The 57,671-nt window shown below is 48.3% G+C and carries 52 protein-coding genes (2 of these 52 running past the window's edge); 35 read left to right on the top strand and 17 right to left on the bottom strand.

Annotated elements, in window-relative coordinates; genetic code table 11:
* Window positions 1–96 carry the beginning of an aquaporin Z gene (gene aqpZ / locus K0H59_RS15470; protein WP_023266760.1) on the bottom strand. 600 nt of this gene lie to the left of the window's left edge, so only the first 96 of its 696 coding nucleotides appear in the window; its start codon is at window positions 94–96; its stop codon lies beyond the left edge, outside the window.
* A gap of 685 nt (window positions 97–781) precedes the next feature.
* Here aqpZ and K0H59_RS15465 point away from each other — a divergent pair.
* Window positions 782–3,805 carry a TonB-dependent receptor domain-containing protein gene (locus tag K0H59_RS15465; protein ID WP_220053631.1) on the top strand — a complete coding sequence of 1,008 codons (3,024 nt, stop codon included), beginning with the start codon at window positions 782–784 and terminating at the stop codon, window positions 3,803–3,805.
* A gap of 466 nt (window positions 3,806–4,271) precedes the next feature.
* Here K0H59_RS15465 and K0H59_RS15460 read toward each other — a convergent pair whose 3' ends face one another.
* Window positions 4,272–6,674 carry a S9 family peptidase gene (locus K0H59_RS15460; RefSeq protein ID WP_220053630.1) on the bottom strand — a complete coding sequence of 801 codons (2,403 nt, stop codon included), beginning with the start codon at window positions 6,672–6,674 and terminating at the stop codon, window positions 4,272–4,274.
* Window positions 6,675–6,983: 309 nt separating this feature from the next.
* On the opposite strand from K0H59_RS15460, the gene K0H59_RS15455 reads away from it, so the two are divergent.
* Window positions 6,984–9,134, top strand: coding sequence for a winged helix-turn-helix domain-containing protein (locus K0H59_RS15455; RefSeq protein ID WP_220053629.1), 2,151 nt, complete (start codon window positions 6,984–6,986; stop codon window positions 9,132–9,134).
* A gap of 9 nt (window positions 9,135–9,143) precedes the next feature.
* On the opposite strand, the gene K0H59_RS15450 is transcribed toward K0H59_RS15455, so the two are convergent.
* Window positions 9,144–10,253, bottom strand: coding sequence for an anhydro-N-acetylmuramic acid kinase (locus K0H59_RS15450; RefSeq protein WP_220053628.1), 1,110 nt, complete (start codon window positions 10,251–10,253; stop codon window positions 9,144–9,146).
* Between the two features lie 20 nt (window positions 10,254–10,273).
* Window positions 10,274–11,674, bottom strand: coding sequence for a peptidoglycan DD-metalloendopeptidase family protein (locus K0H59_RS15445; RefSeq protein WP_011717902.1), 1,401 nt, complete (start codon window positions 11,672–11,674; stop codon window positions 10,274–10,276).
* Window positions 11,675–11,801: 127 nt separating this feature from the next.
* Here K0H59_RS15445 and tyrS point away from each other — a divergent pair, with 127 nt between their 5' ends.
* The gene (gene tyrS, locus K0H59_RS15440) at window positions 11,802–12,998 is read left to right on the top strand and encodes a tyrosine--tRNA ligase (protein WP_011626902.1); all 1,197 of its coding nucleotides are present in this window, start codon (window positions 11,802–11,804) and stop codon (window positions 12,996–12,998) included.
* A gap of 146 nt (window positions 12,999–13,144) precedes the next feature.
* On the opposite strand, the gene K0H59_RS15435 is transcribed toward tyrS, so the two are convergent.
* From K0H59_RS15435 to gltB, 8 genes are all read right to left on the bottom strand, one after another.
* Window positions 13,145–13,573 (bottom strand): hypothetical protein, encoded by a 429-nt coding sequence (locus tag K0H59_RS15435; protein ID WP_011717900.1) that lies wholly within the window; start codon window positions 13,571–13,573, stop codon window positions 13,145–13,147.
* A gap of 122 nt (window positions 13,574–13,695) precedes the next feature.
* Window positions 13,696–14,187: a nuclear transport factor 2 family protein gene (locus K0H59_RS15430; protein WP_011717899.1), complete on the bottom strand. Its 492-nt coding sequence runs from the start codon at window positions 14,185–14,187 to the stop codon at window positions 13,696–13,698.
* Window position 14,188: 1 nt separating this feature from the next.
* A complete protein-coding gene (locus tag K0H59_RS15425; RefSeq protein ID WP_011717898.1) occupies window positions 14,189–14,815 on the bottom strand; it encodes a trimeric intracellular cation channel family protein in 627 nt (208 codons plus the stop codon).
* Complete coding sequence (locus K0H59_RS15420; protein ID WP_011623626.1) at window positions 14,812–15,189, bottom strand: DUF2721 domain-containing protein; 378 nt, start codon at window positions 15,187–15,189, stop codon at window positions 14,812–14,814. Before K0H59_RS15420 ends, K0H59_RS15425 begins: the two co-directional genes overlap by 4 nt.
* Before the next feature lie 55 nt (window positions 15,190–15,244).
* Window positions 15,245–16,234, bottom strand: a complete 990-nt coding sequence (locus K0H59_RS15415; protein WP_220053627.1) for a cobalamin biosynthesis protein — start codon at window positions 16,232–16,234, stop codon at window positions 15,245–15,247.
* Between the two features lie 31 nt (window positions 16,235–16,265).
* Window positions 16,266–16,976, bottom strand: coding sequence for a 5'-methylthioadenosine/adenosylhomocysteine nucleosidase (locus K0H59_RS15410; RefSeq protein ID WP_220053626.1), 711 nt, complete (start codon window positions 16,974–16,976; stop codon window positions 16,266–16,268).
* A gap of 246 nt (window positions 16,977–17,222) precedes the next feature.
* Window positions 17,223–18,629 carry an FAD-dependent oxidoreductase gene (locus K0H59_RS15405; RefSeq protein ID WP_220053625.1) on the bottom strand — a complete coding sequence of 469 codons (1,407 nt, stop codon included), beginning with the start codon at window positions 18,627–18,629 and terminating at the stop codon, window positions 17,223–17,225.
* A gap of 6 nt (window positions 18,630–18,635) precedes the next feature.
* Window positions 18,636–23,084, bottom strand: coding sequence for a glutamate synthase large subunit (gene gltB / locus K0H59_RS15400; RefSeq protein WP_220053624.1), 4,449 nt, complete (start codon window positions 23,082–23,084; stop codon window positions 18,636–18,638).
* Between the two features lie 587 nt (window positions 23,085–23,671).
* Between gltB and K0H59_RS15395 the strand changes: the two genes are divergently transcribed.
* The 3 genes from K0H59_RS15395 (at window position 23,672) to oxyR (ending at window position 26,282) form a co-directional block, all read left to right on the top strand.
* Complete coding sequence (locus K0H59_RS15395) at window positions 23,672–24,601, top strand: TIGR01212 family radical SAM protein (RefSeq protein ID WP_088210491.1); 930 nt, start codon at window positions 23,672–23,674, stop codon at window positions 24,599–24,601.
* Between the two features lie 185 nt (window positions 24,602–24,786).
* Window positions 24,787–25,152 (top strand): Hpt domain-containing protein, encoded by a 366-nt coding sequence (locus K0H59_RS15390; protein ID WP_220053623.1) that lies wholly within the window; start codon window positions 24,787–24,789, stop codon window positions 25,150–25,152.
* A gap of 218 nt (window positions 25,153–25,370) precedes the next feature.
* Entirely contained in the window at window positions 25,371–26,282 is a 912-nt protein-coding gene (oxyR, locus tag K0H59_RS15385) for a hydrogen peroxide-inducible genes transcriptional activator OxyR (protein ID WP_086903133.1), read from the top strand.
* 27 nt (window positions 26,283–26,309) lie between these two features.
* On the opposite strand, the gene K0H59_RS15380 is transcribed toward oxyR, so the two are convergent.
* Together K0H59_RS15380 and mutH are read right to left on the bottom strand one after the other, a co-directional pair.
* On the bottom strand, window positions 26,310–27,377 hold the full coding sequence (locus tag K0H59_RS15380) for an adenylate/guanylate cyclase domain-containing protein (RefSeq protein WP_041412723.1): 1,068 nt from the start codon (window positions 27,375–27,377) through the stop codon (window positions 26,310–26,312).
* A gap of 123 nt (window positions 27,378–27,500) precedes the next feature.
* Window positions 27,501–28,172 (bottom strand): DNA mismatch repair endonuclease MutH, encoded by a 672-nt coding sequence (mutH, locus tag K0H59_RS15375; protein ID WP_220053622.1) that lies wholly within the window; start codon window positions 28,170–28,172, stop codon window positions 27,501–27,503.
* Window positions 28,173–28,863: 691 nt separating this feature from the next.
* On the opposite strand from mutH, the gene rppH reads away from it, so the two are divergent.
* The 10 genes from rppH to K0H59_RS15325 all read left to right on the top strand — a co-directional run bounded on the left by rppH (window position 28,864) and on the right by K0H59_RS15325 (window position 37,583).
* Complete coding sequence (rppH, locus tag K0H59_RS15370; protein ID WP_011717888.1) at window positions 28,864–29,388, top strand: RNA pyrophosphohydrolase; 525 nt, start codon at window positions 28,864–28,866, stop codon at window positions 29,386–29,388.
* Window positions 29,389–29,411: 23 nt separating this feature from the next.
* Window positions 29,412–31,646 carry a phosphoenolpyruvate--protein phosphotransferase gene (gene ptsP / locus K0H59_RS15365; RefSeq protein WP_220053621.1) on the top strand — a complete coding sequence of 745 codons (2,235 nt, stop codon included), beginning with the start codon at window positions 29,412–29,414 and terminating at the stop codon, window positions 31,644–31,646.
* Between the two features lie 58 nt (window positions 31,647–31,704).
* Window positions 31,705–32,505 carry a sulfite exporter TauE/SafE family protein gene (locus K0H59_RS15360; protein ID WP_086903298.1) on the top strand — a complete coding sequence of 267 codons (801 nt, stop codon included), beginning with the start codon at window positions 31,705–31,707 and terminating at the stop codon, window positions 32,503–32,505.
* Window positions 32,506–32,550: 45 nt separating this feature from the next.
* Entirely contained in the window at window positions 32,551–33,357 is an 807-nt protein-coding gene (gene lgt, locus K0H59_RS15355; RefSeq protein ID WP_011717885.1) for a prolipoprotein diacylglyceryl transferase, read from the top strand.
* A complete protein-coding gene (gene thyA / locus K0H59_RS15350) occupies window positions 33,357–34,151 on the top strand; it encodes a thymidylate synthase (RefSeq protein ID WP_086903299.1) in 795 nt (264 codons plus the stop codon). The genes lgt and thyA overlap by 1 nt, the downstream gene beginning before the upstream one ends.
* A 117-nt stretch (window positions 34,152–34,268) precedes the next feature.
* Complete coding sequence (nhaA, locus tag K0H59_RS15345) at window positions 34,269–35,438, top strand: Na+/H+ antiporter NhaA (RefSeq protein ID WP_088210495.1); 1,170 nt, start codon at window positions 34,269–34,271, stop codon at window positions 35,436–35,438.
* A 2-nt stretch (window positions 35,439–35,440) separates the two neighbouring features.
* Complete coding sequence (locus K0H59_RS15340; RefSeq protein WP_220053620.1) at window positions 35,441–35,827, top strand: hypothetical protein; 387 nt, start codon at window positions 35,441–35,443, stop codon at window positions 35,825–35,827.
* 95 nt (window positions 35,828–35,922) lie between these two features.
* Window positions 35,923–36,831, top strand: coding sequence for a transcriptional activator NhaR (gene nhaR / locus K0H59_RS15335; RefSeq protein WP_220053619.1), 909 nt, complete (start codon window positions 35,923–35,925; stop codon window positions 36,829–36,831).
* Window positions 36,832–36,913: 82 nt separating this feature from the next.
* Entirely contained in the window at window positions 36,914–37,162 is a 249-nt protein-coding gene (locus K0H59_RS15330; RefSeq protein WP_084294861.1) for a succinate dehydrogenase assembly factor 2, read from the top strand.
* Window positions 37,143–37,583 (top strand): protein YgfX, encoded by a 441-nt coding sequence (locus tag K0H59_RS15325; RefSeq protein ID WP_220053618.1) that lies wholly within the window; start codon window positions 37,143–37,145, stop codon window positions 37,581–37,583. The genes K0H59_RS15330 and K0H59_RS15325 overlap by 20 nt, the downstream gene beginning before the upstream one ends.
* A gap of 90 nt (window positions 37,584–37,673) precedes the next feature.
* On the opposite strand, the gene nadB is transcribed toward K0H59_RS15325, so the two are convergent.
* Window positions 37,674–39,287 carry an L-aspartate oxidase gene (gene nadB / locus K0H59_RS15320; RefSeq protein WP_220053617.1) on the bottom strand — a complete coding sequence of 538 codons (1,614 nt, stop codon included), beginning with the start codon at window positions 39,285–39,287 and terminating at the stop codon, window positions 37,674–37,676.
* Between the two features lie 189 nt (window positions 39,288–39,476).
* On the opposite strand from nadB, the gene rpoE reads away from it, so the two are divergent.
* From rpoE to K0H59_RS15260, 12 genes are all read left to right on the top strand, one after another.
* A complete protein-coding gene (gene rpoE / locus K0H59_RS15315; protein ID WP_011623604.1) occupies window positions 39,477–40,055 on the top strand; it encodes an RNA polymerase sigma factor RpoE in 579 nt (192 codons plus the stop codon).
* 26 nt (window positions 40,056–40,081) lie between these two features.
* Window positions 40,082–40,705 (top strand): sigma-E factor negative regulatory protein, encoded by a 624-nt coding sequence (locus tag K0H59_RS15310; protein WP_220053616.1) that lies wholly within the window; start codon window positions 40,082–40,084, stop codon window positions 40,703–40,705.
* Window positions 40,706–40,717: 12 nt separating this feature from the next.
* On the top strand, window positions 40,718–41,650 hold the full coding sequence (locus K0H59_RS15305; RefSeq protein WP_220053615.1) for a MucB/RseB C-terminal domain-containing protein: 933 nt from the start codon (window positions 40,718–40,720) through the stop codon (window positions 41,648–41,650).
* Between the two features lie 11 nt (window positions 41,651–41,661).
* Window positions 41,662–42,135 (top strand): SoxR reducing system RseC family protein, encoded by a 474-nt coding sequence (locus tag K0H59_RS15300; protein WP_220053614.1) that lies wholly within the window; start codon window positions 41,662–41,664, stop codon window positions 42,133–42,135.
* Between the two features lie 167 nt (window positions 42,136–42,302).
* A complete protein-coding gene (gene lepA / locus K0H59_RS15295) occupies window positions 42,303–44,093 on the top strand; it encodes a translation elongation factor 4 (RefSeq protein WP_011717874.1) in 1,791 nt (596 codons plus the stop codon).
* 179 nt (window positions 44,094–44,272) lie between these two features.
* Window positions 44,273–45,190, top strand: a complete 918-nt coding sequence (gene lepB, locus K0H59_RS15290; protein ID WP_011717873.1) for a signal peptidase I — start codon at window positions 44,273–44,275, stop codon at window positions 45,188–45,190.
* Window positions 45,190–45,870, top strand: a complete 681-nt coding sequence (rnc, locus tag K0H59_RS15285) for a ribonuclease III (RefSeq protein ID WP_011717872.1) — start codon at window positions 45,190–45,192, stop codon at window positions 45,868–45,870. Before lepB ends, rnc begins: the two co-directional genes overlap by 1 nt.
* Entirely contained in the window at window positions 45,867–46,886 is a 1,020-nt protein-coding gene (era, locus tag K0H59_RS15280) for a GTPase Era (RefSeq protein WP_011623597.1), read from the top strand. Before rnc ends, era begins: the two co-directional genes overlap by 4 nt.
* Window positions 46,887–46,935: 49 nt before the next feature.
* Complete coding sequence (recO, locus tag K0H59_RS15275) at window positions 46,936–47,637, top strand: DNA repair protein RecO (protein ID WP_220053613.1); 702 nt, start codon at window positions 46,936–46,938, stop codon at window positions 47,635–47,637.
* Window positions 47,638–47,726: 89 nt separating this feature from the next.
* Window positions 47,727–48,464 (top strand): pyridoxine 5'-phosphate synthase, encoded by a 738-nt coding sequence (gene pdxJ / locus K0H59_RS15270; RefSeq protein WP_133178708.1) that lies wholly within the window; start codon window positions 47,727–47,729, stop codon window positions 48,462–48,464.
* Entirely contained in the window at window positions 48,464–48,847 is a 384-nt protein-coding gene (acpS, locus tag K0H59_RS15265) for a holo-ACP synthase (protein ID WP_208659645.1), read from the top strand. The genes pdxJ and acpS overlap by 1 nt, the downstream gene beginning before the upstream one ends.
* Before the next feature lie 170 nt (window positions 48,848–49,017).
* The gene (locus K0H59_RS15260) at window positions 49,018–49,554 is read left to right on the top strand and encodes a DUF962 domain-containing protein (RefSeq protein WP_220053612.1); all 537 of its coding nucleotides are present in this window, start codon (window positions 49,018–49,020) and stop codon (window positions 49,552–49,554) included.
* A 65-nt stretch (window positions 49,555–49,619) separates the two neighbouring features.
* Here K0H59_RS15260 and K0H59_RS15255 read toward each other — a convergent pair whose 3' ends face one another.
* Complete coding sequence (locus tag K0H59_RS15255) at window positions 49,620–50,891, bottom strand: HlyC/CorC family transporter (protein ID WP_088210505.1); 1,272 nt, start codon at window positions 50,889–50,891, stop codon at window positions 49,620–49,622.
* A 101-nt stretch (window positions 50,892–50,992) separates the two neighbouring features.
* Entirely contained in the window at window positions 50,993–51,781 is a 789-nt protein-coding gene (locus tag K0H59_RS15250) for an inner membrane protein YpjD (RefSeq protein WP_011717866.1), read from the bottom strand.
* Between the two features lie 288 nt (window positions 51,782–52,069).
* Between K0H59_RS15250 and ffh the strand changes: the two genes are divergently transcribed.
* The 7 genes from ffh to tyrA form a co-directional block, all read left to right on the top strand.
* Window positions 52,070–53,443: a signal recognition particle protein gene (ffh, locus tag K0H59_RS15245; protein ID WP_011623589.1), complete on the top strand. Its 1,374-nt coding sequence runs from the start codon at window positions 52,070–52,072 to the stop codon at window positions 53,441–53,443.
* A gap of 218 nt (window positions 53,444–53,661) precedes the next feature.
* Window positions 53,662–53,910 (top strand): 30S ribosomal protein S16, encoded by a 249-nt coding sequence (gene rpsP, locus K0H59_RS15240; RefSeq protein WP_011071566.1) that lies wholly within the window; start codon window positions 53,662–53,664, stop codon window positions 53,908–53,910.
* 20 nt (window positions 53,911–53,930) lie between these two features.
* On the top strand, window positions 53,931–54,461 hold the full coding sequence (gene rimM / locus K0H59_RS15235; RefSeq protein WP_011717865.1) for a ribosome maturation factor RimM: 531 nt from the start codon (window positions 53,931–53,933) through the stop codon (window positions 54,459–54,461).
* A gap of 15 nt (window positions 54,462–54,476) precedes the next feature.
* Complete coding sequence (gene trmD, locus K0H59_RS15230) at window positions 54,477–55,223, top strand: tRNA (guanosine(37)-N1)-methyltransferase TrmD (protein ID WP_088210506.1); 747 nt, start codon at window positions 54,477–54,479, stop codon at window positions 55,221–55,223.
* A gap of 34 nt (window positions 55,224–55,257) precedes the next feature.
* Window positions 55,258–55,611 carry a 50S ribosomal protein L19 gene (gene rplS / locus K0H59_RS15225; protein ID WP_006080791.1) on the top strand — a complete coding sequence of 118 codons (354 nt, stop codon included), beginning with the start codon at window positions 55,258–55,260 and terminating at the stop codon, window positions 55,609–55,611.
* A gap of 297 nt (window positions 55,612–55,908) precedes the next feature.
* Window positions 55,909–57,000, top strand: a complete 1,092-nt coding sequence (locus K0H59_RS15220) for a 3-deoxy-7-phosphoheptulonate synthase (protein WP_220053611.1) — start codon at window positions 55,909–55,911, stop codon at window positions 56,998–57,000.
* A 62-nt stretch (window positions 57,001–57,062) separates the two neighbouring features.
* Window positions 57,063–57,671 carry the 5' portion of a bifunctional chorismate mutase/prephenate dehydrogenase gene (tyrA, locus tag K0H59_RS15215; protein WP_086903310.1) on the top strand. Its footprint extends 531 nt past the window's final position, so 609 of the gene's 1,140 nt are visible here — the first part of the coding sequence; its start codon is at window positions 57,063–57,065; its stop codon lies beyond the right edge, outside the window.

Genomic DNA, 57,671 nt, shown 5'->3' with positions numbered 1-57,671 from the left:
TGGAAAGGCTGCCGCCAGCACAGCGCTGCCGCAGCCGCCGAGAACGAGCCATAGAGTGCCCAAAAATTCTGCCGCCATTTTTTGTGACATATTCATTGATTGATTTCCTATTCAGTCGATTTATGCGGACATACGCTTCGCGTTCTTTGCATAAACCTTTGTTTATCTTGCTGGTTAAGTCGAGCTAGATAAATAACCATTCCCTTAATTGATATGTTTGCGCGCCCAGAGTGTGCAGGCACGAGTTGGCCTTCACAGTGAGTCAGTTGTGTATTTACTGCTTAGTTAACAATCACTTTAGCGAGTTTAGATGACACAACTGTGATCAAGCATAGATGGGTTTTTATATTGTGCATTTTTGAACGACTGTCATTGGTGCTATTTAAAGCATTTTTAGGCATCGTCTCTGCTGTTTTGTTACGTCTTATCGTGCCTATGTTCGGTAACAATGCAGTAGAACACTAACTGCTACACCAAGATTTTTAGCATTTTCAATAGTCGATTTATTCTCTTTGTTTATCTGTAATGTATTGAAAATAAATGAATAGATATTTAATAGATATAAAACGGGGAAAGAAACGAGGGACAGATGATTGCCGCTCTTCACTCGGCCAAGTACAAGGTTTTGGTTGCTGAAATGTTAATCGTGTTTTTGTGGTGTTGCTACCTCATATTCAAAGAACTTGTTGAACATGAATAAGAAAACACGGTTAGCCGGATGAAGTAACAGCTCCAAATAACAACAAGAATGGCTTGCGCTGTAAAAGTGAAGGTGGGAAGGATGAAGAAGAAATTATTAACCTTGGCAATCCAAGCTTCGATGTTTGGTATTGCTCCTTCGGTAGCATGGGCTGCCGATCCAATAGAAGTGAATGCGGTGAATGAGAGCGCTAATCGCGTTGAAGTCGAGGTAGCGGATAAGCAAGAAAGCATTGAAAAAGTCACAGTCACGGGCTCGCGGATTAAGCGTGACAGCTTTTCCCTTAGCACTCCATTACAGGGCTTAGATGCCAAAGATATCGCCGATAGCGGTATTGGCTCATTGGCGGATATTTTAGTTGATCAAATTCCAGCGTTGTCGGAAGGCGTTAGCAGTACAAATAGCCAATCGAGCGTGCAAAATACGGGTCTTTCAACCATTGATTTACGTGACTTAGGAACGGATCGCACCCTGACCTTGATCGATGGTCGCCGTGTAGTATCAAACAGTTACAGCGGTAACTATGTCAGCTTAAGCACTATTCCTGCCGCTATGGTCGATAAGGTAGAAATCATTACCGGCGGGGCGTCGGCTGTCTATGGCTCCGATGCGATTGCTGGGGTGGTGAACATTATTACCCAGCAGAATAAGACGGGCTTTGAGATTAACGCCCGTGGCGGTGAAACCACCGAAGGTGGTGGTCGTGAAACTACTGTCGATGTAGGTTATGGCACTGATTTTAATGGCGATAAAGGTTATATCTTCGCCAGTGCGACTTATGATAAACAACATGGCTTATTTGCGACCGACAGGGAAAGAGCTCTGTATGAGTCAAGTTTTGCCTACGATGAAAAGCAAATGTGTAATGCCATGAACACGGTCGATGGCGACCAGTGTATGCGCGATATTACCCGAGACGACTGGCGCGAGCGCAGTAATGACATCGTCGGTGGCCGCTTTAAATCAAACTCTTGGTGGTACGATGGCACCGAGCTTAAAACCGACTTTAAAGAAGAACGTGATGGCTATAACGGTTACACCACGGGTCTCTTAAAGGTCCCCGAGGATACCTTGGCCGCTGCGGTCAAAATGAACTATGACCTCAGCGACGATGTGCGCGCGAATGTGCAAGTGCAGTTTAGCCGTAATACTGCGTTTCGTCGTACCGATGCCGAAGGCCAAGACTATAACGACGCTGAACTCTATATCGACCCTGTGACGGGTCTCCCTGGGACTATTGCTGCGGGCAGTATTTCTCCAAACAATCCTTATGTGCCAGCCGAAATTGCCGCGACAGCTGGCAAGAGCATCACTTGGGATCGCCGCTTCCAAGAAGTTGGCCCCGTTGAGAGCGATAACGAGCGCACCACTTTGCGGACTTGGGCGGGATTGCAGGGCAACTTATTTGAAACTTGGACCTGGGATGCCTCACTGGGTTACGGTAAGTTTGAACAGCGTCAGCGCCGCAGCAATGAAATCAGTATTCGTCGTCTGCAATATGCCTTGGATGCTGAATACGCCGACGATGGTGTGACTATCCAATGCGCCAGTGAAGAGGCCAGGGCTGAAGGGTGTGTTCCCGTCAATATCTTTGGTGAAGGTTCAATCAGTAAGGAAGGCGCAGACTACATCCGCGCCAATCCCTATATAAACACGGATATCACGCAATTTAATGCCCTAGGATTTATCTCGGGTGAATTGTTCGAATTGCCCGCTGGTGGCGTGCAGTCAGCATTCGGGGTCGAATATCGCCGTGATACTCAAGCCGTCGATACCGATAAAGCGATGCGTGGCGATGCGATAACCTTTAACGATGTACCGCCCTTTGAAGGGGATGTCACCGTATGGGAAGCCTTTGGTGAAGCGAATCTTCCTTTGTTAAGGGATGAGGCTTTTGCCAACAAGCTCGACCTAGACGTGTCATTGCGTCTTGCGGATTACAGCCAGAAAAACATCGACTTAATGTCGAGCTATCGCGCGGGGATCCTGTGGGAGCCTATTGCCAACTATGCCCTACGTGCTAACTACTCTCGCTCACAACGTGCGCCAAATATTACAGAACTTATCTCTCCACCCCGTGGAGATTACGACAGTATCCGCGATATTTGTGATGGGGTAACTGCAACCTCAACTGGGGCTGGGCATGATAGTTGTCGCCAAGATCCTGGTATTGCAGCCGCAATTGCGACTAACGGTGTCTTTGAGGATGAGGGGGGGTCTAAATATTCGCCGAACGCCGGTAACGAAAACCTTACCGAGGAAACCGCGGATACCTATACCTTAGGCTTTACCATGGCGCCAGCCTTCCTCGAGGGCTTTAATCTGGCGGTCGATTATTACGATATTAAAGTCACCGATGCCATTGGTTCATTAAGCAACGAGGATATTCTGGCCGAATGTTATAACTCGAGTAATCCTTATGGTGCCGATAACGAGTACTGTCAGGTCATCAGCCGTGATACTGAAGGGCAAATCACTCAGGTTATCCAACAAGAACAGAACCTGAATGACATTGTCACCCGTGGTGTTGATATCGCCATGGCCTACGAGTGGCAGTTAGACGGATACGGTGAACTCAGCTTAAAAACTAACTGGACCCATGTGTTGGAATTTAGCACTAGCTACTACGGCGCCGATGGTTTAGTTGAAGATGACTATGTGGGTGAGCTTGCCAGCGGGATTTTTGAGGATAGAGGCGCAATTTCATTAACCTGGAGCAATGATGATTGGCGTGTTCGTTGGAGCGCTAAGTATAAGAGCGCTATGGTCGATAGCCACGATAGAGTTGAAGAGTGGAATGTTCTGAAAGCCGAAAACCAAGCCAAACTCGATGCGGGTGATGCCAGTGCGGTGGCTAATCCCGAAACGCCCGCATTCCTATTCTACAGCTCGTATATCACCCACGATTTGTCGGTGTCTTACACTATGGACGTGAGTCAGGCTGAATTACGTTTATATGGCGGTGTGCGCAATATTTTCGACAATCAGGGGCCTTGGGTGGCTGATACTGGTGATTTAGTCGAAACGGGTAATGGTAACTACAGCAGCGCCTATGGCGGTGGTGTTGGACGCTATGCCTACCTAGGTGCAGAGCTTAAGTTCTAATATCGTTGAACTGATACTAATCACTTAAGTTTGTTCAACCGCATGTGGCTCCCTGCATGCGGTTTTTTATTGCCAATATCCGCAAGATATTGACATCAATAGGTTAGTCACACTCATCAAGCTTTAAGCCTTCAATGGGATAGATTGACACAGACCTTTGATACTTCTTCTGTCGAGAAGCGCTTAACGTTAACTCTTTCAGCCAGAGCTTGAGTTTCAGCCAGAGCTTGAATGAGTGCTGACTTGAAGTAAGTCGGCTAACGCGGAATAGTAAAAAGGCCAAAAAGGCAAAGCTTCGGTGCATACCTGAGGGGAGATACTCGCTTAAATACTGAATAAACACAGCATTTAAGGATAAGTGATAGCAGTAACTTGTTAAGCGATTGGCGGCTTATTATGCCGCCAATCATCTGATGGTGTGTTTTTGTGGAATGCTAAGCGCTGACTTCGCTCTTTGGCTTACAGGTTAGTGGATAGGCAGATTTGCCTTTAAGAACTGGCTTTGTTCCCAGAGCAAGTGTTCTAAGGATTCCTTAGCCGCATAACCGTGTCCTTCAAAGGGCAGGATAACTAATCTTGCTTTACCGCCAAGGCCTTGAATGGCATCAAATAGTCGCTCCGATTGCAGCGGGAAAGTGCCTGAATTTTGATCCATCTCTCCGTGAACTAATAGCAAGGGCGATTTGATGTTATCGGCATAATTAAATGGTGACATTTGTTGATAAATATCATTGGCTTGCCAGTAGTAACGCTCCTCATTTTGAAAGCCAAAAGGCGTTAGACTGCGATTATAGGCACCGCTACGGGCAATGCCTGCATAGAATAAATCCGTATGGGCGAGCAAGTTCGCCACCATAAAGGCCCCGTAGGAGTGTCCACCCACGGCGATTTGTTTGCGATCGGCAATGCCTAAATCGACCAAGGTATCGACAGCCGCCTGCGCGTTGGCGACGAGTTGTTCGCGAAAGCTGTCATTGGGCTCTTTATCCCCTTGAGCGATGATGGGCATAGAGACTTTATCAAATACCGCAAAGCCTTCGGCGACTAAAGGAATTGGGCCCCTTGGACTGATGCTGGGATATTGGTTGGCGCTAAAGCTGATTTGGCCCGCGACATCGGGATCGTTAAATTCCCGCGGATAAGCCCACATCAACACGGGTAAGGTGCCTTGCTCCTTGGTGTAATTGGCAGGTAAGTAGAGAGTGCCTGAGAGGGGCACGCCATCGGCTCTTTTGTAGGTGATCAGCTGCTTCTGCATCCCCCGATACGCACTCAATTCATCGGCCTGTTGGTAGAGCACACGTTCTTTGGCGTCATCGATTAAGACAAGACTCGGTGCTTCAGTCGGGCTTTCACGGTTGATAATCAGTTGTAAGGGCTCAAGATTGAGCACATAGCGCACCGATTCTAATTGGTTGGTTGCAGATTGCCATAACAGTGAGGATTCTCCGGTAGCGAGTGAGGTGCGTTTTAAAAATGGCTTATCGCCTTGAGGCGATGCCCCTTGGCCGTAGTGAATAACCGCTGCGGTTTGTGCCTGTTGCACGCGGATCACTAGCCCTTTGCCTTGGGTATATACTCTGGGGAATTTTCCAAGTTCTTGATATTTATCGCGCAGATTACGCTCGTTCAAGGTATACAACGAACTTTCCCCAAGGTGGGTGTCTAGGCGACTCAGTCGCAGTAACTGTGCTTTGCTATTGCGCTGGCTCATTAAGGCGATGTTATTTTCCGCCCAGTCGATATCGATGATCCGCCAAGGGGTTTTGGCGATGAGTTTGGCCTTTTGGGTAAAGGGGGCATCGAGTTGCCATAGACTATCCCGTAGCGGCGCCTCTTGCTGGCTATTGCCCTGATCTAAAGCCTCGGTAAAGGCTAAGGTTGCGCCTTGCCCTTGAACCCAATGGAACATGCGAGGGCCGGGTAAAACTGAGTCTCTTCCTTGGGGCTTAGATTCTCCACTCTGGCTTTGGTGCAGTTGCGTAATGCGTTGACCATCAAGATTATAAATCTCTGTTAAGGTTGGAAAGTCATAATACTTTACTTGGGTAGAGAAGGGCGTAGTGAGCTGATGGGTTAAGATATATTGACCATCTGGCGACAGCGAAAAATCTTCAAAGATGCCCGGCGCGGCGATATTTGTCAGCTTGCCATCCATATCCACAAGGGCCAGTTGACTGGTCGTCAGTTGGCTAAAGCGTTGTTTGTCAGCGCTGGTTTTCAATAAGTCTTGATAGGTGCGCTGCGGGCTTTGTTTGCCCGAGGTTTCCTTGGTTTTCGGTGCGTAAAGGGTTGGAGCCATGCTTGCGTTGGCATTTAAGGCGATTACAAAGCGAGCAAGCAGGTTGTTATTGTTAGCCCATTGATAATCAAGGCTAATCGTGCCATTTAATCGGTTGTCTGACAGGCGCATGTGGCGGTCTTGAGCGATGTCGTAAACATATAAGTAACCGCCCTCTGGCGTTAGGCTTACATAGGACAAATAGCGGCTGTCGGGGGAAAATTGCACTTCGGTGATATCGTGGCCACCGGGCAAGCTTATCAGCCGCTGTCGATTATCCTGAATATTAATCAGCCTGAGTTGGTGGTAGCGCTGGGTGATACGGCTCGGTAAATATTGCTCGGCGGCGATACGTAATCCTGCCAACTTCTGCTCTGGCAGGGCCAGCGTGGCAATGCTCGGCGCTGCAATTGGGCTGAGTAACGCCAGCCACTGATGATCGTTTGAGAGTCGAGTCGTGAGATCCGCGTTATGTGAAATGGTTTGCTGCAGTGCGGGGGAAGGTTTCTGGTAGTCCTGCGCTAAGGTGTTGGGGATAAAAATCAGGCATAGCATAGTCCAGATGCCGGTCAAGGTTAAGCGAAGCATACTTGGGTTCCTAGCAAAGTAAATTACCCCTGCTGAGATGAGTTAACCGCAGGAGTAAGGCTTTGACTCTTATGTTGTTATTGGTCAATCAGTTGTAAGTAATCTGTTGCCGTATCGCAATCTATCCCGGCTCGTTTCTATATTGTTTAAATCTCTATTTTAGATTTTTAATTAGCTAATATTTTGAATTTTATATAGTTAGTTTAAAACATTGGATTGCCATCTTTGTTAAGTCTTAGGTAGTATCTAGCCACACGATGTACTCATTACCCTAACCATAAAAAGACGAATAGCGAAGGTGTGAGAAAAATGAAGGATAAGAGTAAGTTGGGTTTTTGCTTGGGGAATTGTCGTATTGACCCTTCCGATAACTCAATTTTATTTCAAACGCAGGGGGATGAAACCTCCTCGCATGAATCCGCTAAAGTGTCGCTTCAACCTAAGTTTATTGAAGTGCTTAGCTATCTTGCCCTGCGTTATCCTCATGTGGTTACCCGCGATGAGTTGATTACTCAAGTGTGGGAAGGCAATGCCTACGTCGGCACTAAGGCACTCACGAATGCCATTTGGCATTTACGGCAGCAATTATCGCCTCTAGACGTGGATGGTGGTGTGATTGAGACAGTGCGTAAGGCTGGCTATCGCTTGTTGTTACCGCCTATCTACGATCAACTCGACGTTACCGAAGAAGATATACGGCAGACCACTGAGACTAAATTGCAATATGCCAATCAGCGTCTGCGTTTAATGGCGATGGTGCTGGGGGCCGTGGCTGTTGTCAGTAGTTTATTTATTGGTATGCATTTATATCAAGATAAACAGCGGATGACGGATACCCAAATGACGGTGCTGACTCGAGATCCGGGGTCGGAGCGTTATCCAAGGTTATCCCACGATAGGCGTTGGCTTGTGTATGGTGCGAGTCGTCCAGGGGTGACATCTAGTCTGTATCTTAAAGATTTTAAACGTGAAGATGTTCCCGCCCGTCAGTTAACCCCTTCAACATCGGTTGAACTGCGTGCAGTGTGGAGCTTAGATGATACCAAGCTGTTTTTTGCCTCCCGCAGCCACGCGACGGGAAAGTGCACCATTACTCAATTGACTTTAGCGACCAATGAGATGCTAGCCCTAGCGCCCTGTAGCACGGATATGGCGGCGATAGATATTTCCCCCGATGGTCAATATCTTGCTTATATCTCCTCCCTCGAGGCGGATAAAGTGGGTGGGATTTACCGCTTAACTTTAGCCAAAGCGGACGCTACGGCTGAAAGATTATCCTGCGAAAGCCAGTGTAATTATGAGGACCGAGATTTAGCCTTTAGCCCCGATGGTAAATGGCTCGCGATAGCGAGGCGCTTTAGTAATATCTCTGAGGATATTTTTATTCGCGACTTAGCCAATGCCAATGAAAAACGCTTAACCCAAGGACTAGAAGATATTCGCGGCTTGAGCTGGACGCCGAACAGTCAGGCGTTAGTGTTTGCCACGGAAGACTCTGGTAGTCGCAATGGTTTTACTATCGATATCGAAACGGCCCATATTCGGCCACTCGATGTCGAAGGCATGAGTTATCCCAGTAGCGTCTCCGATGAGGGCGAGTTGGTTTATCACCAGTATCGTCGGCAATTCCAAATGGCGTATTTTTCCCTCGGGGATAAAGTGCCGGGCAGTTTGTTTCCACTGCTGTATTCCGGTATTAGCCACCGTAATCCCCATTATTCCCCTGAGGCGGGGCGAATCGTTTTTGTCTCCAGCGATACTGGCTATAACGAGATTTGGACCTCGGATATCAAGGGGCAAAAACTGGAGCAACACACTCAGCTTAAGTCGCGTGTCGCTTATCCACGTTGGTCACCCGACGGTTCTAAAATTGCCTTTATCGCCCCCGATGATCGTAATGAAGGCAATCGCATTTTTATTTTAGATTTAACCAATAAGAACATTACCGCCTTAGCCTCGAGTTATCACAACCATGGTCGCCCCAGCTGGAATTGGCAGGGCACTGCGGTATTCGCATCGACCAGCGACGGTATTACCGAGTTTTATTTAGATAACAGTGCGCCCAAGGTGATAAGCCCTCTGAGTATGGCGGTGGGGTTTGCCAAGTCGGCAACTGAATTGGTGTTTAGTCGTTACGGGGTGAATGGGCTCTGGTTGATTAATCTCGCGCAGCCTGAAGAGGTAACACAGCTCATTTCCAGCAAAGTGTTTAGGTCTGGCAATAATTGGGCAATGACGGCGGACGGAGTGTATTTCAAATCCAGTAATGGCAATGAGCAGAGATTAAATTACTGGGAGGCGAGCAGCCAGCAAGTCACGCCACTCCTCAGGGTGCCCCGCTCGAGCCTAAGCGGGTTTGGCTCCATGACTTATATTCCGGAGTCAAACCGCTTAGTGATGACGCTCGATGGCTTTCCACAGCGGGACATCATACTGCTTAAACACAAACTGCTTCAGTAGGTTTGAGTTTTACTTAGCGCTAAAGCGTCCGCCTAATACGGCTTCGCGCGAAGCGCCTGTCACCGCAGGTAGGTTAGCGGGCAAACCTAAATGGTGGCGCATTGCGAGCCACGCAAAGGCGATCCCTTCGGCCCATTTAGGGTCGACGCCCAGTGCAGAGGTGGTATCGATGTGATAATCCGGTAGTAGCGCCGCTAAGCGCTGCATTAACTCGCTATTAAAGGCGCCACCACCGCAGACAAATAACTCTCCCACAGGGGCGAGTTTAAGGATATCGCGGGCGATACTGTGGCAGGTCAAATCGAGTAATGTCGATTGGATATCTTCTTCATCCAGTTGATTAAACTGTGATAATTGCTGCTCTAGCCAGGCCTGATTAAATAATTCTCGCCCTGTGCTCTTGGGATAGGCGAGGGAGAAATAAGGGTGCGACAGCAACTGCGCCAGTAGCTGTGGGTCGGTTTTGCCCGAAGCGGCCCATTCACCGTCTTTGTCGTAGGGTTCATTTTTCACTTGCAGGATCCAGGCATCAATCAGCGTATTGCCTGGCCCAGTATCGAAGCCTAAGACCTCTTCACGATTCCCGGTCAGATAGGTGATATTGGCAATGCCGCCAATATTGAGGATCACGCGCTTTTTACCGACTTGGGCAAAGGTTTGCTGGTGGAAGGCGGGTACTAAGGGCGCGCCTTGGCCACCTAAGGCGATGTCTTTACGACGAAAATCGGCTATCACATCGATACCCGTCTCGGTTGCTATGGTGTTGGGATCGCCAATTTGCAGGGTAAAACCCACCTCAAGGTTTGGCATGTGGCGCACGGTTTGGCCATGACTACCAATGGCAATGATGTCTTCTTTGGCTATCAGGGCTTTGGCGAGCAAGTTATTGACCGCAAGAGCAAATAATTTACCGACACTACGATCGAGGCGGCCGAGGCGGTTGATCTCATCATTGCCAGGCAGGCATAAACGCTGCAATCCCTTAAGCAAATGGCTCGGGATCGCCTCGGTATGCGTTGCGATAAGCTGTGGCTGCTCGCCCGCAAAGTCGACTAACACCGCATCGACGCCGTCCATGCTGGTGCCAGACATCAGTCCAATATAATAAGCCTTGTTCATGTGAGGGGATCCGTCCGTCGTTATTGCATCGCCAATTGGGTTTGCTTGTTCTGTGAAATGCTAGCCATCAACTGTTTGCTGAGCGCATCGAATTGTGGCTTTTCTTTACGGGCAATCGATTCGGCCTTAGGTAAATCAACCGTTCTTGGATTACGGTGTACGCCATTGACGATAAATTCATAGTGTAGGTGAGCGCCAGTGACGCGTCCTGTCTTACCTAAGGTGCCGATAATTTGCCCCTGCTTAACGCTGGCCCCTTTACTGACGTTGCGTTTGGTCAAATGCAAATACTTAGTCGTGTAGGTATCGTTGTGCTTAATGAACACATAGTTACCGTTAAATTGATTGTAGCCGGATTCGACAACTCGGCCATTGCCCGCCGCCTTAATGGGGGTGCCAATGGCGGCAACATAGTCAACGCCGCGGTGAGCCTTAACTTGCCCTGTCACAGGGTGTAAGCGTTTCGGGTTGAAGTTTGAGCTGACGTATTTAAAGTCAACCGGTGAGCGCAGGAAGGCCTTACGCATGCTAGTGCCGTTTTCGGAGTAATAGTTGCCATCGGTATAGCGAATCGCGGTGTAGCGCTCATCTTGGTTGATAAACTCGGCGGCGAGGATATTGCCGTTACGTAAAAACTCGCCTTCGGCATACTCCTGCTCATAGATAATCGCGAAGCTGTCGCCTTCACGTAAATCCAAGGCAAAGTCGATATCCCAACCAAACACGGTCGAGAGTTGCATAATTTGGTTCGCGTTTAAACCCGCATCGACGGCGGCATTCCAGAAGTTACTCTTGATTTTCGCACTGGTGAATTGGGTGCGGATTTCAATGTCTTTTTCAGAGATTTTCTCGGAATACTTATCCTGATCCTTAGTGATCACTAAGGTCGATACCGCATCGACACGGTAGCGCACTTCGGTTAAATCGCCCTTGGCATCCTTCGAAATCACAATTTCTTCGCCGGGGATGATTTTTAACAGATTTTGTTTGGCGAGTGGCAACTGGGTAATTTCGTACACATCTTTGCTGGTGAGTCCCGCGCGCTCAAATACTGCGGCTAAGGTATCGCCATTTTTCACATTAAAATGTTCAACGTCTCTATGGTGGGCGCTCTCTAAGGTTTCGCTGGCGGGCACATTGCCTGCGGCTAAGGCGTCGGCCGAAGATAACGGCGTGGCGTTGGTGGATGCATCTTGCGATTGGCCCTCAACACCTTCAGGACGCTCTGGTGAGCGAAAGGCTAAGGGAACATCGTAACGGGTATTGACTTGAGCTTGGTCTGCGACACCTTGAGTTTGTCTTGAAGCTTGCGCTTCTTCAGAGGGAAAGAGCAGGGTTATCGTAGTGATAACAGAAAGAATGCTGAGGAGAATTTGATGCTTTTTAGGCAACAATTTAAATAACGTTATAACCTTTCCCATGTGACGCCGATACCGATTACCTAAGGCTTGAATAATCCCGTTAGTGTACACACTTTCAATTGTGGTGGCTAACAAGTAACATAAGTCTCCTCATTTTATGATCATGGCCTTAGGAGTCCCCGCCGAGATGGCTGATTTAGACCAAGTATTAGCAGAAATTAGACGTGGTACCGATGAGATCCTACTCGAATCGGATCTGCTGGAAAAACTCAAAGAAGGACGTCCACTTCGTATCAAGTTAGGCGCTGATCCTACCGCACCGGATATCCATCTTGGACACACAGTAATTTTAAATAAATTAAGATTATTCCAAGAGTTAGGTCATGAAGTCATTTTCTTAATTGGTGACTTTACCGGTATGGTGGGTGATCCAAGTGGTAAAAACAGTACACGTCCACCTCTCACCCGTGAGCAAGTATTAGCCAACGCCGAGACCTACAAAGAGCAGGTCTATAAAATTCTGGATCCTGCCAAAACCCGTATCGAGTTCAACTCGAGCTGGTTAGAGCCATTAGGCGCAGCAGGGATGATCCGTTTAGCCTCGCAGCAAACCGTTGCCCGTATGATGGAACGTGACGACTTTAAGAAGCGTTATGCTTCGGGTCAGTCGATCGCTATCCACGAATTTATGTATCCACTGCTACAGGGTTATGACTCAGTAGCTCTGAAGGCCGACGTTGAATTAGGCGGAACCGATCAGAAGTTCAACCTGTTGATGGGCCGTGAGTTACAAAAAGCCGAAGGCCAAAAGCCACAAGCCGTGATCATGATGCCACTGCTTGAAGGTTTAGACGGCGTTAAGAAAATGTCTAAATCGGCGCACAACTACATTGGTGTGAGTGAGCCCGCCAATGAAATGTTTGGCAAGATCATGTCGATTTCTGACGAATTAATGTGGCGTTACTTTGAGTTGCTATCATTCCGTCCTTTGGCCGAGATTGAACAGTTCAAACAAGATATCGCCAACGGTGCTAACCCCCGTGATACCAAGATTGCCCTTGCGAAGGAAATCATCGCGCGCTTCCACGACCAAGCGGCGGCCGAGAGTGCCCATCAAGCCTTTATCGACCGTTTCCAAAAGGGTGCTATCCCAGATGATATCCCTGAGGTTGAATTAGCGGCGGGTGAAGGCTTAGCGATTGCTAACTTACTTAAAGATGCCGACTTAGTGGGTTCGACTTCCGATGCGATGCGTATGATCAAGCAAGGCGCGGTGAAGATGGACGGTGAGAAGGTTGACGATAGCCGTATGACCTTAAGCGCAGGCACGGTTGCCGTATTCCAAGTGGGTAAGCGTAAGTTCGCGAAAGTGACTCTGGTTTAAGTTGAACCATGTTAGTGCCGCTTGTGAGTGCTTAAGACGGTTAATAAGTACTTACCAAGCAGTAAAAAGAGCGCCTAAGGGCGCTCTTTTTACTTCTGCCTTTTATCTAGGCAATCGTTTAAGGTGCTGTTTTTAAAATACCTTGTCTAAGGTGCAGTGCTGGCCTCATGCTCGCCAATATTGCATCTGTCGGTACCGAAATGCTGACCATCACGACACTTCCACGCCAACTGGGCGGAATCCACTTGCCAGCGCTGGGCACTTTTCTTAAGCGACAGAATTAACAGCATTTGTGGGTGCTGTTGCGACAACTCGCTCACTTGATAGGTAAACACGCCATTTTTGGTGGGCTGAGTGCGGACAAGGGTAAACTTTTTACCCGCATATTGGCTGCTGATGGCGGTGGGATCTTCGCTCCAGGCTTGATGTTGCTCCTGGGCGGCCCGCAGTTGCTGGTTGAAATGGCTTACGGGTTGCACCGCGTAGGACACAATAATGGGCTGCTGCGCCTGTGCATGGGGCGCGAGCATTAGGCCATTCAGGGCGAGTAGGGCAATCAGTCCAAACAACTTCATACAAACCTCATTGAAACGAAACGACCCGTGGGCAAGGGATGCCGCACCTCAGTCGTATTGACTCATTGCAGGTTTCGACTCGTTTTGAGGGCTCAAGTTTCAACAAAAGCTAAATTTTGTGACTACTGCATCGCTAATTGGTCTGACATGGTCTGGTAATCAATCAGATCCACATGCTCTGTGACCCTGTGATTACGCATATCGAGCTTAAGACTGGTGACCCCAGGAATGGCGACATCAATAATTTTTCCGGGTTTGCCAAATTGCTCGCCGGGGCCCTTAAAGTGATAGTTTCCAATCATCACCACGAGGGAGCCTGCATTATACATATGCTCGATATTGAAATCATATTCGAGCACACCCTCGTGGGCGCGCTCGAGGAAGTCGATAATAAACCGCCCACCCGTGTATTTACGATTGGCGGTTTTATCGAAGAAGACGGTATCACGGTTATAGAATTTGCCGAGTGTTTGATAGTCGTGCTCGGTTAGCGCGTTCATGTATTTTACGGCTAACTGCTGTTCTGCTGGCATTTCCCCTGAGTTAGCGTGTACAGACGCAGGAAACAAGGCCGGAACCCAAATAAGACAGACTAAAAGACACAATATTCGCAAACTATTCCCTCTTGGTTTTGAGATCAAAGGCGGGTAACGACAAATGCCATTTGATGGCGCATAGGCGAATGATTAAGGCACTGGTCATGGCTAAAAATAGTGCCGTTTTTTCGCCCATCCCGTAGGCAAGGCTTACGGTATAACCTATGCCGCCAACAATCGACGCCGTGGCATAGATTTCTGTGCGTAACACCATAGGGATTTGTCTGCACAGTAAGTCTCGAATAATGCCTCCTCCTACGCCCGTGATCAAGCCCATCACGACGGCAATCATGCCGCTGAGTCCCATATTGAGGGCTTTTTCAGCACCAATCACAGTGAACAGGGCCAAACCTAAGGCATCGGCGACGGGCAAGGTATATTGCGGCATCTTGCGGGGACGGCGAACCAACAGCAAACAAGCTAGGACTGTGGCGAGTATCACTATGATGTAGTTAGGGTCGCGGATCCAAAACACCGGCGTGGCGCCTATCAGCGCATCGCGAATACTGCCACCGCCGACCGCAGTCACCGAGGCCAGTACGATAACGCCAAAGGGGTCCATACGGTGACGCCCAGCGGCTAAGGCGCCAGAAAGGGCAAATACCGCCGTGCCACATAAATCGAAGAAGTAAATCCAGTGGCTCATTTACTCATCTCTTTGATGTGAATATTCAGCGCGTCCACAGAGATACGAATTTCTATCACAGATAAAATCAGTGAATAGAGCAGCAGTAACAAGCTGGCACCGAAGATCACCGAGCCCGTCTTATTAAAACCGATATAGATAAAAATCATACAGAGTACACACAGGGCAAAGCTGGATACGCCCGCCTCTTGCATGCGGCGAATAATCCGGATCCGCTGGCTTAAGTTTTTAATTTGATCCTTATGCACAGGTTTATCACCGTTACTCAACTGTCGGATCAGCGCCGCCAGCGCAAAGAAGCGGTTAGTATAGGCGAGTAATAGCAGTGAGATTGCCGGAAATAGCAAGGCGGGAGTTGTTAATGAAACATGCATGTTTTCGAACAAGATAGTCAGCCTTTAACCTAATGTTAAGATGAAAGGCATCATATCACAGGGTTTGTAGCCAGCGTAAACCCGCCCAAATGATCGGAAGAAAGGTAATAAAACTAAACCAGATTGCGCAGGCCCGTGAGGCGAGTTTTACTGCGGGGGCAATCATCTCTTGGTGCGGCTGTGGGCCATAGACTATCTTAGCCACATCAATTCGTTGCCCCGAAAACTTCTGCGGCCCACCCAATTCAATGCGTAAAATATTAGCGACTAAGGACACACTCATCACATAACCCCGCAGGGCTGGATGATTTTTAGAGGTGCGAAACAGCAATGCTAAGGCTTTAGGGCCACCCTGAATCGCAATCGACAGGCTCCATAACCAAGCTGGGATTGCCAGCAGCGCCGTGGAAATAACGTGCACCGAACTGCAAAAGTGTTGGTACTTAGGTTGAATGGGCGGCCAACTGAGTTCGAGCTGTTTAATCATTCTCACCGCCAGTACCATAGGGGCGCCTGCGATCGCAAAGAAGAAGATGGTCGATGCCGTGCCATAAATCGGCGCGGTAGCGAGCTTTTCTATCGTGGCCTTGGTTAAGCCGACTTCCGATAGATTATCCGTATCACGGACAATCCAAGGCTGTAATAGCTTTTTTGCGCTGGCATTGTCCTCGCGTTTCAATGCTTTAGCGATTTCGTCGGCGACTTGGCTAAAGCCTGCATCCGTCAAACACAGATACAGGACTAAAAACTCAAAGAACCAAGGAAAGGCGGCGAGCTCGAGTAAAAAAGTGATAATCGCCCAGAAGGGAAATACCAGCAGCAACATGGCTAAAAAGCCGGCGGTTGCCTGTTGGCTAGGGGCTCGCCCGGGGCGATTGACTTTGGCGGCGAGCTGTTTGGCTAAGTGACTAAACCAAATCAGTGGCTGCATTTCCCTTGGCAATGGCGCTAGACGCGCCAACAGTAAAGCAAAGAAAAGTACCAAGAAGCCCTCAAACAAAGCGCCATCAATTTCGACAAGTTGTTGATAAAAAGAACTGTGCATCAGGTACTTTCCGCAATCATGCTTTAGTCAATTACTTTACTGAGTTTGGATCTAATTGCTCAAGCAGCAACATCACCATCAGTGCCGAATGGTAGCCTGCCTTCACAATGTAAGAATCGAAGTCGACTGGAGAGTCGTTGTTGGCGTTGTCAGAGAGCGAGCGGATCACCACAAATGGCACACCAAACTGGTGACACACTTGGGCAATTGCCGCGCCTTCCATCTCACAGGCCGCCATGGTTGGGAAGTGCTCCAACATGGTCTTGGTGCGAACTGGGTCGCAAATAAAGCTATCGCCAGTACAGATTAAGCCTTCAATCGCTTTCACTTCGCCTAATTGTGCGATGGCCTTATTAGCCGCTTCGACTAAGTATGACGCGGGAATAAACGCCGCAGGTTGCTGCGCCATTTGGCCAATTTCGTAACCAAATGCGGTCACATCTACATCGTGGTGGCGCACTTCGGATGAAATCACGATATCGCCAATAGACAGTGAATCGACAAAACCACCCGCAGAACCTGTGTTGATTACCGCATCGGGGGCGTATTTCTCAATCAGCAGTGTGGTGGCGATACTGGCGGCGACTTTGCCAATACCAGAGCGTGTTACCACTACGTCTTTGCCCGCTAAGGTGCCAGCGATAAATTCAATGCCCGCAATCGTTTGTGAAGAGGCGTTTGTCATAGCCGCAATAAGATGGGCAACTTCTGGCTCCATTGCGCCAATAATACCAATTTTCATGGGAGACCCTTTTGATTCAACTGAATGTGTGATGCCACTAAAGCGTGGGATAACAGAATGGCGGCTAATATACCACAGTTATGCTTTGGCGTTATTGTGGGATTGCGATTGCTTGATTGGGATAGGATAAAACGCGCGGAAGATAAAAAAATGCGCACCCTAAGGTGCGCCAAAATTCACAAGCAAATGGTGGACTCGTGGGTACGAGTCCGAGACTCACAGGTACAGCGGTACAACAAAAAACAATTAATCTAAGTAGTTAAGAATGCCTTGCGCGGCATCACGTCCTTCGGCAATTGCGGTCACAACCAGATCCGAGCCACGCACCATATCGCCGCCAGCAAATACCTTTGGATTGGTGGTTTGGAATGGGTTATCGGCTTGTTTACTGGCTTTTACTCGGCCCCATTGGTCGAGTTCAATGCCGTAATCGGCAAACCAAGGCGCAGGGCTAGGTTGGAAACCGAAGGCGATAATCACCGCATCGGCGTCGAGTAACTGCTCACTGCCTTCAATCGCTTCGGCACGTTGACGGCCGCTGGCATCAGCTTTACCCATTTGGGTTTCAACGCATTCCACGCCCACCACTTTGCCATCCTGGGTTTTAATCGCCACGGGTTGACGGTTAAACAGGAAGTTCACGCCCTCTTCACGGGCGTTTTGCACTTCGCGGCGCGAACCCGGCATGTTGGCTTCGTCACGGCGATAGGCACAAATCACACTGCTGGCCCCTTGGCGAACTGCGGTGCGAACACAGTCCATGGCGGTATCACCGCCACCTAAGACCACCACGCGCTTACCGGCAAGGTTTAGGTAAGGAGTATCAGGGCTTGTGCTACCCATCAGGTGATGGGTATTGCCAATCAAGTAGGGCAGAGCTTGGTACACGCCTTGGGCATCTTCGCCCTCAAGGCCCGCTTTCATGGCGGTGTAGGTGCCCATGCCAAGGAAGACGGCATCGTATTCCTCAAGCAGTTGGTTAAAGGCGATGTCTTTACCGACAGTTACGCCCAGCTTGAACTCGATTCCCATGCCTTCTAACACAGTGCGGCGAGTCGCCATCACGGCTTTATCCAGTTTAAAAGAAGGAATACCGTAGGTCAGCAGGCCACCAATCTGGGGATATTTATCAAACACCACAGCCTTAACCCCATTACGGGCAAGAATATCGGCACAGCCTAAACCAGCAGGGCCAGCGCCCACAATCGCCACTTTTTCTTTACGGGGCGTGACCTTACTCATATCCGGACGCCAGCCTTGGGCGATGGCGGTATCGGTAATGTATTTCTCCACATTACCGATAGTCACGGCGCCAAAGTCGGCGTTTAGGGTGCAAGCGCCTTCACAGAGTCTGTCCTGTGGGCAGACGCGGCCGCAGATCTCGGGCAGAGTATTGGTCTCATGGACTAAATCCGCCGCCTCCATAATTCGGCCCTGCTGCGCCAGTTTCAGCCAGTTGGGAATATAGTTGTGCAGCGGACATTTCCATTCACAATAAGGGTTGCCACAATCGAGACAACGGTCCGCCTGTTCAGTCACCTGAGCTTGAGCAAAGGGCTGATAAATCTCAATAAACTGAGTCGAACGCTTTGCTGCAGGGTGTTTAGTTGGGTCTTTGCGACCCACTTCAATAAATTGAAAATCGTTACTCATCTGCTATTACCCCGCTTTAACTGCTAGTTCCGGGCTCGATTGCTCTAATTTGAGCAGATCTGCAACGGCGATATTTTTCGGTTTCACTAAAACAAAGCAATCTAACCAGTTGGCAAAGTCGCTTAAGATCATCTTCGCGTGCTCACTGCCAGTCTCGGCCACGTGTTCTTCAATCAAGCCTTTCAAATGCTGTTGATGAATCGGTGACTCGAGTTTTTGGGTGTCGACAAGCTCGTTATTCACGCGGCGATTAAAGCGGCCAAATTGGTCGAAGATATAGGCAAAGCCGCCCGTCATCCCCGCGCCGAAGTTCACCCCGGTTTTACCGAGTACGACTACGATACCGCTGGTCATGTATTCGCAGCCGTTATCGCCTAAGCCTTCAACTACGGCAATGGCGCCCGAGTTACGTACCGCAAAGCGTTCACCCGCTTGGCCCGCAGCGAAGAAGCGTCCGCCAGTTGCGCCATACAGACAAGTGTTACCGACAATCGCGCTGCGCTCGCTCTGGAACGGACTCCCTAGCGGTGGATAAATCACAATCTTGCCGCCCGACATGCCTTTACCGACGTAGTCGTTGGCATCACCGCAGAGCTTGAGTTCAAGACCTGGGCTGTTCCATACCCCAAAGCTTTGGCCTGCACTGCCATTAAAGCTGAGTTTAATCGGGGCCTTAGTGCCTTTTACGCCAAGGGTGCTGGCGATATAGCCCGATAGGCGTGCGCCCACTGAGCGGTCGGTATTGTTGATGCTGTAAGCGGCATCGAAACTCTCGCCCTTATCGACCGCACCTTGGCACTCGTTGAGCAGATGTTGGTTGAGTAAACCTAAATCCGCTGGTGGATTGGTTTCCTGCCAGGTGCGCGAAGTGCTGGCTCTGACCTTAGGCTGATACAGAATTGGCGCTAAATCGAGTCCACGTTGCTTATCGGTCTGGCCTTCTAAGGTATGTAGCCACTCACTGCGGCCCACTAAGTCTTCGAACTTGCTGACCCCTAGGGTTGCCATCCACTCGCGCACTTCCTCGGCGACAAACTCAAAGTAAGTCATCACTCGCTCTGGTAAGCCGTGGTAGTGGTTATCGCGCAGTTTCTTGTCCTGAGTTGCGACACCGGTAGCACAGTTGTTCAGGTGGCAAATACGCAGGTACTTACAACCTAAGGCAATCATAGGCACAGTCCCGAAGCCAAAGCTTTCGGCGCCGAGTAAGGCCGCCTTGATGACGTCGGTTCCGGTTTTTAGGCCGCCATCGACCTGCAAGCGGATCTTATGGCGCAGACCATTTTCCACCAGAGATTGATGTACTTCGGCAAGGCCGAGCTCCCATGGGCTGCCAGCGTATTTCACCGAGGTGATAGGGCTTGCGCCCGTGCCACCATCGTAGCCAGAAATAGTGATCATATCGGCGTAGGCTTTTGCTACACCGGTGGCGATAGTGCCGACACCTGGCTCAGACACTAACTTCACGGAGATCAGTGCCTTGGTATTGATTTGTTTTAAATCGAAAATCAGCTGGGCTAAGTCTTCGATAGAGTAAATATCATGGTGTGGCGGTGGTGAAATTAAGGTTACACCTGGGCGCGCGTGACGCAGCCCTGCAATTTCCACACTCACCTTATGGCCGGGGAGTTGTCCGCCTTCACCGGGTTTTGCGCCCTGGGCAACTTTAATCTGCAGCACATCGGCATTGACTAGGTAATGGGCGGTTACCCCAAAACGTGCCGACGCAATTTGCTTAATCGCCGAGTTACGTTCGGTGTTAAAGCGACGCGCATCCTCACCACCTTCGCCCGAGTTAGAGCGACCGCCTAAACGGTTCATGGCGATGGCTAATGCCTCATGGGCCTCGGGGCTTAGGGCGCCGATACTCATGGCCGCACTGTCAAAGCGTGGGAATAAATGGCTGGCAGCCTCGACCTTATCCAGTTCAATCGCGGCTTGGTCAGCCTTAATGCCAATCAAATCCCTTAGGGTGGCGACTGGGCGGTTATCGACTAATTCGGCAAACTTCTTGTAGGTCGCAAAATTCTTGTCGATTAATGACGCCTGCAGCGTGTTGACCACATCAGGGTTGAAGCAGTGGTACTCACCGCCATCCACGTATTTGAGTAAACCGCCTTGTGGTAGTGGCACATGGGCGCGGTAAGCGGCCTTATGCAGTAGCGCTTGATCTTGAGCGATATCCTCAAAGCTGGCGCCTTCGATACGGCTCACCACGCCTTTAAAGCAGAGTTCGATTACATCACTGGCAATACCAATGGCCTCAAACTGTTGGCTACAACGGTAGGAGCCGACGGTGCTGATCCCCATCTTGGACATGATCTTACGCAGGCCCTTTTCGATGCCGTAACGGAAGTTCAGCATCAGTGCCGTGGTGTCGGTCAACTGATGGCGTTTCGCCAGATCTGAGATTGACTCATACACTAGATACGGATAAATCGCCGTGGCACCAAAGCCGAGTAGCACCGCAAAGTGGTGCGGATCCCGTGCCGAGGCGGTCTCAACAATGATGTTGGTATCGCAGCGCAGGCTCTTACTCACCAGCATTTGTTGTACAGCGCCAACCGCCATGGCTGCCGGAATGACCTGCGCCGATTTATCAATCGCGCGGTCGGATAAAATCAGCAGCGTGGTGCCACTGCGGGCTAAACGCTCGGCATCCGAGGTGATGCGGCGAATCGCGTGTTCTAAGCCTTCCTTCGGATCGTAGTTTAAGTCGACGATATTGGCGCGATAGTAAGTACTATCTAATCCGAGTAATTGATTGAAATCACTGAATAATAATATCGGTGAGTTGAACATCACTCGATAGGCATGACCAGTGGTTTCGTTGAAGAGGTTTTGCTCGCGGCCGATACAGGTCGCCAGAGACATCACGTGCTTTTCACGCAGCGGATCGATAGGCGGGTTAGTGACTTGAGCGAATTTCTGTCGGAAATAGTCATAGAGCGAGCGTGACTTTTTCGACAATACGGCCATTGGCGTATCGTCGCCCATGGAACCTGTCGCTTCTTCGCCTTGTTTTGCCAGCACCCAAATCACTTGTTCAAGTTCTTCGCGGGTGTAACCAAATTGCTTTTGGTATTGCAGCAGTTGCTCTGGAGTTAATTCGCTGGCGCCATGTTGCTCTGTTGCCAACTGCTCGGCTGGGACCAGAGTACGGCTGTTTTTGGCCATCCACTCTTTATAGGGGTGGCGACGCTTAAGATCGTTATCAATTTCGAATGACTGGTACAGACGGCCATTGAGAGTATCTAACACTAACAGCTCACCTGGGCCGACGCGGCCTTTTTCAATCACTTCATCGGCGGCGTAGTCCCAAATGCCCACTTCGGAGGCGAGGGTTAAGATACGATCTTTAGTGATCACATAACGTGATGGACGCAGACCATTACGATCCACCGCGCAAGCGGCGTGGCGACCGTTGGTCATTACGATACCCGCTGGGCCATCCCAAGGTTCCATATGCATGGAGTTAAAGTCATAGAAGGCTTTTAGCTCATCATCCATCTCTGGGTTACTCTGCCATGCTGGCGGAATAAGCAAACGCATGGCGCGGTATAAGTCCATACCGCCTGAGAGCAGCATCTCGAGCATGTTATCGAGCGATGATGAATCGGAGCCCGTTTCATTCACAAAGGGCGCCGCCTGTTGCAAGTCGGGCAGCAGTGGTGAATTAAACTTGTAGGCACGGGCACGGGCCCATTGGCGGTTACCAGTAATAGTGTTGATCTCGCCGTTATGGGCAAGATATCTAAAGGGCTGAGCGAGTGGCCATTTAGGTGAAGTATTGGTTGAAAAGCGTTGATGAAATAAACAAATAGAGCTCTTCAAACGTATATCGGCAAGGTCTGGATAGAATGCGGGCAAGTCGGCAGGCATCATTAAGCCTTTGTAGACTATGACTTGGCCTGAAAGACTCGCGACATAAAAGTCGTTATCGTCAGTAATTTGTTGCTCTAAACGGCGGCGAGCCATGTAGAGGCGACGCTCAAGATCTTTCTCACGCCAGCCAATCGGGGCGTTGATCAGTACTTGATAGATTTGTGGCAGGCTCGATTTACCAATCTCACCCAATACCTCTGGATTGACGGGGACTTTACGCCAGCCAGCAATGCTTAAGGTTTCACGCTCGAGTTCGCGTTCGAGAATAAACTTGGCTTGGTCGGCCAGTTCTTCATCTTGGCTTAAAAACAACATGCCCACGGCGAATTTGCGGCTCAGGTGCCAGTCATTTTCCGCGGCAATGGCTTCAAAGAATTGCAATGGTAGCTGCATTAATAAACCACAGCCGTCCCCAGTTCGACCGTCAGAGGCGATACCGCCACGGTGTTTCATGCGATCGAGGCCATGGATGGCGGTGCGCACGATACGATGGCTGGCTTCGCCATCCATTTGTGCAATCAAGCCAAAACCACAATTGTCCCGCTCAAAACTGGGATGATATAAGCTCATACAAAAACCTCCCTTGACCTCAACGAAATTACTACTCGGGGAGAAATGTAAAGACTTTCTATAGATATGCACCCGAACCACCCAAATTATCCTGAGATTAACCAAAGGTCAAACCAAAAATTTGCATAAAATATGGGTATTCATTCATGTTTCATACACAAAATACAATTACTTGACGTTAACGTTAACTGATTAAAGTGCTGTATAACATTATGAATAAAAAGAATTTTAAAAAATGAAAAACGATGGGGTTACTAAAATGTAACATTGAAATCGATTGTTTTTGATTTAGAAATAGTGATTTTTATTGCAAATACAGTGATTGTATAAAAATTTATAATAAATGAATTGTTATTCTATTTGCTTGTGAGTGAAATCACGGAGTGTAAAGACACTGTGAGCAATGACTCAGGTTTTAAGCTTTGCCGCTGTGAATCTAACCGGAGTTTGATTTACAACCAAGAAAACGATGCTCGCTTTGTTTACCATGAGTTTTTTCATCTAAACACACGTCTTTATTTCTTCTTTTTTGTGATTTTATCTTGGTTATTTTTAATGAAACGACATGAAATTTGGCAGACGAGCTAATGGGACTCGATGCATACGTAAACACATTCGGTGCCGTGTGTAAGGCGAAATACGGCGAGCGCTTACGCAAGTTGACTATCGATGCCAAATTCACTTGTCCTAACCGCGATGGCACCTTAGGGCGGGGTGGTTGCACCTTTTGTAATGTAGCCTCCTTTAGTTATCAGCAGGCGGAAACGCTCAGCATTAGTGAGCAGCTAGAACAAGGGAAAGCCCGTTATAAAGAGGCGAAACCTAAGCTGAATGCGGATAAGTTTATCGCGTATTTTCAGGCCTATACGAGCACCTATGATGAGTATCAAGTGTTGATGGCCAAATACGATGAAGCGGTCAAAGACAGTGAGATTGTGGGCCTGTGTGTTGGTACGCGTCCCGACTGTGTACCAGACAAGGTTCTCGATTTATTAGCCAGTTATCAGCAAAAGGGTGTCGATGTCTGGCTGGAGCTTGGATTGCAAACCGCCAACGATAGAACCTTGCATAAGATTAACCGTGGGCACGATTTTGCCTGTTATTGCGATACGGTTGCACGGGCCAGAAGCCGAGGCCTAAAAGTCTGTACTCACCTTATCTTAGGCTTACCCGGTGAAACTCACCTCGATTATATGGCGACACTGCAGGCGGTGCTGGCGCAGGGCGTCGATGGCTTAAAGCTACATCCATTACATGTCGTCGAGGGCAGTACGATGGCGAAGGCTTGGCGCGCAGGACGCTTGCCATTACTCAGTCTCGAAGAGTATGCGGCTTGTGTCGGCGAGCTGGTTCGGCATACACCTAAAGAAGTGATTTTTCATCGGGTGACCGCCTATGCGAAAAAACCAATACTGCTCGCGCCCGATTGGTGCGGTTATCGTTGGAATGGTTTAGTGGCAATTGTTGAGGATCTTGCGCGTAAGGGTGGACAAGGCGCTGCATTAGCGCGACCATAATGACCATATCGCTTGAAGGGATTCAGTTGGAATCGATTTATCGCTGAGAGTGTTTGAAATAGTTGATTTTTTGTTAAATAAAACATCATTTGACCACAAATGCTGCTATAAGTTGCACTGACAATTTTAGTGGGTATCATGTCATAAACGTGTTTTAAGCATTGGACTACTTAAGGGAGGCCTAGATGGCCACAGTTGAATTAGAAACAATCCTAGATCTCAATACGTTAGAACAGTATTGCAGTGCGATTGGTGCCGGAACTCTGCTAAAGAGTGTGGTCTTGTTTGAGCAATTAATGCCTGAGTATGTAGGGAATCTAGTCAAGGCTAACGAAGCTGCCGATAAGGACACTTTATGCGCCGAAGCTCATAAGTTTAAAGGTGCAGCTGGCTCAGTGGGTTTAAAACGTATTCAGCAGATTGCCCAGTTACTCCAACATGGCGAAGAAGCACGTTGGGACGCTGAACATGGAACCTGGGTCGCGCAAATTGTTGAATTTGCAAGTGCCGATCTCCAGCAATTAAAGCAATTCCTACAGGCGAAAGCTTAGTCTGTACTATGGAGGTGCAGCTGCAGGTTGCACCTCAATAACCTCAGTTCCAGTCTTTATCCCTTCCGTTTGTTCTCCGTAAGCGCTCTCTTAGGTTTTCCTTTGATTGAAAATCGATTTTGCTCACAGTATTGAGCAATTCAGCCGCGTTTTAGTTGATAACTTATGCTAGAGTTGATTAAATTTATTAATTCATAACCTTAGTGGCAATCGATTAAATGAAAAATTTACCTAGCCTTAAGAATTTATTCTATTTGGTGAACCTTCACCAAGAGCAGAATTTTAACCGCGCCGCTAAGGTGTGTTTTGTCAGTCAATCAACGCTGTCGAGCGGGATCCAGAATCTTGAAGAACAGCTTGGTCATCAATTGATTGAACGTGATCATAAATCCTTTATGTTCACCGCTATCGGTGAAGAAGTGGTGCAGCGTTCCCGCAAAATCCTGACAGATGTGGATGATTTAGTCGAACTGGTGAAAAACCAGGGCGAACCTATGACTGGGGATATCCGCTTAGGTTGTATTCCAACGATTGCGCCATTTTTATTAAGCCGCGTGGTTAAGCAATGCCAGCAAGCTTATCCGGCGATGAGTTTGTTACTCAAAGAGGATACTACTGAGCGTTTGCTCGATGCCTTAGGTAAAGGGGAGTTGGACTTACTTATCCTCGCCTTGCCCGTGGATACCAGTGGTTACCACAGCATGAAAGTCGGGATAGACCCCTTTAAGATGGTGATCCATAAAGACTTAGTGGGTGGCATTCATCAGCCTATCGATTATCAGACCTTGCCCGATGAGAGTATCTTCCTACTGCAGAGCGAGCACTGCATAACAGGGCATGCAATTACTGCTTGTCAGTTAGGTGATAGCGCTAAGGTGAATCCCTTTGCCGCGACCAGTCTGCATACTTTAGTGCAAATGGTGGATAGCAAGCTGGGCACCACCTTCTTACCGCAAATGGCGATCGATGCTGGCATCTTAAATGATACCGATCTGGTGGTGATGACTCCGCCTGGTGAAGCGCCTTACCGTGATATCGGCTTAGTTTGGCGACAAACAACCAGCCGGATTTTGACCTTCCGTACCTTAGGTTTACTTATTCAAAAGCTGTTAACCAAAGAAATGGAATAATCGTTGTAAGTTAAAATAGTTAGGATATTAGAGAGGGGAAACACCAAACACTTCAATCGAGTGCTGTTTCCCCTTTAGTTTGACTGGACCCAAATTGGTTAAGCGGTATTCGCTATTGGGATTGTCGAGTCGGCCCGCGAGCGCACCAGAAATCAACATGCGTTGCCCCAGTGGATTACACTGATCTTGAAGTCTGGCTAAGGTATTTAGCACATCACTAAAGAAGCTAATTTCTTGTTTTTGCACACCAACCACTGCAGCAACCACTTGTCCACAGTGCGCCGCCGCTTTAAATTTAGGCACAAAGCCATAGTGCTCTTCAAAGTAACGTCGCTGCCAATTTAACTGCTGGCTAAATTCAAAATAGATATTCATGCAGCGGTCGTGCACGACGCCTTCTTCTAACGGCCAGTGGATCAATACGGCATCGCCCATATAACGGTAAATTTCGGCTTCGTTATTGGTCACAGTATCCGACAGCAGGCTAAAGCTGTCTTGAATGAGACGGCTAAAACGGTAATCCCCAAGGGATTCGGCGTGGGTTGTCGAGGCAACCATATCTAAATAAAGGAATAAACGCTGCTCGTATCGTGGTTTATGGTATTTACCTAAACCAATGTTGAGCAGAATACGCGGCCCAACCAAGAGTGCCATTTGTTCGACAAAGGCTAAGCTGACCCGTACGACCACTAAATAGACGATGAGCGCTTGGAAGGACGGACTATAGAGAATATGCGCCGTGAGCATTTGTCTTAGGGTCGACATATGATTTTCAATGGCCCACATATTCAAGAACTGGGTCATATAGGCTAAGGTGGTCGCCCCGAGTAGCAGGAACAAACCTTTAAAAATCACTGAGAAAACATAGGGAAGACGATTGATGGCGCTGAAGTCGGCGATCAGGTTCGACATCCAATGTAGGCTGCCAAAAATGATGCCCATGTAGACGGCAAGCGTCGCGAGATCGGCCGAACCGACAGCCCATTGTGGTAACTCCGGCGACTGTGCATATCGGAAAAACACGAATGCAGCCATGGCTATCGCCCAAGCTAATATCGCAAAAAGAAGTTTTTTCGCTTGTCTACGTGCTCTCACAACGGGTTTTGTATCCGAATACGACCATATATTTCAGGATGCCGTAGTTTATAGAAAATCATCACTAGAGTGCCAGTGATATTTGTGATCTGGATCAATCCAACGCTATATAGCTACGAAAATTTAACCAAATACCTTATTTAATAGCATGGCGGTAAAAGCGGTCTTTAAATAGAAGCCCCGTGGATTGGTCATTTTTAGGCTACCGTCCTCGGCAATGCTCTGTGTCAGCGCCTTACTGTTGGCGGCTTTAGGGCGCAGTTGCAACACTTCGCCATGCCTTGCGGTGAGTTTTTCCACTTTACCTAAGGCGATAAGTTCCATTATCTCCTCCCAATCCTGTTTCAGTAATCTTTGTTCTTGGAGATCGGGCTCCCACAATATGGGAGTGCCGACTCTACGATCACCCACAGGAATATGCCGCTCACCCTCAACGGGTACCCAGAGTACACGCTGCAACTTGTGACACACTAAGCTGTCTTGCCAGGTTAGGCCTTCGATATTGGTTAGCGGCGCCACACACACATAGGTGGTTTCCAGTGGTTTGCCTTTGCTATCGATGGGAATGGTTTTTAGCTCAACACCGAGGTGGAGAAAATCCTGCTCGGGTTTTGAGCCGGCCGTCGCACCTAACTCCATTTCAATGAGTTGTCCGACCCAGCCCTTATCTCGCTTCAGATCCTTAGGGACCGCAATCCCGCGGTGAGCAGCAATTTGCGCCAAAGAGATGCCGGCCATCATATTGGCACGTTCGAGCAGTTCGCTCAGATTTTGAGGGGGAATTATCGGTTTCATAAGGCGAATTTTACTGGAAAATAGGTGCTTAGCAACAGAGGTTAAAAATTAAGCACTCGAAAAAGGATAAGATTGTACTCACAGATAAATCTGTAAGTGCATGATTTTAATGTTAGTTGTCGGTTTGCATTCTAATGCCTGTGAAAGTGTTCAAAGTTACTCTCGGTTTTCCCTTGCGTTTCTCACATATTTATCCACAGATATTATGGATAACTCACAATGCAGTGGGCTTTAACCGATTAAAAATCGTGAGTCAATGGCAAAAAGGGGCATTTTTCCACGGGAGTGTGGGTAATTTTGGGTGAGCTCTGTGTATAACATTTAGGTATTACTTTGATTAAATCACTTAATTTGCATTAGGTTAAAAAGTGAGCTTTTTAGTTTTTGAGTCACATGTTTTTATACTGCTGATGTGTAACTTTATAATTTTCATGTTTTTATTTTATTTGAACAAGCAGGCTGCCGTGAATGATATTTGCTGTTTTTTGAACGATATACCTAGTTTACCCGAGTTTCAAACAGAGATATCCACAGAAAATGTGGATATCCCCAAGGTTGAACCCCTTGGATTGTTGATAAAGTAGTAAGTTGAAGGTATTTATCCAAAAAATAGCTGTAAATAGAGGTTTGCTGAGAGACTGGCTTTGTGAAACAATCGGTTTATTAAAAGTTATCCTTATTTGGAGTCCATGTGATTGATAGCGACGGCTTTCGCGCAAATGTGGGCATAATAATTTGTAATAGATACGGCCAAGTGATGTGGGCCAGACGATTCGGACAACATTCATGGCAATTTCCTCAGGGCGGTGTCGATGATGGTGAATCGGCCGAAGAGGCGATGTACCGTGAATTGTATGAGGAAGTAGGCTTAAGACCCGAGCATGTCACTATATTAACCTCGACCCGTTCTTGGTTAAGATACCGCTTGCCCAAGCGTTTAGTGAGACAGGACAGCAAGCCTGTGTGCATTGGCCAAAAACAAAAGTGGTTTCTGTTACAACTCAAAAGCCAAGATAGTGCGATTAATTTAAGTTCCTCAGGCCACCCTGAGTTTGACGATTGGCGTTGGGTAAGTTATTGGTATCCTGTGCGGCAGGTTGTCTCATTTAAGCGTGATGTTTATCGTAAGGTTATGAAAGAGTTTGCGGTAACGGCATTGTCATTCCAAACCCAGGAAATTCCGAGGAAGCGGGTAAGACAAAGAACAACGGGCTGATTTTCAAAAGAGGATTGAAAACAGTGTTAAATACGCTCAGGGATATTACGCAAGCTGTGGCGTCCGCCCACAGCTTAGAAACCGCATTAGAAGTCCTAGTTTCATCGACCAAAGCGGCGATGGAAACCCAATGTTGCTCGGTCTACATCCTAGATCAGCAAGAACTCGTATTATCAGCCACCGATGGTCTCGAAAAGAGTGCCGTTGGGCGCGTGCGCATGCCGTTAACCCAAGGCTTGGTTGGCTTGGCCGCAGAACGCGAAGAAGCGGTAAACCTTGCAGATGCGCGTTTGCATCCACGCTTTAAACTCTTCCCCGAAGTCGCTGAAGAAGAATACCGTGCCTTTTTAGCCGTCCCCATTATTTATCAAAAAGCCGTCGTCGGCGTAATTGTGGTGCAGCAGGCCAGCGCGCGGCAATTTAGCGAAGGGGAAGAAGCCTTCTTAATGACCTTGGCTGCGCAGCTCGCGATGGCGATCCGGGGATTAAAGCAAAAGGCGCAGGTCAGTTCGCTGCATCAACAGATTTTATTTCAAGGAACCTCTGCATCCAGCGGTATCGCCATTGCCCACGCCTTGGTGCTCGGTGGTGAAATATCCCTCGAACAGCCCGATGTGCGCTGTGAGGATATTGCCCTCGAATCCAGCCGATTAGTGGCGGCAATGGGGCGTTGTAAAGAGGCTATTGGTGCCTTATCTCAACGTTTCGACCGTGAGCAGGATGAAGAAGTCGCCTCAATATTCAACGCCTTGCAGCTGCTGCTCGATGATGCCAGTCTAGGTGGTGAATATGCCCGTGAAGTGCAGCTGGGCTGGGAAGCCGAATCGGCGGTTAGCCGGGTTTCGCTGCGTTATATTCAACAGTTTTTGGCGATGGAAGATCCTTACCTCAAAGAACGGGCGAGCGATATTCGTGATCTGGGGCAAAAGGTATTAAGGCAGTTAATCGAACCCGAGCGTTTAGAGCTTGAACCCGATAAGCCGGTGATTCTAGTGACCCGGGAAGCCGATGCCACTATGTTAGCCGAATTCCCTCGGCAAAAATTGGCCGGGATTGTCACTGAATTGGGGGGCGTTAACTCCCATGCGGCCATTTTAGCGCGCGCACTGGGCGTGCCTGCGATTACTGGCGTCGAGCAGTTGTTGTCGGCCGATATTGATCAGAAGCTGTTAGTGGTCAATGCCAGCCGCGGGCAATTAATGGTGTCGCCATCGCCAGCGATTGTTAGCGAATACCGCAGTTTGATTTCGGCGCAAAAGGCGTTGCAACGCCAATACGCGCAGGAGTTAGCCCTGCCGTCGGTCATGCTCGATGGAACACGGATCCGTTTGTACCTTAACGCTGGGTTACTCAGTGGTGTCGCCTCTGAAATCGCCGAAGGCGCCGATGGTATTGGGCTATATCGCACCGAAATTCCCTTTATGTTGCAACAGCGTTTTCCGAGTGAGTCCGAGCAGGTAAAAGTCTATCAACAGGTGTTATCGGCGGCATCGGGTCGTCCTGTGGTGATGCGTACCTTAGATGTGGGGGGCGATAAGCCGCTGCCTTATTTCCCGATTAAAGAAGATAACCCCTTCTTAGGCTGGCGCGGTATCCGCTTATCATTGGATCACCCTGAGCTATTCCTCGTGCAGTTAAGGGCGATGTTGCAAGCGGGCGGAGAGGGCAAGCAGCTCAGTATTTTACTGCCTATGGTCAGTAACTTAGATGAAATAGATCAATCCTTGGCCTATCTAGAGCAGGCCTATGTTGAACTCAAGAACGATGTGAACAGCCAGATTGAAATGCCGCGCATTGGCGTTATGCTCGAAGTCCCTGCACTGTTATATCAGTTAGATGAAGTGGCAAAACGCGTCGATTTTGTGTCGGTCGGCAGTAACGATTTGACCCAATATTTACTCGCTGTGGACCGTAACAACCCAAGGGTGAGCTCACTGTTTGATAGTTATCATCCAGGTATTCTCCGGGCGCTGCATCAGGCAAGGCTTGATTGTGATTATCATCAACTCGATATCAGTATCTGTGGCGAGCTGGCGGGGGAACCCATGGGGGCGATTCTGTTGGTGGCGATGGGATACCAGCATTTGAGTATGAACCAAGGCAGTTTAGCGCGGATTAATTACCTGCTGCGCCGAGTCTCCCGCGCCGATTTGACGCAACTCTTGTCGCAGGCCTTAAGCCTATCAAACGGTTTTCAAGTGCGTGAGTTGGTTAAAGAATATTTAACACAGCAGGGATTAGCCACAATTCTTAATTAACTAATCGCGCCTTTTGCTTTAAGCTAAGGCTTCACTTAATCACGCTGTAGGTACCCGTGTGGATAGTTTGCTGTCGGTGTTCTTTATTTGCTTGGCTTTAGGCGCGTTTGTCGGTTTTATGGCGGGGTTATTGGGCATCGGTGGTGGCTTAATTGTCGTGCCCGCACTGCTTTATATCTTGCCTTCGGTTGGCATCACTTCGGCTCAGTTACCCCATATTGCGATTGCCACATCCCTTGCGGCGATTATTTTAACCTCGATTTCTTCTGCCAGAGCCCACCATAAACGCGGTAATGTACCCTGGGGATTGTTTCGAACCATGTTCCCGGGGATTATTCTCGGCGCCTTAATGTCCGGCTTTATTGCCGAGCAAATCCCTGCTGCGACGCTTAGACAAGGGTTTGCGGTGTTTGTGATGTTAATGGCGATTCAAATGGCTTATCCCTTTAAAACCGAATCGAATCGAGAACTGCCAAACTCGATGATTCTGTTTGTAGTGGCCGTGATTGTTGCCGCGATTGCAGGATTGATGGGGATCGGCGGCGGCGTCTTGTTAGTGCCGTTTTTAACCTATTTTGGTTTACAGATGCGCCTAGCTGTAGGATTTTCCGCCGCGACCGGATTATTAATCTCCTTGTCGGGCAGCTTAGGGTATATAATCGCGGGCTTTAACGCGCCGGATCTCCCAGAGGGAACCTTAGGGTATATCTATTTACCTGCGCTGTTTGGCTTAATAATAACCTCAATTTTAATGGCTCCTGTAGGCGTTAAGGCGGCAAGCACTTGGCCTACCTCAGTCCTTAAAAAAATATTTGCACTTTTACTCCTGTGTGTCGGTCTCAAATTAATTCTGAGCTGATTTTTAGTGTTTAGCCCTCGATTTGAGGCTGTTGATGGATAAGTTATGGCATTGAATTTTCCCAATATTGATCCCGTGATCGTGAAGTTTGGTCCCTTTGATATTTTTGGACAAACCTTTGAACCCGCCCTGCGTTGGTATGGATTTACTTACTTAGTTGGCTTTGTCGCCGCCATGTGGTTACTCAATCGCCAGGCCGACCGCTCCAATGGTTTATGGTCGAGGGAGCAGGTTTCCGATCTGCTGTTTTATGGCTTTTTAGGGGTGATTTTAGGTGGCCGTATCGGCTATGTGCTCTTCTATCATTTCGATTACTTCCTCGCTAGCCCTATGTATTTGTTTAAGATTTCAGAAGGCGGTATGTCTTTCCACGGCGGCTTGATGGGGGTAATTACCGCCATGATTTATATCGCTTGGAAGCAAAAGCGTACCTTCTTTGCGGTCGCAGACATGGTAGCACCCGTGGTACCTATTGGCTTAGGTGCGGGCCGGATCGGTAACTTTATCAATGGTGAGTTGTGGGGCCGTGTCACCGATGTCCCTTGGGCTATGGTGTTCCCAAGTGGTGGACCAGAACCTCGTCATCCATCACAGCTCTATCAATTCGCCCTTGAAGGGGTGGCCTTATTCCTGCTCCTCTATTGGTTCAGTAAACGAACGAAGAAAGTCGGCGCCGTGTCGGGCATGTTCTTACTCGGATACGGGATTTTCCGTGTGATTGTTGAAACCGTAAGACAACCCGATGCGCAGTTAGGTCTCTACTGGGGCTTTATGACGATGGGGCAGATCCTATCTGTGCCGATGATCCTCTTCGGTTTATATTTAATTCTTCGTCCAGAGGGTAAGCAGTAATGCAACAGTATTTAGACTTGATGAAGCACATCTTAGCCGAAGGTGTGGATAAATCAGACCGCACAGGTACCGGCACTCGCTCGGTGTTTGGTTATCAAATGCGTTTCGATTTGAGTAAGGGCTTTCCCTTAGTGACCACCAAGAAGTGCCATATGCGCTCGATTATTCATGAGCTATTGTGGTTCCTGAAGGGCGATACTAATATTGCTTATCTGCGTGAGAATAAAGTCAGTATTTGGGACGAATGGGCCGATGAAAACGGCGATTTAGGCCCTGTTTATGGCGCGCAGTGGCGCAGCTGGCCGACTCAAAGTGGCGATGCTATCGACCAAATCGCTCAGGTGATTGCACAAATCAAATCTCAACCCGATTCACGTCGTTTAATTGTGTCGGCGTGGAACGTGGGTGAACTGGATAAAATGGCGCTGGCACCTTGCCATGCCTTTTTCCAATTCTATGTTGCCGATGGCAAATTATCCTGTCAGCTGTACCAGCGTAGCTGTGATGTGTTCTTAGGCTTACCTTTCAATATCGCTAGTTATGCGCTGCTGACCATGATGGTGGCACAGCAATGTGATTTAGCTTTGGGTGACTTTGTGTGGACGGGCGGCGATACCCATTTGTACTCCAACCATATGGAACAAACGGCGTTGCAGTTAAGCCGTGAGCCAAGACCCTTACCCACCATGACTATCCTGCGTAAACCCGCTTCAATCTTTGATTATCAGTTCGAAGATTTCGAGCTAACTCACTACGATCCACACCCGCATATCAAAGCCCCTGTCGCCGTTTAATGGCGAATTAATCGACTAACACCTCGGAATTACCGAGGTGTTTTGTCGAAACTATCGATTATACTTGTTTTTTTTCTTCGTCTACACTCAGTTCATTATGATTTTTTGGAGTGCAAGATGGAAAAAGCAATTAGAAATTTTCTGAGCCAGGAATCGGCTGGCGGCATCCTGTTATTGGTTGCTGTTGTCTTAGCCATGCTCATGGCCAATTCTCCTCTAGCGGGACTCTATCAAGGTTTTCTCGGAACTGAAGTACAAGTGCGTGTCGGCGCGCTCGATCTGCATAAGCCGCTGTTGCTGTGGATTAACGATGGCCTGATGGCATTGTTTTTCTTACTGATTGGCTTAGAGGTGAAGCGTGAACTGTTAGAAGGCGCCTTATCCAGTGTGGCTCAGGCTTCACTGCCAACCTTTGCAGCGATTGGTGGTATGTTAGTGCCAGCAGGCATTTATCTGCTATTCAACTATGGCGATCCTGTGACCCAAGCGGGTTGGGCCATTCCTGCGGCTACCGATATTGCGTTTGCACTCGGCATCATGGCGTTGCTGGGTAGCCGCGTGCCTGTGGCATTGAAGGTCTTCCTACTGGCGCTCGCTATCATCGATGATTTAGGCGTGATTGTGATTATTGCGCTCTTCTACAGCAGCGATCTGTCAACCATTAGCTTAATTATTGCCAGCATTGCGATTGTCGGGTTAGTGGCCTTAAACCGTAAAGGCGTGACCGCATTAGCACCCTATGGCGTGTTGGGACTCGTCCTGTGGGTCGCGGTATTGAAGTCAGGCGTCCACGCCACCTTGGCTGGGGTGATTATTGCCTTCTGTATTCCACTGCGGGCAAAGGATGGCAGTTCACCCTCTGAACATTTAGAGCATAGTCTGCATCCTTGGAGCACCTTCCTTATCCTGCCAGTCTTTGCCTTTGCCAATGCGGGGGTGGCCTTGGGTAATATGAGTCTAGATACCCTAATTTCCCCAGTACCCGTCGGGATTGCATTGGGACTCATGCTAGGTAAACCGATTGGTGTGATGCTGTTTAGTTATGTGGCCGTCAAACTGAAGTTGGCGCAATTACCCGATGGGATTGGTTGGAAGCAGATTGCACCTGTGGCGGCAATGTGTGGTATTGGTTTTACGATGTCGATGTTTATTGCTTCGCTGGCATTTGAGCAAGCAGACCCTATGTACGGCGACTTAGCGCGCCTTGGCACCTTGATAGGCTCAATTCTAGCGGCCTTGATCGGGTATTTCTGGTTATCAAAAGTGTTACCTAAAAAAGGAGTATAACTATGATAAATATGAAATTAGTAGGAATGGCAGCACTGTTAACACTTTCTTCAAGCGCAATGGCTTCGCAGATTGATGCCTGTAACAAGGATGTCGCATCACAAACCTGTCAAAGCTACCTTGAGGGCATAGTCGATGGCGCGTTAATGTTTAAATCTGAGGCATTAGGCGCACGGCTTGAAACCAATGGCTATGAGTCTAGGGCGCTCAAGTACCGTGGCGGTAAACGTTTCCAAGAGGCGAATCGTACTTATTGCGCCAACCGTATTCCGGATAGAGACAGTTTGGTCTCTGGTGTAACGGAAGCGGTTAGCACGGGGACTGCTGCCGATTTAGATCAGCTGCAGGGAATAGTAGTTAACTTATTGGATTGTCAGCGTTTAAAATAGCGCAATCGACTCATCATTTGTTAAGCTGAGTCACTGCGATCCGACATGCCGCAGCCCTTGAGGCTGCGGTATCCATTAGAGGAAGCTCATTGGCGATGCTGCATCTTAATTATAACCATCTGTATTATTTCTGGATGATCAAGAAGAAGGGTTCAGTGGCCAAGGCGGCAGAAGCCCTTTGTCTGACGCCCCAAACTATCACAGGGCAAATTCGCGCCCTCGAAGATCGTCTTAATGGCAGTCTATTCAAACGTGTCGGACGCAATTTAGAGGCAACGGAACTCGGTGAGTTGGTATTTCGCTACGCCGATAAGATGTTTTCCCTCAGTTATGAGATGCTCGATTTACTCAACTATCAAAAAGATGATGCCATTTTATTTGAAGTGGGGATTGCCGATGCCTTGTCTAAAGCCCTCGCGAGTCGCGTATTACTTTCTGTGGTGCCGAATGACGGCTCCATGCACCTTGCTTGCTATGAAGCGACCCACGAAAGTCTAATGACTCGTTTACGCGAGCATAAACTGGATATGATCCTCTCGGACTGTGCGGGTGAGTCATTGAAATACCCTGAGATTTTATCGAAAAAACTGGGTGAGTGTGGCGTAAGTTTTTTCTCCGCCGAAACCTACAGTGCCGATTTTCCCGCTTGTTTAGAGCAAGGGCAACTGCTGATCCCCGGTCGTAGAACATCGCTTGGGCAACAATTATACCGTTGGTTTGATGAGCAAAATCTTAAGGTCAGTATCTTAGGTGAGTTTGATGATGCGGCGATGATGAAGGCCTTTGGCTACCTTAAGCGCGGGATCTTCGTCACGCCGTCGGTCTATCCGCAAGAAGTGATTTCCCACGGCATGCATTTGCTCGGCGAAACCTTAGATGTTAAGGAAGAATACCATGTGATGTTTGCCGAACGGATGATCCAACATCCAGCGGTGAAACGTTTATTAGAGACGGATTTCAGTGATTTATTTGCCGGATTAGACAGACAAGTTCAGCGGTGTTAAACCGAGTTTCAATACGGCTTGCATCGACACTCAACGGCGTGAACTGGTAAACTAAGGCGAAATTTGTTTTGGGAGAATTAACTTGGAGTTAATGAACATTGCACGGGTCCGCTGGGCATGTCGCCGCGGAATGCTCGAATTGGACGTCTTGTTCCAGCCTTTCGTCGAAAATGTTTATCAGGATTTGTCGGATGACGACAAGGCCCTGTTTATTCGTTTACTCGAGTGTGAAGACCCTGAATTATTTGCCTGGTTTATGGGTCATGAAGCCTGTCCCGATGCAGAGCTTGCCCGCATGGTAGTGCAAGTCCGTGGCAGAGCGGCGCCATAGTTTTAGCATAAAAGCCTCTAGCGACCAGCGACTCTCGTTGGTCGTTTTTGTTTGTGTCTGCAGTACCTCTTTACTTATCTGGCCTGAAACGGATGTTGTATTTTGGCTTGTGCTTAAGTTGGTGTTCGCCGTTTTAATCCTCGGATTCTTGGGATATCAGTTATGGCGACTGAGGTCTTGGCATTGCCGTTTTGAACTCAATGGAAAAGGGGAAGGTTGGCTCTCGACGGGGGAGGCGTTTCATGTGCTCCCGAGAACTTGGGTAACGCCCTTTGTCTGCTTAGTTTATTATCAGTCCGCCGATAAGTTGCATCTGTTGCCCCTGTGGGCTGATATGTTTAGCGATACGGATTACCGCCATTTATGCCGTCTATTACTTAAAGTTAAAACTCAGGCGACGAGCCAACGTGAATCCCTTTAATTCATATCTAACATGTTTCCTTCAGCCTAAATAAAACGGGCTAAATCTGAGTAGATTTAGCCCGTCAAAAGTGTCCGTTAAGCAACGCGGTTATTTTTCAGGTTGCAGAATCGTTGGTTGTGGAGAGTCAACTTTCTCTGGATGGTCGATATTATAGTGCAGACCACGGCTCTCTTTACGATCCATCGCGCAGCGGATAATCAGCTCCGCCACTTGCACTAAGTTACGCAGTTCCAGCAGGTTATTACTGACTCTGAAGTTGCTGTAATACTCTTGGATCTCCTGCTGCAACATCAGGCAGCGACGCAGCGCGCGCTCCAAGCGTTTATCTGAGCGGACGATCCCCACATAGTCCCACATAAAGAGGCGCAGTTCGTGCCAGTTGTGGGCAATCACCACTTCTTCATCTGAGTTGGAAACTTTACTCTCGTCCCACGCCGGAATTTGCCCCGGTAATGGAATTTTGTGCATTTGGCTCTCAATATCCTGCGACGCAGCGCGGGCAAATACCAAACATTCGAGTAGCGAGTTACTCGCCAAGCGGTTCGCACCATGTAAGCCGGTATAGGCGACTTCGCCGATGGCATAGAGGCCATTGAGATCGGTTTGACCGTGTAAGTCTGTCATCACGCCACCACAGGTATAGTGGGCGGCAGGCACCACAGGAATGGCATCCTTGGTGATATCGATACCCAGTTCCAAGCAGCGACTATAGATCGTTGGGAAGTGCTTGATGATAAAGTCGCTGTCTTTATGGCTGATGTCTAAGTAAACGCAATCGGCACCTAAACGCTTCATCTCATAGTCGATGGCACGGGCAACGATATCGCGGGGCGCGAGTTCGGCGCGGTCGTCAAAGTCTGGCATAAAGCGGCTGCCATCGGGGCGACGTAAATAAGCCCCTTCACCGCGCAGGGCTTCGGTCAGCAGGAAGTTACGCGCATCGGCATGGTAAAGGCAGGTCGGATGGAATTGATTAAATTCCATGTTGGCCACACGGCAACCTGCACGCCACGCCATGGCAATACCATCACCACTCGCCACATCGGGGTTTGAGGTGTATTGGTAGACCTTAGAGCTACCACCCGTGGCTAACGCGACAAATTTTGCCTTGATGGTTTCGACCTGCTCGGCATTACGGTTCCACACATAAGCGCCTAACACGCGATTGCCAGGGCGATTTAATTTACGGGTGGTGATGAGGTCGATGGCGTTGTAACGTTCTAAAACTTGAATATTGGGGTGGGCGAGGGCGCGTTCTTGCAGCGTGGTTTGCACTTCTTTGCCAGTCGCATCGGCGGCATGCAGAATGCGTCTATGGCTGTGGCCGCCTTCGCGGGTCAAATGATAAGGCGCGTCTTTGGCATTATCGCCAGCGGTTTCTTCTTTATCGAATGCCACACCACATTCAATTAACCATTGCATGGCGCTCTTGGCGTTTTCAGCGGTAAAAGTGACCACTTCCTTATCGCACAAGCCGGCACCGGCCACTAACGTATCGGCCACATGGGATTCGATGGTGTCACTTTCATCGAATACGGAGGCGATACCGCCTTGGGCGTAGTATGTTGACCCTTCCGAGAGTGGGCCTTTTGAGAGCAGAATTACGTTTGCTTTTTCAGCAAGATGCAAAGCTAGTGTCAGACCTGCGGCACCGCTACCTATGACTAATATGTCAGATTGGTGTTCAACTACTTGTTTCATCGGGTATCATGCTATGACTGAGAGTGCCATCTATGGTAAACCAACTCACCGATTATGGGTACTTTCCTTTTAACCTTACTTTTTTTGTATAATTCTTAGAACTTTTTCAAAGCACGCTAGTCTACATAAGTGAATATGATTCGAGCGACTGAGAAATCAGCATTTTAGATTTGGGAGAAGTCGGCTCGGATGAGTGGACAAATAAGTGATCAACAATTAGTTGAGCGCGTACAACGGGGAGATAAAAACGCTTTTAACCTGTTGGTGCTTAAATATCAGAGTAAAGTAGTGAGCTTGATTTCACGCTATGTGCGTAACCAAGCCGACGTTACCGATGTGGCACAGGAAGCGTTTATCAAAGCTTATCGAGCTTTGCCAAACTTTCGCGGAGAAAGTGCGTTTTATACCTGGTTGTACCGCATAGCCGTAAACACGGCTAAGAATTACCTCGTGTCACAGGGGCGCAGAGCGCCTGCAAATGATGTGGATGCCGAGGATGCCGAATACTACGAAGGCAGTGATGCGCTAAAGGAGTTTGCCTCCCCAGAGCGACTAATGTTATCGGACGAAATCAAAAAAGTGGTTTTCGAGACATTAGAAACCTTGCCGGAAGAATTACGTATGGCGATTTCGCTGCGTGAACTCGATGGGATGAGTTACGAGGATATTGCCATCATCATGGATTGCCCTGTGGGTACCGTAAGATCTCGTATCTTCCGCGCCCGTGAAGCAATCGATAAAAAACTCCAGCCATTACTGGAAGAGTAACACCCTTAAATTTAGACAGGTGAACAATGGATAAATTAGGTCAAGAATGGGTATCTGCCGCTGTCGATGGAGAGACAGATCTGCAGACTATGGCAGAACTTGCTGCCGATACGCATTCACATAATAAATGGCGTAACTATCATGTGATAGGTGATGCTATGCGGGGTGAATTGCCCCAAGCTATGGCGTTAGACCTTTCCGCCAGTATTGCAGCTGCAATCGAACTTGAGCCTGCCATTGTCTCGCCTCAAGTGAGCGCACCTGAATTTACTGCGGCTCCACAGCAAGTCGCCGTCAATGCTGGCCAAAGCCGCGTTGTGCCCTTATTCAAACAGTTTGGTCAGTATGCGATTGCCGCTACTGTGGCCATGTTCGCCATCGTCGGCGTTCAGAACTTTAACCAAACAGCTGATGATGCCGCGTCGCCATCGCCTGTGCTCATTACCCGTCCCTTGGTTGGTAGTGCATCGCCAGTGAGCTTACAGACAGGTCCTGTGCAGCAAAATCAGAGCTACACTAATGACCAAATGAATGAGCAACGTCGCCGAATTAACACTTATATTCAGGACCATATGTTGCAACAACGATTGAATACGGGTGCCGTTGTAGAAGACAATAGCGAGGTTATTCCCGTTCCTGTCAATCAGTAGTAAGGAGTTAGCTTGCGTCTAATCCTGTTGGCTTTGTTAGCCTTGGTATTCCCTGCAGTGGCGCAGGAAGATATGCCTGCCAAAGTCTGGCTTGAGAAAATGAGCCAGGCTTTAAAAGAGAAAGAGTTTAAAGCATCGATTATACAACTTCAGGCCGACCATATTCGGCCTTTGGTTTATCTTCACGGTAAGGTGAATAATCAAGAAGTTGCGTTTCTTGAGTACCTCAATGGCCCGCCAAAAAATGCGGTTAGAGTGGGAAACCGAGTCACCTTTATCGAACACGACCAACCCGCCTATAGCATCCTTTCTAATCATATTCAGGGCGTGTGGCCTGCGGCTTTCTCGTCAAAGATGAGTGACTTAGAAGTGGGGTATCAGTTTGTACTCGGTGGTCGTACGCGTATTGCGGGACGTCCCGGTCAAATGATCCGTTTATTACCAAATGATGAGTACCGTTACGGCTTCCAAATTTGGCTGGATATGGACACTTATCTGCCGCTGAGATACGACATGCTGACTCAAGATAAACAATTACTTGAACAGCTGATGGTGATTGAGCTGATTGAGTTAAATGAGCCGCCATCGATTCTGCAGGAAGCCTATAAGCAAGAATGGCCAGCGGTTATCGATCAGGCCGAACGCCAAGATGGACAAAATTGGCAATTTTCTTGGTTACCAGCTGGATTTAGCGTGGTAGTGCGTGATCACCACCGCTTAATTGGCAGTCATGAGGCGGTTGAATATATTGCGTTAACCGATGGCTTAGCTAATATTTCTATCTATGTTGCACGGGCTGGCTCGACGCCATTACCTGAAGAGTTAATCACTCGTAATGGTTTGTCTTTGGTGTCTGAAAAAGTGGGTAATGCCGAAGTGGTTGCCGTGGGTAAAGTGCCAACCGAAACCTTGGCCCGTATCGCGAAAAGTCTGATGTTAGAATAAGGCCTCTTATCATGATGGAAGAAGTGGCGCGGGTTGTCGCCTGCGATAATCAAGGTTGGCTGACCGTCGAGGTAGAGCTTAAAAGTACCTGTAAGAGCTGCAGCAGTAGCGACTCTTGCGGTACGTCGGCGGTGGCTCAGGCTTTTTCGGCAAAGACACAACAATTCTCCATTCAAAGTGAACGAACCTGCGAGGTTGGTGAACTGCTAAAACTCGGTTTACCAGAGAGCGTTATCCTGAAAGCGGCGGCCTTAGTTTATTTGATGCCGCTGCTCGGATTATTTGCTGGCGCCGTATTTGGCCAGTTTTTCGCAGGTTTGTTTGAAATCAATTCGGATCTCAGTGCGATAGCTTTTGCTGCCTTAGGCGCTATAGCCGCTTGGTTCTTTGGAAAGCACAAGGCAAAACAACTCGAAGTCGATTCGCAACCTGTCATTTTGGCTTATTTAGGCTCAGGGATCAGTTTAGAAAAATTACCCGTTTAATTTCATGTTGTTATTGATTTTAATCTGGCAATAAACTTCCGCTGAGAGCCACATTTTCCGACTTAAAGAGAAGGATGAGTGAATCTGATTGGTATTGAAACCGCAATCAGGTACAATTTCGCACCTTTGAACCGTATCCATTTTTCAGTATTAGTCATAGCAGCATAATGAAACACATTAGAAACTTCTCAATTATTGCCCATATCGACCATGGTAAATCGACGCTATCAGATCGTCTTATTCAGGTTTGTGGCGGGTTAAGCGACCGTGAAATGGATGCGCAAGTTCTTGATTCTATGGATCTAGAGCGTGAGCGCGGTATCACGATTAAGGCCCAGAGCGTCACGTTGGAATACAAAGCCAAAAATGGCGAAACTTACCAACTTAACTTTATTGATACCCCAGGCCACGTTGACTTTTCCTATGAAGTATCTCGTTCATTAGCCGCCTGTGAGGGTGCGCTGCTCGTGGTGGATGCGGGTCAAGGCGTTGAAGCTCAGACGCTCGCTAACTGTTATACCGCGCTGGATATGAATCTGGACGTGGTACCTATCCTGAACAAAATCGACTTACCCCAAGCCGATCCTGAGCGCGTAGCCGCTGAGATTGAAGACATCGTGGGTATTGATGCGATGAACGCTGTGCGTTGCTCGGCCAAAACTGGCGTGGGTATTGACGAAGTATTAGAAGTCATCGTTGATCAAATTCCGCCGCCAGAAGGCGACCCAGAGGCGCCGCTACAAGCGCTGATCATCGACTCTTGGTTTGACAGCTACTTAGGCGTTGTTTCTCTCGTACGTATTAAAAACGGCGTGCTGAAGAAAGGCGACAAGTTTAAGGTGATGTCTACCGGACAAAACCACACCGCAGACCGCGTAGGTATTTTCACTCCTAAACAAACCGATAAAACCGAGCTGAAAACAGGTGAAGTAGGTTTCGTTATCGCGGGTATTAAAGAAATTCACGGTGCACCAGTGGGTGATACCTTGACGCTGGCTAAGCATGGCGCCGAGAAGCCATTACCCGGCTTTAAGAAAGTGAAGCCTCAGGTTTACGCCGGTGTGTTCCCAATATCGACCGATGAATATGAAAACTTCCGCGATGCGCTGAACAAACTCAGCCTCAACGATGCGTCACTGTTCTTCGAACCTGAAAGTTCATCAGCCCTGGGTTTTGGTTTCCGTATTGGCTATTTAGGCCTGCTCCACATGGAAATCATTCAAGAGCGTTTAGAGCGTGAATACGATCTTGACCTTATCACGACGGCGCCTACCGTAGTGTATGAGGTGCTGTTGACTAGTGGTGAAACCATCTATGTTGATAACCCAGCAGACTTGCCGGCGATTAACAACATCGAAGAGATGCGTGAGCCAATCGTTGAAGCTAACATTCTGGTGCCAAAAGAATACTTAGGTAACGTTATTACCCTGTGTATCGAAAAACGCGGTACCCAAGTGAACATGGTTTACCACGGTAATCAAGTGGCCGTGACTTACCATCTGCCGATGGCAGAAGTGGTAATGGACTTCTTCGACCGTTTAAAATCGACCAGCCGTGGTTATGCATCGTTAGAATACAACTTCATCCGCTTCGATCCTGCGGACATGGTGCGCTTAGATATTCTGATCAACGGCGACCGCGTAGATGCATTAGCGATGATTATTCACCGTTCAAACATTCGTCACCGTGGTTTGGCGTTGGTTGAGAAGATGAAAGAGCTGATCCCTCGTCAGATGTTTGATATTGCGATTCAAGCCGCTGTTGGCAGCCAAATTATTGCCCGTTCTACCGTAAAAGCTTTACGTAAAGACGTAACGGCTAAGTGTTACGGTGGTGACGTTTCCCGTAAGAAGAAACTCTTGAATAAACAAAAAGAGGGTAAGAAACGGATGAAACAAGTGGGTAACGTTGAGGTGCCGCAAGAGGCGTTCTTAGCGGTACTTAAGCTAAACGAGTAACACTCGAGATAACACAATTTAGCTATTATTGCGCCGCAGTTTGCGGCGCTTTACTTAGCTTATCGTATGTTTTGTGGTGTTTTTTTAGAAATACGGTAAGTTAACTAAAGTTCGCGAGTCGAAATACAATAGTCGCTGAGTTTGGATCTTTACATTTCAAGGCAGGAGTTCAATAAGCAATGGCAGCCTATTTTTCCATTATTTTAGTGCTAGTCACCCTGATTTCTGGGTTGATCTGGTTAATCGATGTGCTGGTATTTGCGCCTAAACGCCGCGAAAGCTTAGCCTTAGCCAAGGCTTCGCAGGCTAATTTAACCGAGGAAGCTGAATATAACATCATCCGCGAACCCACAGTGGTTGAAACCGCGCACTCCATCTTCCCTGTGATTGCCTTTGTGTTGATCCTGCGCTCGTTTATTTACGAACCATTCCAAATTCCCTCAGGCTCTATGATGCCAACCCTGTTGGTGGGTGACTTTATTCTGGTGGAAAAGTTTAGCTATGGCCTAAAAGATCCCGTATGGCGCACTAAACTGATTGAAACGGGCGAGCCGAAACGTGGCGATGTGATTGTGTTTAAATATCCTGAGAACCCTCAGATTGATTACATCAAGCGCGTGGTGGGTTTACCGGGCGACAGGATTATTTACCGCAACAAGCAGTTGATGATCCAAAAAGCCTGTGGCGCCGAGCAAACCCATTGCCCAGAGCCAGAACTGGTGGCGCGTACCGAAATCAGCCGTGGTGATTTCAGCCAAGATGGTGTGCCATTAATTCGTTTTAAAGAGCAACTCGGTGAAGTGGCCCACGATATTTTAATCAATCCAAGCCGCCCCGATATGTTGGGATACTTCAAGCGTGAAGGAAATTTACCAGCGGGTGAGTTCCTTGTACCCGAAGGCCATTATTTTGCGATGGGTGACAACCGCGATAACAGTACCGACAGCCGTTTCTGGGGCTTTGTCCCTGAAGAGAATCTTGTGGGTAAAGCGGTCGCTATCTGGATTAGTTTTGAGTTTGACCGTTCTAAAGCCGACTTCCTGCCAACTTGGGTGCCAAGTGGCGTGCGTTTTGAACGAGTAGGTGGAATTCACTAATGGAACCGATTAAAAATTTGCCACGTTTGTGTCGTACTTTGGGTTATGAGTTCAAGAATATTGATCTCCTCACCCAAGCATTGACCCACAGAAGTGCGGCAAATAAGCACAACGAGCGTTTAGAGTTTTTAGGCGATTCGATTTTATCGATTGTGATTTCTGACGCCTTATACCATCAGTTTCCTAAGGCGACTGAAGGTGACTTGAGCCGGATGCGCGCGACCTTAGTGCGTGGTGATACGCTCACCTTGATTGCTAAGGCCTTTAAGCTTGGGGATTATTTATTCTTAGGCCCCGGCGAGTTAAAGAGCGGTGGTTTTAGACGTGAGTCCATCTTGGCTGATGCGGTCGAGGCGATTATCGGCGCAATTTACTTAGATTCCGATCTCGAAGTGTGCCGTAAGCTATTACTGCATTGGTACGCCGAGCGTTTGGCCGAGATCCAACCCGGCGTGAATCAAAAAGACGCTAAAACCTTACTGCAAGAATATTTACAAGGGTTAAAGAAGCCGCTACCCGATTACCAAGTAATCAATATAGAAGGCGATGCCCACGATCAAACATTCACCGTTGAATGTCGTATAGATGACTTGAGCGAAAGCGTGATTGGCGTAGCGAGTTCGCGCCGTAAAGCCGAGCAGATTGCCGCGGCTCAAGTATTGGAGTTACTGAAGAAATGACCAAAAAAACAGACTTGCCAGCTGTCGATGCCGCTAACGCGAGCAATGAGCCGAGCTTAGATGAATTACTGGCAAGGATGAATGCAGCGAGCGCGGCTGCGCCGTCTGTTCACTATGATGTGACCTACTGTGGCATGGTGGCCATTATTGGGCGCCCTAACGTGGGTAAATCGACCCTGCTGAACCGTTTGCTTGGGCAAAAGATCAGTATTACCTCGAAAAAGCCGCAAACCACGCGTCATCGCATTATGGGTATCCATACCGATGGTCCACGCCAAATCGTGTTTATCGACACACCGGGTCTGCATATTGAAGAGCAGCGCGCAATTAACCGTCTGATGAACCGTGCGGCGGCGAGTTCGCTTGCCGATGTGTCTATGGTGATTTTTGTGGTCGATGGTATGACATGGACCGCCGATGATGAGATGGTGTTAAGCAAACTTCGCCGTGGCGGTGAAGAGCGTAAAACCGTTTTAGCAATCAACAAAGTCGATAATATCAAAGACAAAGAAGCCCTTTTCCCTTATTTGGAAGAAGTGGCCAAGAAGTACCCCTTCGATGAGATCCTGCCGATTTCTGCCAGTAAGGGCACTAACGTTAAGCGCATTTTAGAGATGGCGGCAGAGTCTCTGCCCGAGAATCCTTTCTTCTTCCCAGAAGATTATGTGACCGACCGTTCGCAGCGTTTTATGGCCTCTGAAATTGTCCGCGAAAAACTGATGCGCTTTTTAGGTGATGAATTGCCCTATGATGCGACAGTTGAAATCGAGCAGTTTAAGATGATGGAAAACGGCGTTTATCAAATCAACGCCCTGATCTTGGTCGAGCGCGAAGGCCAAAAGCGGATGGTGATTGGTAGCAAAGGTGAGCGCATTCGTACCATCGCCACGCAAGCGCGCCTCGATATGGAAACCTTGTTTGATAACAAAGTGTTCCTCGAAGTGTGGGTGAAAGTCAAATCCGGTTGGGCCGATGATGAACGCGCCCTGCGAAGCTTAGGCTATGGTGACGATTAATCGTTACTGATGATAGGCCGAGCCTGACCATGAACGAGCGCGCAGACCGATGAAACGGGGTTATGTTTTGCATCATCGCCCTTACCGGGAGTCTAGCGCGCTGGTGAACCTCTTGGTTGATGGTATTGGTCGTGTCGATGCCGTCGCGCGAGTCGGGAGCGGTAAACGCTCCATCAAAAGTATTCTCCAGCCCTTTCAGCCGCTGATTTTTGAATTTAGTGGTAAGTCTGAACTCAAAAACATCAGCCAAATTGAAGCGGCCGCGCCAGCCGTGCCTTTATCGGGTTATAGCCTGTATGCTGGCATGTATATCAATGAATTACTGATGCGCACCCTGTCGGTTCACCATAATGCCGAGGCGTTATTCATCATCTACCACCAAGCCTTGGTCGGGCTTGCGGCGCAATTTTGCGAGTCGAAACTGCGGTACCTTGAGCTGGCGCTTTTGCGGGAACTTGGGGCTATGCCATCCCTTATCCGCGATACTCAGGGCGAACAGCTGATCCCTGAACATTACTATCAGCTCGTGCCAGAACTTGGCTTTCAATTTGTGTTGAACAGCAGGGCAAAGCATACCTATCAAGGTGCGATGTTAACTGCACTTAACGATAATCAATTGTTGCAAGAGCAGTTTTTAGAGGCCAAACGATTGATGCGTTCTATGCTGCAACCCTTGCTCGGAAATAAGCCGCTGGTGAGTCGGCAGTTGTTTATTCAAGCGACAGCCTCAAGCAGAGATGGGAATAATTAGCCCTAGCTCCTGTTTTTTACTGTCTGTCCCAGTACAATAGGGCGCAAATCTGCGTTAATTCTAGCCTTACAAACATAAAGGAGTTCCCGATGAGCCGTATCTTATTGGGTGTAAATATCGACCATATTGCGACCCTGCGTCAGGCTCGCGGCACCAGTTATCCTGATCCTGTTCATGCGGCGGCGGTTGCCGAGCATGCGGGTGCCGACGGTATCACGATTCATTTACGGGAAGACAGACGTCATATTATCGACCGCGATGTATATCTGCTGGCGAAAACCTTAAAGACGCGGATGAACTTTGAGTGTGCCGTGACAGAAGAAATGCTCAACATCGCCTGTGAAGTCAAACCGACCTACGTTTGCTTAGTCCCTGAAAAACGTCAAGAAGTGACGACCGAAGGTGGGTTAGATGTGGCAGGTCAACTAGATAAAATCACTGCCGCGGTAAGCCGTTTAGCCGCCAATGGTATTCAAGTGTCACTGTTTATCGATGCCGATAAGACGCAAATCGATGCCGCAGTCGCCTCTGGCGCGCCACTTATCGAAATCCATACCGGTTGCTATGCCGACGCTAAAACAGCTGAAGAAGAAGCCAAAGAGCTTGCACGTATCAGCGAAATGGCGAAATACGCCCATGGCAAAGGCTTAGTCGTGAATGCGGGCCACGGGCTGCATTATCACAATGTTAAGCCTATTGCGGCGATCCCTGAGCTGTATGAGCTCAATATTGGCCATGCCATTGTCGCGCGTGCAGCCATTGATGGCTTAGCGACAGCGGTTAAAGACATGAAAGCGCTGATGTTAGAAGGTCGTCGAGGCGAATAATGGCAATCGTTGGGCTTGGTACTGATATAGTTGAAATCGAGCGTATCACCGCCCATGTGGCACGTTCCGGCGATAAGCTGGCAAAACGTGTACTGACAGAGGCTGAGTTCGATATCTATCAACAGCATAGCCAACCGAGCCGCTATTTGGCTAAACGCTTTGCCGCCAAAGAGGCCGCAGCTAAAGCCTTGGGGACGGGGATTGGTCGAGGGGTATCTTTTCAGCATATCCACATTGGGAATACGCCCGATGGCGCGCCGACGATTGATTTTACAGAAGGGGCGCAGCAGCGGTTAGCTTTGCTCAACGGCGTGGTCGGGCACATTTCAATCGCGGATGAAAAATCCTACGCTATTGCGACGGTTATCCTCGAATCTCGCTAATCTATTACCCGTTACTATAAAGGGAGCTTTAGCTCCCTTTTTTATTGCCTCAAAATACCTAGCAACATTTTTGTTACTTTTTACTGTTCAGTCTCGCATTTTTGGGCTAGGTTAGGTCAAAAGTGGTATTTAGACACTAATTTGCAGGGACACAGCAAAAGGAGCCCCAGATGAAATCCGCCGTAGAGCAGCTATCAACCTATAAGAGTGTGCATTTGAATCAGCGCAATATACTAACCCATTTCGTTGGTATCCCATTGATTATATGGTCTGCTTTCCTATTACTAGCGACTATTCGTATTCCACTTGGCAGCGCGAGTGATGTGAGTTTAGGTGTGATTTTAGGGGCTGGTGTGTTGGTTTATTACTTTCGCTTACATGCGAAGTTAGCGATTGGCCTAGCTTTATTTATCGCCCCCGTCGTATATACGACTGAGCTAATGGCAGATTCTCCTAACGCCTTCTGGTTGGCTATATCGGTATTTATCGTGGGATGGATTTTTCAGTTGATTGGCCATCAATACGAGAAGGCCAAACCCGCTTTTGTGGACGATTTACACCAATTGTTAATTGGCCCGTTCTTCTTAATGGCCGAAGTGTATTTTATCTTGGGGTTGGAAAAGGAGTTAGACGCCGAGATTACACCTATCGCTATCGAAAAGCGCCGAGCACTCGAAGCACGTCTAAAGACGCAAAGCGTTAAATAATCTCTTGGGGGAGAGGAGAATCGGCTGATTCCATTTGGAACCAGCCGATTTTTTATCTACAAAAATTAGCGTGGCGACTGATAATGCTGCGGAATGATCCGCACTGTTTTGACCATATTATCCGCAACTTCAATCACTTCTAGTGGGTAACCCGCTAGGCGCAAGCTAGTATTCTCAGCGGGGATATCCTCTAAATACTCTAAGATCAAGCCATTGAGGGTTTTGGGGCCATCGGTTGGGAAATCCCATTTCATTTCTTTATTCAAATCACGGATAGTGATACTGGCATCGACTAAGTAGCTTCCATCCTGCTGAGCAGTAATATCTTCACTCGGTGTGGCCAACATAGAGGTGGTGAAGTCGCCGACAATTTCTTCGAGAATATCTTCGAGTGTTACCAATCCTTGGATATCACCATATTCATCGACCACTAGGCCGATGCGCTCTTTATTGTGCTGAAAGTTGGCTAATTGCACATTGAGCGGTGTTCCCTCGGGAATAAAGTAGAGTTCTTTTACGGCGCGTAGCAATGAGGATTTACTGAACTGTTCTTTTGATTGTAGGCGCAGTGCGTCACGCAGATGAATAAAGCCGACGGCATCGTCAATGGTATCGCGGTAAACCAACACTCGAGTATGTGGACTTTGGATCACTTGGCGATTGATAAACTTAAAGTCATCGTTGACGTTAATCGCGTAAATATCCGAGCGCGGCACCATAATGTCTTCGACGGTGACTTTTTCTAAATCGAGAATCGATAACAGCATTTCCTGGTGGCGCTGGGGAATAAGGGCGCCAGCCTCATGCACTACGGTGCGAAGCTCCTCTTGGCTGAGGGCCTCATTAGTCTTGACCGAATGCACCCCAATCAGGCGCAACAAGGATGAGGTGATGATGTTCATGATGCGCACTAATGGCGACAGAATCACGAGTAACCAGCGCAGTAAAAAACTGGAGGGGAAGGCGATAGGTTCAGGGTGCAGCGCCGCCAAGGTTTTGGGTGTCACTTCGGCAAAGACCAGTACTAACAGGGTTAATACACCAGTGGCAATGGCTAAGCCCATCTCGCCGTATAAACGCATGCCTATAATGGTAGCGACCTGGGCCGCTAGGATATTAACGAGGTTGTTGCCGATGAGGATCACACCAATCAGCTTATCTGGACGATCGAGAAGTTGCAGTGCACGCTGCGCCCCTTTGTGACCGTTGGAGGCGAGATGTCTTAAGCGATAACGGTTAAGGGTCATCATGGCGGTTTCTGAGCCCGAAAAGTAGGCTGAGATGAGAATAAGCACCAGCAAGAAAATGAGGAGTGCGCTTGTCGATATAGCGTCCAAAAATAGGCTCCAATCAGGCCGATAAGGTTAAGTTGATACCGAGAAATAAACGGGGTGTCAAGTCAGCTCAGGGAATTAGCGCCTAAGCTGACTCGAAATTATTAACTAAGAATTAACTCTTTGACAATCCGAGCGCCAAAATAAGCTAAGGATAACAAGGTCGCGCCGGTTAAGGTGTAAATGACCGCGGTGCGAATTTTACAGCCAACCCAATACTGCTGCCATAACATGGCGATGTACACAAACCACGCGATGATAGACAGAATCGCCTTATGGCCTTTGCCATCGGCAAACATATCATCGAGGAAGATAAAACCAGTGGCGAGGGATAAACTCAGTAAAATTACGCCAATAATCACAAGATGATAGAGCTGTTTTTCTACCGTCATCAGCGGCGGAATGCCTGGGCTTAGCATTAATTGTTTCTTCTTGAGTTTATTTTGGATCATCGCCAGCTGAATCGCGTACAGGGCGGCGATCATCAGGGCGCTGTATGCCATAAGTGAGAGCACTACGTGGGCCAAGACCTCAGGGTACAGTTCAAAGTGAGTAATAAACTTAGGCGGCAATAACCAGAGTAGGGCTACAGAGAGCACAGAACAGGCGTAAACCACGGGCACAACCACAATCACTTTTAGCCTAAACATCATCACGGTAAAGGTGAAGGCGATGATCCAGTTCACTAACGAGATCACATTAGTGAGGCTGAAGTTTTGTCCATCGGTTGTAAAAATCGCTTGAGAAAGGGCGGCAGCGTGCAAAATCACGGCGATGGCGGCGACACCGGCAACGGCCTTTCGATTAGGGCCTTCAGGATGGAACAGTCGACTTGTCACTAATACCAATGCGATGCAATAAAAAAACATGGCTGAGGCAGAAAAAATGACCATGGGTAATTAACCTATTTGTGTTGTTAATGGTGCCTTGAAAACGGGGCATACAGATCAATATTTTGCCTAGAATAACATGAGCCGTCGGCAAATGGGCAGTGACATAAGTTGCAAAATTTAGCAGATTCTTATTGTTAGACGTAAATAGTCGTAGGTGAATCGCAAAATATGACCTAAAGCAGGTTAGTTGCCGAAGTTAACGCAAGTAGGGCATAGCAGTAGCATAATGCGCCCGCATCGTTATAATACAGCCCATTAATCGAGATCCTAAAGGTATAGAGCAGGACGATGTTTGAGAATCTAACCGACAGACTGTCACGCACGCTGAAAAATATCAGTGGCCGTGGTCGCTTAACCGAAGAAAACGTTAAGGAAACCCTGCGCGAAGTGCGTATGGCGCTGCTGGAGGCCGATGTTGCCCTGCCTGTGGTGCGTGAATTCGTTAACAATGTAAAAGAACGTGCCGTTGGTCAGGAAGTGGCGAAGAGCTTAAGTCCTGGTCAAGCCTTTATTAAGATTGTTCAAAGTGAACTTGAAAAATCCATGGGCGAGGCAAACCAAGCTCTGGATTTAGCCACTCAGCCGCCTGCGGTGGTGATGATGGCGGGTCTTCAAGGTGCGGGTAAAACGACCAGCGTTGCCAAATTAGGTAAGCTGCTGCGTACGCGCCATAAGAAATCGGTTCTGGTCGTCAGTGCCGACGTTTACCGCCCTGCAGCGATTAAGCAGCTAGAAACCTTAGCGACCGAAGTCGATGTGGAGTTTTTCCCATCGGATGTGAGCCAAAAGCCAATCGATATCGCCAAGGCGGCCATTGCCCACGCTAAGCTTAAATTTATCGATGTGGTGATCCTCGACACTGCGGGCCGTCTGCACGTCGATGAAGCCATGATGGATGAAATCAAGGCGTTGCACGCGGCGGTTAAACCGATTGAGACACTGTTCGTGGTCGATGCCATGACGGGTCAAGACGCGGCAAACACGGCTAAAGCCTTTAACGAAGCGCTGCCGCTCACCGGTGTGATTTTAACTAAGGTCGACGGTGATGCGCGCGGCGGTGCGGCATTATCGATTCGTCATATTACCGGCAAGCCGATTAAATTCCTTGGTGTTGGCGAGAAGACCGATGCCTTAGAGCCTTTCCATCCAGACCGTATCGCTTCACGTATTCTCGGCATGGGCGATGTATTATCGCTTATCGAAGAAGTTGAGCGCGGTGTCGATAAAGACAAAGCGATGAAGCTGGCTTCCAAAGTGAAGCAGGGCGGAAGTTTTGATCTCGAAGATTTCCGCGAGCAGCTACAGCAGATGAAAAACATGGGCGGCATGATGAGCATGATTGAAAAGCTGCCCGGTGTGGGTCAATTGCCACCCGATGCCTTAGCGCAAATCCAAGACGGTAAAATGACCCGTCAAATGGAAGCCATCATTAACTCAATGACGGCCAAAGAGCGCAAAAACCCCGATTTAATCAAGGGCTCACGTAAGCGCCGTATCGCTGCGGGTTCTGGTACGCAAATTCAAGACGTGAATCGTTTATTGAAACAGTTTACCCAAATGCAAAAGATGATGAAAAAGATGTCGGCCAAGGGCGGCATCCAGAAGATGATGCGCGGAATGCGTGGCATGATGCCTGGCGGCATGAAATTTCCAGGCCGTTAATTCCGGCGATTTTCATCAAAGTTGATGTTTTATCAGTTGGTTGATTCTATTTGAAATGAGGCGGGCAATCCTAAGGCAGGTTTAATAATCGCCAGATTTGGTTGCATTCGTTGAAAAGTCAGGTAAAATCTTCCGGCTTTCTATCTGGGACTCTTCGCGAACACGGGGTTCCAGTTTTTATTTTTGCTTCAAGCAAATCATTAGAGGATTGAAAACGCATGGTTACCATTCGTTTAGCTCGTGGTGGCGCTAAAAAGCGTCCATTTTACAACATCGTTGTTGCTGACAGCCGTAACGCTCGTGACGGTCGTTTCATTGAGCGTGTCGGTTTCTTCAACCCATTGGCTCGTGGCCAAGAAGAAACTTTACGTTTAGACCTAGCTCGCGTTGAGCACTGGGTTGCGAACGGCGCTGCGACAACTGATCGCGTAGCAAAATTGATCAAAGACGCTAAAGCAGCTGCTTAATAGCGTTAAGGTATAGATTGATGAGCAGTAACCAACAGCCAGTCGTACTGGGGAAATTAGGCTCCTGTCATGGCATTAAAGGTTGGCTGAAAATCACCGCCTATACCGATTCTGTTGAAGGTATCTTTGACTATTCACCTTGGCTTATTAAAGAAAATGGTGAATGGCGCGAAGTAAAAGTCATTCAGTGGCGTTACCAAGGTAAGGCGGTTGTCGCCGAGCTTGAAGGTGTCACCACGCGGGAGCGAGCACAAATGCTCACCAATTGCGAAATTGGGATCCTGCCAGAGCAGATGAACGATTTGCCAGAAGACGAGTTCTATTGGCGTGACCTCATCGGTTGTGAAGTGATTAATACCAATGGCTACAACATGGGTGTTGTCGATCAAATCGTGGAAACCGGTTCGAACGACGTGCTCTTAGTGAAAGCCAATGCGAAAGATAGCTTCGGCAAAGTGGAACGTATGCTTCCCTTTGTCCCAGGACAATTCATCTTAAAGGTGGATGTCCAAGGTAAACAGATTTTAGTGGATTGGGATCCTGACTTTTAAGTCGAGGTACAACATATGTGGTTAGGGGTAATTACCCTGTTCCCAGAAATGTTTCGTGCCGTAACAGACTTTGGGGTTACGGGTCGTGCCGTGAAGAACGGTCTGCTTGAGTTGCACACGTGGAATCCTCGCGATTTCACCCATGATAAACACAGTACGGTAGATGACAGGCCTTACGGCGGTGGTCCCGGAATGTTGATGATGGTGCAACCCTTACGCGATGCCATCCATGCTGCGAAAGCGGCGGCAGGCGAAGAGGCAAAGGTGATTTACTTGTCACCTCAAGGACGCAAGCTGGATCAGCAAGGCGTTACTGAGTTGGCTGAATCATCCCGGTTGATTCTGGTGTGTGGTCGATACGAAGGTATTGATGAACGCATCATTCAAACGGAAGTGGATGAAGAATGGTCGGTTGGGGATTACGTGCTTTCGGGCGGCGAATTACCTGCAATGACCTTGATAGATGCAGTATCGAGATTGGTTCCTGGCGTGCTAGGAAAACAAGCTTCGGCGGAGCAAGATTCTTTCTCCGACGGTTTACTGGACTGTCCTCATTACACGCGCCCTGAAAGCTTAGATGGACTCGATGTACCCGCAGTACTGCTAAGTGGCAACCACGAACAAATTAGACTCTGGCGTTTGCAGCAAAGCCTTGGTAGGACTTTTCTAAGACGGCCAGAATTATTTGAAAATCTAGCTCTGACTGACGAACAATCGACTCTTTTAGCGCAGTTCGTTGAAGCAATGGACAAGAATGCTTAGTCGTAGCTCAGTTAATTCTAGAACGGAGTAAGTTATGAACAACATCATTAAAATGCTCAACGATGAGCAAATGAAACAAGACGTACCTGCGTTTGGTGCTGGTGATACAGTAGTAGTTCAGGTTCGTGTTAAAGAAGGTGATAAAGAGCGTTTACAGGCTTTCGAAGGCGTTGTAATTGCTAAACGTAACCGTGGTCTGCACTCTGCATTCACAGTACGTAAAATCTCTAATGGCGAAGGTGTTGAGCGTGCATTCCAAACGCACAGCCCTCTGATCGCTAGCATTGAAGTTAAGCGTCGTGGCCGCGTTCGTCGCGCCAAACTGTACTACTTACGTGATCGTTCAGGTAAATCTGCACGTATCCGTGAAAAGCTGGCTACTAAGTAATAGTACCCGCTACAGAAAACAAGACGTAGTGTTCGCACAGAAAACCGCCCTAGTGGCGGTTTTTTGTTGCCTGCAGTTTGTCTTTTTAGCCATTTCGAGTGTGTTTCGAGTTAAGTGCCGATTTTATTAAATTCTTCCTTGATCTTCTGCCAATTAATAGGCATATTGGTCGTTCATTGTAATGGTGTAGCATTACAATATTACATGGTGGCCTCGGCTATTTATTCTTCCCCGCAGTGGTTTGAGATCCAGACTCCTGATCACATGGGGATATGACTTCAGTTTTAGGTGGTAAGCATGCAACAGGATACGATCAATAACGTACACATTAGTTCAGAGAAAGTTCTTATTACACCGCAGGAGCTAAAAGCGGCTCTGCCACTCTCTGAGCACGCGTATCGTTATATCCTCAATGCACGCAAAACCGTGGCGGATATTGTCCATAAGCGCGATAACCGCGTGCTTATCGTCACTGGACCTTGTTCTATCCATGATATCGATGCCGCCAAGGAATACGCCTTAAAGCTTAAAAAACTCCACGATGAACTCAGCGATGAGTTTTACATTTTGATGCGAGTCTACTTTGAGAAACCACGTACCACAGTGGGTTGGAAGGGGATGATTAACGATCCTGATATGGACGAGTCCTTCGATGTCGAGAAGGGCTTAAAGATGGCCCGTGAGCTGATGATCTGGTTGGCCGAACTCGAACTGCCTGTGGCAACCGAAGCGCTCGACCCTATCAGCCCGCAATATATTTCGGAGCTAGTGACTTGGTCAGCCATTGGTGCCCGCACGACTGAGTCGCAAACCCACAGGGAAATGGCGTCGGGTTTATCTATGCCCGTTGGTTTTAAAAATGGCACAGACGGAAAGCTCGATGTAGCCATTAACGCGCTGAAATCGGCGGCCAGTAGCCACAGATTTATGGGGATTAACCAACAGGGCCAAGTGGCGTTATTGCAAACTGCGGGGAACCCAGATGGGCATGTGATCCTCCGCGGTGGCGCAACGCCAAACTACGATGCTAAGAGCGTCGCCGAATGTGAGGCGCAGTTACATAAGGCCAAACTCAATGCGCGCCTTATCATCGATTGCAGCCATGGTAATTCCTCTAAGGATTACACCAGGCAAGTTCCGGTGTGTGAGGATGTATTTAACCAAATCTACAACGGCAATAAGTCCATCATTGGCGTGATGTTAGAAAGCCATTTAAACGAAGGTAATCAAAGTTGTGATAAACCATTGAGCGAATTGGCCTATGGGGTTTCTGTGACAGACTCCTGTATTAATTGGGAAAAAACCGAAAGCGTTTTACGTGCGGGCGCATCGAAGTTATCTTCGGTATTAGCAACGCGTTTCGATATGCTCAAAGTGGCCAATGCTTAAGAGTCAATCTTAAGAGCCGAATGTTTAAACACCTGATTTTAGGTGTGTAGTGGACTGATAAGATGAACGAAAAAACCACAACTGAATTAGAACACCTTCGCGGACTCATCGATGGTGTCGACCAGCAATTGCTGCATTTACTGCGTAAACGCTTAGATTTAGTCGCGCAGGTGGGCACGGTTAAACACGCCGCAGGACTGCCGATTTATGCGCCGCAACGTGAAGCGGCAATGTTGGCAAAACGCCGCGAAGAAGCCAAAACCATGGGCATTGCGCCGCAACTGATCGAAGATATTTTGCGCCGCTTGATGCGTGAATCCTATCTCAATGAGAAGGATGTTGGCTTTAAGCAAGTCAAAAACGATCTCGGCTCAGTGGTGATTGTCGGTGGTAAGGGTCAGCTTGGTGGACTGTTCCAACAAATGCTGTCGCTCTCGGGTTACCAAGTTAAAGTGCTGGATAAAGACGATTGGCAGCAAGCGGAAACCTTATTTGCTGACGCCGGATTGGTATTGGTGACTGTGCCAATCGCCATCACCTGCGACATTATCCGTGAGAAACTGACCCAATTACCGCAGGAATGTATCTTAGCCGACTTAACCTCGATCAAGACTGAGCCTATGAATGCCATGTTGGCCGCTCACAAAGGACCCGTTGTCGGGTTTCATCCT

The sequence above is a fragment of the Shewanella sp. FJAT-51649 genome, assembly GCF_019457435.1.
GTDB classification, from domain to species: domain Bacteria; phylum Pseudomonadota; class Gammaproteobacteria; order Enterobacterales; family Shewanellaceae; genus Shewanella; species Shewanella mangrovisoli.
The sequence above is the reverse complement of the archived record's forward strand: the minus strand, read 5'-3'. Positions and strand labels throughout refer to the sequence as shown.

Excerpts from the sequence above, each read along its gene's own strand:
- K0H59_RS15465 (WP_220053631.1), top strand. The coding sequence starts at position 782 with ATGAAGAAGAAATTATTAACCTTGGCAATCCAAGCTTCGATGTTTGGT.
- K0H59_RS15460 (WP_220053630.1), bottom strand. The coding sequence starts at position 6,674 with ATGCTTCGCTTAACCTTGACCGGCATCTGGACTATGCTATGCCTGATT.
- K0H59_RS15455 (WP_220053629.1), top strand. The coding sequence starts at position 6,984 with ATGAAGGATAAGAGTAAGTTGGGTTTTTGCTTGGGGAATTGTCGTATT.
- K0H59_RS15450 (WP_220053628.1), bottom strand. The coding sequence starts at position 10,253 with ATGAACAAGGCTTATTATATTGGACTGATGTCTGGCACCAGCATGGAC.
- K0H59_RS15445 (WP_011717902.1), bottom strand. The coding sequence starts at position 11,674 with ATGGGAAAGGTTATAACGTTATTTAAATTGTTGCCTAAAAAGCATCAA.
- tyrS (WP_011626902.1), top strand. The coding sequence starts at position 11,802 with ATGGCTGATTTAGACCAAGTATTAGCAGAAATTAGACGTGGTACCGAT.
- K0H59_RS15435 (WP_011717900.1), bottom strand. The coding sequence starts at position 13,573 with ATGAAGTTGTTTGGACTGATTGCCCTACTCGCCCTGAATGGCCTAATG.
- K0H59_RS15425 (WP_011717898.1), bottom strand. The coding sequence starts at position 14,815 with ATGAGCCACTGGATTTACTTCTTCGATTTATGTGGCACGGCGGTATTT.
- K0H59_RS15420 (WP_011623626.1), bottom strand. The coding sequence starts at position 15,189 with ATGCATGTTTCATTAACAACTCCCGCCTTGCTATTTCCGGCAATCTCA.
- K0H59_RS15415 (WP_220053627.1), bottom strand. The coding sequence starts at position 16,234 with ATGCACAGTTCTTTTTATCAACAACTTGTCGAAATTGATGGCGCTTTG.
- K0H59_RS15410 (WP_220053626.1), bottom strand. The coding sequence starts at position 16,976 with ATGAAAATTGGTATTATTGGCGCAATGGAGCCAGAAGTTGCCCATCTT.
- K0H59_RS15405 (WP_220053625.1), bottom strand. The coding sequence starts at position 18,629 with ATGAGTAACGATTTTCAATTTATTGAAGTGGGTCGCAAAGACCCAACT.
- gltB (WP_220053624.1), bottom strand. The coding sequence starts at position 23,084 with ATGAGCTTATATCATCCCAGTTTTGAGCGGGACAATTGTGGTTTTGGC.
- K0H59_RS15395 (WP_088210491.1), top strand. The coding sequence starts at position 23,672 with ATGGGACTCGATGCATACGTAAACACATTCGGTGCCGTGTGTAAGGCG.
- K0H59_RS15390 (WP_220053623.1), top strand. The coding sequence starts at position 24,787 with ATGGCCACAGTTGAATTAGAAACAATCCTAGATCTCAATACGTTAGAA.
- oxyR (WP_086903133.1), top strand. The coding sequence starts at position 25,371 with ATGAAAAATTTACCTAGCCTTAAGAATTTATTCTATTTGGTGAACCTT.
- mutH (WP_220053622.1), bottom strand. The coding sequence starts at position 28,172 with ATGAAACCGATAATTCCCCCTCAAAATCTGAGCGAACTGCTCGAACGT.
- lgt (WP_011717885.1), top strand. The coding sequence starts at position 32,551 with ATGGCATTGAATTTTCCCAATATTGATCCCGTGATCGTGAAGTTTGGT.
- thyA (WP_086903299.1), top strand. The coding sequence starts at position 33,357 with ATGCAACAGTATTTAGACTTGATGAAGCACATCTTAGCCGAAGGTGTG.
- nhaA (WP_088210495.1), top strand. The coding sequence starts at position 34,269 with ATGGAAAAAGCAATTAGAAATTTTCTGAGCCAGGAATCGGCTGGCGGC.
- K0H59_RS15340 (WP_220053620.1), top strand. The coding sequence starts at position 35,441 with ATGATAAATATGAAATTAGTAGGAATGGCAGCACTGTTAACACTTTCT.
- nhaR (WP_220053619.1), top strand. The coding sequence starts at position 35,923 with ATGCTGCATCTTAATTATAACCATCTGTATTATTTCTGGATGATCAAG.
- nadB (WP_220053617.1), bottom strand. The coding sequence starts at position 39,287 with ATGAAACAAGTAGTTGAACACCAATCTGACATATTAGTCATAGGTAGC.
- rpoE (WP_011623604.1), top strand. The coding sequence starts at position 39,477 with ATGAGTGGACAAATAAGTGATCAACAATTAGTTGAGCGCGTACAACGG.
- K0H59_RS15310 (WP_220053616.1), top strand. The coding sequence starts at position 40,082 with ATGGATAAATTAGGTCAAGAATGGGTATCTGCCGCTGTCGATGGAGAG.
- K0H59_RS15300 (WP_220053614.1), top strand. The coding sequence starts at position 41,662 with ATGATGGAAGAAGTGGCGCGGGTTGTCGCCTGCGATAATCAAGGTTGG.
- lepA (WP_011717874.1), top strand. The coding sequence starts at position 42,303 with ATGAAACACATTAGAAACTTCTCAATTATTGCCCATATCGACCATGGT.
- lepB (WP_011717873.1), top strand. The coding sequence starts at position 44,273 with ATGGCAGCCTATTTTTCCATTATTTTAGTGCTAGTCACCCTGATTTCT.
- rnc (WP_011717872.1), top strand. The coding sequence starts at position 45,190 with ATGGAACCGATTAAAAATTTGCCACGTTTGTGTCGTACTTTGGGTTAT.
- era (WP_011623597.1), top strand. The coding sequence starts at position 45,867 with ATGACCAAAAAAACAGACTTGCCAGCTGTCGATGCCGCTAACGCGAGC.
- recO (WP_220053613.1), top strand. The coding sequence starts at position 46,936 with ATGAAACGGGGTTATGTTTTGCATCATCGCCCTTACCGGGAGTCTAGC.
- pdxJ (WP_133178708.1), top strand. The coding sequence starts at position 47,727 with ATGAGCCGTATCTTATTGGGTGTAAATATCGACCATATTGCGACCCTG.
- acpS (WP_208659645.1), top strand. The coding sequence starts at position 48,464 with ATGGCAATCGTTGGGCTTGGTACTGATATAGTTGAAATCGAGCGTATC.
- K0H59_RS15260 (WP_220053612.1), top strand. The coding sequence starts at position 49,018 with ATGAAATCCGCCGTAGAGCAGCTATCAACCTATAAGAGTGTGCATTTG.
- K0H59_RS15250 (WP_011717866.1), bottom strand. The coding sequence starts at position 51,781 with ATGGTCATTTTTTCTGCCTCAGCCATGTTTTTTTATTGCATCGCATTG.
- ffh (WP_011623589.1), top strand. The coding sequence starts at position 52,070 with ATGTTTGAGAATCTAACCGACAGACTGTCACGCACGCTGAAAAATATC.
- rpsP (WP_011071566.1), top strand. The coding sequence starts at position 53,662 with ATGGTTACCATTCGTTTAGCTCGTGGTGGCGCTAAAAAGCGTCCATTT.
- rimM (WP_011717865.1), top strand. The coding sequence starts at position 53,931 with ATGAGCAGTAACCAACAGCCAGTCGTACTGGGGAAATTAGGCTCCTGT.
- trmD (WP_088210506.1), top strand. The coding sequence starts at position 54,477 with ATGTGGTTAGGGGTAATTACCCTGTTCCCAGAAATGTTTCGTGCCGTA.
- rplS (WP_006080791.1), top strand. The coding sequence starts at position 55,258 with ATGAACAACATCATTAAAATGCTCAACGATGAGCAAATGAAACAAGAC.
- K0H59_RS15220 (WP_220053611.1), top strand. The coding sequence starts at position 55,909 with ATGCAACAGGATACGATCAATAACGTACACATTAGTTCAGAGAAAGTT.